This is a genomic window from Thermocrispum municipale DSM 44069 (assembly GCF_000427825.1).
Lineage (GTDB): Bacteria > Actinomycetota > Actinomycetes > Mycobacteriales > Pseudonocardiaceae > Thermocrispum > Thermocrispum municipale.
The window spans coordinates 1-56452 of record NZ_KE386595.1 but is presented as its reverse complement, the minus strand read 5'-3'; the positions used below and the strand labels follow the sequence as shown (position 1 = coordinate 56452).

At 69.1% G+C, this 56452-nt stretch carries 53 protein-coding genes and 3 pseudogenes (1 of these 56 cut by a window edge); 31 read left to right on the top strand and 25 right to left on the bottom strand.

Translation table 11 applies throughout. The annotated features are described in order from the left end of the window. Both YWM_RS0120860 and YWM_RS0120855 read left to right on the top strand, forming a co-directional pair. Positions 1-499 carry the 3' portion of a hypothetical protein gene (locus YWM_RS0120860; protein WP_156914877.1) on the top strand. Its footprint begins 11 nt before the window's first position, so only the last 499 of its 510 coding nucleotides appear in the window; the start codon falls outside the window, past its left edge; the stop codon is at positions 497-499. A 193-nt stretch (positions 500-692) separates the two neighbouring features. Then, positions 693-1064 carry a hypothetical protein gene (locus tag YWM_RS0120855; protein ID WP_028852316.1) on the top strand — a complete coding sequence of 124 codons (372 nt, stop codon included), beginning with the start codon at positions 693-695 and terminating at the stop codon, positions 1062-1064. Positions 1065-1216: 152 nt separating this feature from the next. Here the strand turns inward: YWM_RS0120855 and YWM_RS0120850 are convergent, their stop codons facing one another. After that, positions 1217-1672, bottom strand: a complete 456-nt coding sequence (locus YWM_RS0120850; protein ID WP_028852315.1) for a hypothetical protein — start codon at positions 1670-1672, stop codon at positions 1217-1219. 49 nt (positions 1673-1721) lie between these two features. Beyond that, entirely contained in the window at positions 1722-2282 is a 561-nt protein-coding gene (locus YWM_RS0120845; RefSeq protein WP_028852314.1) for an SACE_7040 family transcriptional regulator, read from the bottom strand. 132 nt (positions 2283-2414) lie between these two features. On the opposite strand from YWM_RS0120845, the gene YWM_RS0120840 reads away from it, so the two are divergent. The 6 genes from YWM_RS0120840 to YWM_RS25465 all read left to right on the top strand — a co-directional run bounded on the left by YWM_RS0120840 (position 2415) and on the right by YWM_RS25465 (position 9462). Continuing rightward, entirely contained in the window at positions 2415-3218 is an 804-nt protein-coding gene (locus YWM_RS0120840) for an SGNH/GDSL hydrolase family protein (RefSeq protein WP_028852313.1), read from the top strand. Positions 3219-3364: 146 nt separating this feature from the next. Next, a complete protein-coding gene (locus tag YWM_RS0120835) occupies positions 3365-4930 on the top strand; it encodes a carboxyl transferase domain-containing protein (protein ID WP_028852312.1) in 1566 nt (521 codons plus the stop codon). A gap of 2 nt (positions 4931-4932) precedes the next feature. After that, positions 4933-6909: an acetyl-CoA carboxylase biotin carboxylase subunit gene (locus YWM_RS0120830; protein WP_028852311.1), complete on the top strand. Its 1977-nt coding sequence runs from the start codon at positions 4933-4935 to the stop codon at positions 6907-6909. Between the two features lies 1 nt (position 6910). Beyond that, positions 6911-8068, top strand: coding sequence for an acyl-CoA dehydrogenase family protein (locus YWM_RS0120825; RefSeq protein WP_028852310.1), 1158 nt, complete (start codon positions 6911-6913; stop codon positions 8066-8068). A 120-nt stretch (positions 8069-8188) separates the two neighbouring features. Further along, positions 8189-9079 carry an Rv1352/Rv1906c domain-containing protein gene (locus YWM_RS27245; RefSeq protein ID WP_483855302.1) on the top strand — a complete coding sequence of 297 codons (891 nt, stop codon included), beginning with the start codon at positions 8189-8191 and terminating at the stop codon, positions 9077-9079. Positions 9080-9090: 11 nt separating this feature from the next. Further along, positions 9091-9462, top strand: a complete 372-nt coding sequence (locus YWM_RS25465; RefSeq protein WP_052345357.1) for a hypothetical protein — start codon at positions 9091-9093, stop codon at positions 9460-9462. 136 nt (positions 9463-9598) lie between these two features. On the opposite strand, the gene YWM_RS0120815 is transcribed toward YWM_RS25465, so the two are convergent. From YWM_RS0120815 to YWM_RS0120800, 4 genes are all read right to left on the bottom strand, one after another. Continuing rightward, on the bottom strand, positions 9599-10117 hold the full coding sequence (locus tag YWM_RS0120815) for an HD domain-containing protein (RefSeq protein WP_245566128.1): 519 nt from the start codon (positions 10115-10117) through the stop codon (positions 9599-9601). Between the two features lie 287 nt (positions 10118-10404). After that, positions 10405-11625, bottom strand: coding sequence for an acyl-CoA dehydrogenase family protein (locus tag YWM_RS0120810; RefSeq protein WP_028852308.1), 1221 nt, complete (start codon positions 11623-11625; stop codon positions 10405-10407). Further along, on the bottom strand, positions 11622-12917 hold the full coding sequence (locus YWM_RS0120805) for an acyl-CoA dehydrogenase family protein (RefSeq protein WP_028852307.1): 1296 nt from the start codon (positions 12915-12917) through the stop codon (positions 11622-11624). The genes YWM_RS0120810 and YWM_RS0120805 overlap by 4 nt, the downstream gene beginning before the upstream one ends. A gap of 310 nt (positions 12918-13227) precedes the next feature. Then, on the bottom strand, positions 13228-14424 hold the full coding sequence (locus tag YWM_RS0120800) for a TetR/AcrR family transcriptional regulator (RefSeq protein ID WP_028852306.1): 1197 nt from the start codon (positions 14422-14424) through the stop codon (positions 13228-13230). A 129-nt stretch (positions 14425-14553) separates the two neighbouring features. On the opposite strand from YWM_RS0120800, the gene YWM_RS0120795 reads away from it, so the two are divergent. Both YWM_RS0120795 and YWM_RS0120790 read left to right on the top strand, forming a co-directional pair. Continuing rightward, entirely contained in the window at positions 14554-15762 is a 1209-nt protein-coding gene (locus tag YWM_RS0120795; protein ID WP_028852305.1) for an acetyl-CoA C-acetyltransferase, read from the top strand. A 2-nt stretch (positions 15763-15764) separates the two neighbouring features. After that, positions 15765-17948, top strand: coding sequence for a 3-hydroxyacyl-CoA dehydrogenase NAD-binding domain-containing protein (locus YWM_RS0120790; RefSeq protein ID WP_028852304.1), 2184 nt, complete (start codon positions 15765-15767; stop codon positions 17946-17948). A gap of 90 nt (positions 17949-18038) precedes the next feature. Here the strand turns inward: YWM_RS0120790 and YWM_RS0120785 are convergent, their stop codons facing one another. Next, positions 18039-18650 (bottom strand): TetR/AcrR family transcriptional regulator, encoded by a 612-nt coding sequence (locus YWM_RS0120785; protein ID WP_028852303.1) that lies wholly within the window; start codon positions 18648-18650, stop codon positions 18039-18041. Between the two features lie 57 nt (positions 18651-18707). Between YWM_RS0120785 and YWM_RS0120780 the strand changes: the two genes are divergently transcribed. Together YWM_RS0120780 and YWM_RS0120775 are read left to right on the top strand one after the other, a co-directional pair. After that, positions 18708-19019 (top strand): hypothetical protein, encoded by a 312-nt coding sequence (locus YWM_RS0120780; protein ID WP_028852302.1) that lies wholly within the window; start codon positions 18708-18710, stop codon positions 19017-19019. 11 nt (positions 19020-19030) lie between these two features. After that, on the top strand, positions 19031-20245 hold the full coding sequence (locus YWM_RS0120775) for a cytochrome P450 (RefSeq protein WP_028852301.1): 1215 nt from the start codon (positions 19031-19033) through the stop codon (positions 20243-20245). A 194-nt stretch (positions 20246-20439) separates the two neighbouring features. On the opposite strand, the gene YWM_RS0120770 is transcribed toward YWM_RS0120775, so the two are convergent. The 4 genes from YWM_RS0120770 to YWM_RS0120755 all read right to left on the bottom strand — a co-directional run bounded on the left by YWM_RS0120770 (position 20440) and on the right by YWM_RS0120755 (position 25310). Beyond that, positions 20440-22002: an acetolactate synthase large subunit gene (locus YWM_RS0120770; protein ID WP_028852300.1), complete on the bottom strand. Its 1563-nt coding sequence runs from the start codon at positions 22000-22002 to the stop codon at positions 20440-20442. 24 nt (positions 22003-22026) lie between these two features. After that, positions 22027-23439, bottom strand: a complete 1413-nt coding sequence (locus tag YWM_RS0120765; RefSeq protein ID WP_245566124.1) for an FAD-binding oxidoreductase — start codon at positions 23437-23439, stop codon at positions 22027-22029. 120 nt (positions 23440-23559) lie between these two features. Next, on the bottom strand, positions 23560-24060 hold the full coding sequence (locus YWM_RS0120760) for a DUF3830 family protein (protein ID WP_028852298.1): 501 nt from the start codon (positions 24058-24060) through the stop codon (positions 23560-23562). Further along, complete coding sequence (locus tag YWM_RS0120755; protein WP_028852297.1) at positions 24057-25310, bottom strand: aspartate aminotransferase family protein; 1254 nt, start codon at positions 25308-25310, stop codon at positions 24057-24059. The genes YWM_RS0120760 and YWM_RS0120755 overlap by 4 nt, the downstream gene beginning before the upstream one ends. Before the next feature lie 200 nt (positions 25311-25510). On the opposite strand from YWM_RS0120755, the gene YWM_RS0120750 reads away from it, so the two are divergent. Beyond that, positions 25511-26977, top strand: a complete 1467-nt coding sequence (locus tag YWM_RS0120750; RefSeq protein WP_043662094.1) for an NAD-dependent succinate-semialdehyde dehydrogenase — start codon at positions 25511-25513, stop codon at positions 26975-26977. A 56-nt stretch (positions 26978-27033) separates the two neighbouring features. On the opposite strand, the gene YWM_RS0120745 is transcribed toward YWM_RS0120750, so the two are convergent. After that, positions 27034-27252: a hypothetical protein gene (locus YWM_RS0120745; RefSeq protein ID WP_028852295.1), complete on the bottom strand. Its 219-nt coding sequence runs from the start codon at positions 27250-27252 to the stop codon at positions 27034-27036. Positions 27253-27290: 38 nt separating this feature from the next. Between YWM_RS0120745 and YWM_RS24880 the strand changes: the two are divergent. The 5 genes and pseudogenes from YWM_RS24880 to YWM_RS25965 form a co-directional block, all read left to right on the top strand. Then, positions 27291-28037 (top strand): annotated as a pseudogene (locus YWM_RS24880) (recombinase family protein); the annotation flags it as partial. 119 nt (positions 28038-28156) lie between these two features. Then, positions 28157-28660 carry a hypothetical protein gene (locus YWM_RS25975; RefSeq protein ID WP_211232548.1) on the top strand — a complete coding sequence of 168 codons (504 nt, stop codon included), beginning with the start codon at positions 28157-28159 and terminating at the stop codon, positions 28658-28660. Between the two features lie 323 nt (positions 28661-28983). Then, positions 28984-29247 (top strand): hypothetical protein, encoded by a 264-nt coding sequence (locus YWM_RS27000; RefSeq protein ID WP_245566123.1) that lies wholly within the window; start codon positions 28984-28986, stop codon positions 29245-29247. After that, positions 29244-29705, top strand: a pseudogene (locus tag YWM_RS27210) (relaxase/mobilization nuclease domain-containing protein); the annotation flags it as partial. The gene YWM_RS27000 and the pseudogene YWM_RS27210, both read left to right, overlap by 4 nt. Before the next feature lie 664 nt (positions 29706-30369). Further along, complete coding sequence (locus tag YWM_RS25965) at positions 30370-31020, top strand: hypothetical protein (RefSeq protein WP_425426585.1); 651 nt, start codon at positions 30370-30372, stop codon at positions 31018-31020. A gap of 369 nt (positions 31021-31389) precedes the next feature. On the opposite strand, the gene merA is transcribed toward YWM_RS25965, so the two are convergent. Beyond that, on the bottom strand, positions 31390-32814 hold the full coding sequence (gene merA, locus YWM_RS0120725; RefSeq protein WP_005464728.1) for a mercury(II) reductase: 1425 nt from the start codon (positions 32812-32814) through the stop codon (positions 31390-31392). Between the two features lie 107 nt (positions 32815-32921). Here merA and YWM_RS0120720 point away from each other — a divergent pair, with 107 nt between their 5' ends. After that, on the top strand, positions 32922-33311 hold the full coding sequence (locus YWM_RS0120720) for a heavy metal-responsive transcriptional regulator (protein ID WP_005464729.1): 390 nt from the start codon (positions 32922-32924) through the stop codon (positions 33309-33311). A gap of 42 nt (positions 33312-33353) precedes the next feature. Here the strand turns inward: YWM_RS0120720 and YWM_RS24875 are convergent, their stop codons facing one another. Together YWM_RS24875 and YWM_RS24870 are read right to left on the bottom strand one after the other, a co-directional pair. Then, positions 33354-33917, bottom strand: a complete 564-nt coding sequence (locus YWM_RS24875) for an ABC transporter permease (RefSeq protein ID WP_052345355.1) — start codon at positions 33915-33917, stop codon at positions 33354-33356. Positions 33918-34000: 83 nt separating this feature from the next. Then, positions 34001-34651, bottom strand: a pseudogene (locus tag YWM_RS24870) (ABC transporter ATP-binding protein); the annotation flags it as partial. Between the two features lie 110 nt (positions 34652-34761). Between YWM_RS24870 and YWM_RS0120705 the strand changes: the two are divergent. Both YWM_RS0120705 and YWM_RS0120700 read left to right on the top strand, forming a co-directional pair. Then, positions 34762-35946: a sensor histidine kinase gene (locus tag YWM_RS0120705; protein ID WP_043662091.1), complete on the top strand. Its 1185-nt coding sequence runs from the start codon at positions 34762-34764 to the stop codon at positions 35944-35946. After that, positions 35943-36608 (top strand): response regulator, encoded by a 666-nt coding sequence (locus YWM_RS0120700; RefSeq protein WP_028852291.1) that lies wholly within the window; start codon positions 35943-35945, stop codon positions 36606-36608. Before YWM_RS0120705 ends, YWM_RS0120700 begins: the two co-directional genes overlap by 4 nt. Before the next feature lie 146 nt (positions 36609-36754). Here YWM_RS0120700 and YWM_RS0120695 read toward each other — a convergent pair whose 3' ends face one another. Together YWM_RS0120695 and YWM_RS0120690 are read right to left on the bottom strand one after the other, a co-directional pair. Beyond that, positions 36755-37462 carry a GntR family transcriptional regulator gene (locus tag YWM_RS0120695; RefSeq protein ID WP_043662088.1) on the bottom strand — a complete coding sequence of 236 codons (708 nt, stop codon included), beginning with the start codon at positions 37460-37462 and terminating at the stop codon, positions 36755-36757. Between the two features lie 2 nt (positions 37463-37464). Beyond that, complete coding sequence (locus YWM_RS0120690; RefSeq protein ID WP_028852289.1) at positions 37465-38181, bottom strand: maleate cis-trans isomerase family protein; 717 nt, start codon at positions 38179-38181, stop codon at positions 37465-37467. 129 nt (positions 38182-38310) lie between these two features. Between YWM_RS0120690 and YWM_RS0120685 the strand changes: the two genes are divergently transcribed. Continuing rightward, positions 38311-39234 (top strand): D-2-hydroxyacid dehydrogenase, encoded by a 924-nt coding sequence (locus tag YWM_RS0120685; protein WP_043662086.1) that lies wholly within the window; start codon positions 38311-38313, stop codon positions 39232-39234. Continuing rightward, on the top strand, positions 39231-40592 hold the full coding sequence (locus YWM_RS0120680) for an amidase (RefSeq protein ID WP_028852287.1): 1362 nt from the start codon (positions 39231-39233) through the stop codon (positions 40590-40592). The genes YWM_RS0120685 and YWM_RS0120680 overlap by 4 nt, the downstream gene beginning before the upstream one ends. Before the next feature lie 185 nt (positions 40593-40777). Here the strand turns inward: YWM_RS0120680 and YWM_RS0120675 are convergent, their stop codons facing one another. The 3 genes from YWM_RS0120675 to YWM_RS0120665 form a co-directional block, all read right to left on the bottom strand. Further along, a complete protein-coding gene (locus YWM_RS0120675; protein ID WP_043662130.1) occupies positions 40778-41719 on the bottom strand; it encodes an alpha/beta hydrolase in 942 nt (313 codons plus the stop codon). 169 nt (positions 41720-41888) lie between these two features. Continuing rightward, positions 41889-43247, bottom strand: a complete 1359-nt coding sequence (locus tag YWM_RS0120670; RefSeq protein WP_028852285.1) for a WS/DGAT/MGAT family O-acyltransferase — start codon at positions 43245-43247, stop codon at positions 41889-41891. A 113-nt stretch (positions 43248-43360) separates the two neighbouring features. Then, a complete protein-coding gene (locus YWM_RS0120665; protein ID WP_084612576.1) occupies positions 43361-46534 on the bottom strand; it encodes an arabinosyltransferase domain-containing protein in 3174 nt (1057 codons plus the stop codon). A 262-nt stretch (positions 46535-46796) separates the two neighbouring features. On the opposite strand from YWM_RS0120665, the gene YWM_RS0120655 reads away from it, so the two are divergent. The 8 genes from YWM_RS0120655 (at position 46797) to YWM_RS0120620 (ending at position 53577) form a co-directional block, all read left to right on the top strand. Then, positions 46797-47741 (top strand): ROK family protein, encoded by a 945-nt coding sequence (locus tag YWM_RS0120655; protein ID WP_028852283.1) that lies wholly within the window; start codon positions 46797-46799, stop codon positions 47739-47741. A gap of 35 nt (positions 47742-47776) precedes the next feature. Beyond that, positions 47777-48385: a TetR/AcrR family transcriptional regulator gene (locus YWM_RS0120650; protein ID WP_028852282.1), complete on the top strand. Its 609-nt coding sequence runs from the start codon at positions 47777-47779 to the stop codon at positions 48383-48385. An 88-nt stretch (positions 48386-48473) separates the two neighbouring features. Continuing rightward, a complete protein-coding gene (locus tag YWM_RS0120645; protein WP_245566122.1) occupies positions 48474-49664 on the top strand; it encodes a lipid-transfer protein in 1191 nt (396 codons plus the stop codon). Between the two features lie 15 nt (positions 49665-49679). Continuing rightward, positions 49680-50117, top strand: coding sequence for a type II toxin-antitoxin system Rv0910 family toxin (locus tag YWM_RS0120640; RefSeq protein ID WP_028852280.1), 438 nt, complete (start codon positions 49680-49682; stop codon positions 50115-50117). Then, positions 50114-50989: a MaoC/PaaZ C-terminal domain-containing protein gene (locus tag YWM_RS0120635; protein WP_028852279.1), complete on the top strand. Its 876-nt coding sequence runs from the start codon at positions 50114-50116 to the stop codon at positions 50987-50989. The genes YWM_RS0120640 and YWM_RS0120635 overlap by 4 nt, the downstream gene beginning before the upstream one ends. A 3-nt stretch (positions 50990-50992) precedes the next feature. Next, the gene (locus YWM_RS0120630) at positions 50993-51862 is read left to right on the top strand and encodes an SDR family oxidoreductase (RefSeq protein WP_028852278.1); all 870 of its coding nucleotides are present in this window, start codon (positions 50993-50995) and stop codon (positions 51860-51862) included. 12 nt (positions 51863-51874) lie between these two features. Then, entirely contained in the window at positions 51875-53125 is a 1251-nt protein-coding gene (locus YWM_RS0120625; protein WP_028852277.1) for an acyl-CoA dehydrogenase family protein, read from the top strand. Next, positions 53122-53577: a PaaI family thioesterase gene (locus tag YWM_RS0120620; RefSeq protein ID WP_028852276.1), complete on the top strand. Its 456-nt coding sequence runs from the start codon at positions 53122-53124 to the stop codon at positions 53575-53577. Before YWM_RS0120625 ends, YWM_RS0120620 begins: the two co-directional genes overlap by 4 nt. Positions 53578-53703: 126 nt before the next feature. On the opposite strand, the gene YWM_RS25460 is transcribed toward YWM_RS0120620, so the two are convergent. The 5 genes from YWM_RS25460 to YWM_RS24855 all read right to left on the bottom strand — a co-directional run. After that, on the bottom strand, positions 53704-54345 hold the full coding sequence (locus YWM_RS25460; protein ID WP_156914874.1) for a hypothetical protein: 642 nt from the start codon (positions 54343-54345) through the stop codon (positions 53704-53706). 4 nt (positions 54346-54349) lie between these two features. Then, the gene (locus tag YWM_RS0120610; protein WP_028852275.1) at positions 54350-55588 is read right to left on the bottom strand and encodes a hypothetical protein; all 1239 of its coding nucleotides are present in this window, start codon (positions 55586-55588) and stop codon (positions 54350-54352) included. Positions 55589-55596: 8 nt separating this feature from the next. Continuing rightward, a complete protein-coding gene (locus YWM_RS0120605; RefSeq protein WP_028852274.1) occupies positions 55597-55875 on the bottom strand; it encodes a hypothetical protein in 279 nt (92 codons plus the stop codon). Beyond that, a complete protein-coding gene (locus tag YWM_RS25455) occupies positions 55853-56149 on the bottom strand; it encodes an SAV_915 family protein (RefSeq protein ID WP_052345345.1) in 297 nt (98 codons plus the stop codon). Before YWM_RS25455 ends, YWM_RS0120605 begins: the two co-directional genes overlap by 23 nt. A 54-nt stretch (positions 56150-56203) precedes the next feature. Next, positions 56204-56452, bottom strand: a 249-nt coding sequence (locus YWM_RS24855) for an integrase core domain-containing protein (protein ID WP_043662084.1), incomplete at its 5' end; no start/stop codon positions are given.

Genomic DNA, 56452 nt, shown 5'->3' with positions numbered 1-56452 from the left:
CGCTTTCAGTGGGATCAATCGTGCCCATGCGGCGCTGAACCTTTCCTTCGATGCGGCACGTGACCGGGCTGCGCGAATTTTTCCGATGCCCGCGCGGACGTGTTCGTTTCGAGTGATTGGAGCCTTGATGTCGAGGAAGGCGACCAGGTGTGCCGTTGCCGCGATCGGGACGGTCATCGCGGGTGCCGTGCTGGCCGGCGCTGCTCCTGCCGCAGCCGAGCAGCACACCGGCGAAGTCGGAACGATCACGCTGTGCTCGCACGGCTCGTACGCATCGTCGATCAAGTTCCCGAATCGGGACGGGCTGTTCACCATGGTCGTGCCGCCGGGGCGGTGTGAAATCACGATTCTGCGGAATTCCGGCGTGGAAGAAATCCACGTTTTCGGACACGAAGGTCCCGCCATGTTCTGGTTGCACACCGGACATTACGACCTGACGGACGGCCAGATCGTGGAAACAACCGGCATTCCGGCCGCTGCGCGGGTGCACATTTCCTGACGTTTACCGAAGGTGACCGCGGCCGCTGTTGGCAGGCAACCGTCCCCTGGCCCGTTCGGCCAGGGCCTCGTCACGAAAGTTCCGAACTGTTCGCGGTCACTCAGCGTGCAGGTGGTGAATGCACGCTGAGTGCCTCAGCGACGGGCCAGGGCGTGCATTCGGTCGTTTTGTCCCACAGACAGGGAGGTTGTGAATGGCGATCGGTCGACTGGCGAAGCGAGCGGGAGCGGTCTTGGCTGCCGGAGCGCTGGCCACCGCTGGAGCCATGGCCACCGCGGCTCCGGCTTCGGCGGCGGCTGCGGCCGGACCCGGGCAGCTCACGGTGTGCTCGTACGGCAGCTACGACTCGAGCGTCGAGTTCGAGGGCGGCGAGATCACGGTGTTGGTGCCTCCGGGCGACTGCCTGACGATCCCGGCAGGCGGAAGCAGGGTGGAGTCGATCAACGTCTACGGTTTCGAGTACCCGTCGTTGTTCTGGATCAGCAGCGGGCAGCACGACCCGTCGCGCGGAACCACTGTCGTCACGTACGGCTCGTCCGCGGCTCCGTCAGCGTCGATCTACTGACGGTCGGTGGCGAGGGGTTCGCTCGCTCGGCAGGCGTGGCATCGATGATCAGTTGCCCTGCCCGGCGGGCGAACCCCATGCCAGTCCTCGCGGAGAAGATCCCGGTTGGTCGTTTCGACGGGCGTGCCGAGGGTACGCATCGCCCGGCGCTGCTAGCTTCCCATCGCGTCGGTGACCCACGTGGGCAACGGCAGGCCGCGTTCCATGCACTCGCTGGCCAGCCGGATGGTCCACCGCAACGCCTGCAGAACCAAACTGGCAACCTCTTCGGGCGCCGCCTGCTGCAACGCGATCTGCACTTGCTCCCGTGCGTCGTCGGAATTCCCGTGCACTTCCGCCAACAGGGTGCGGACCGCGGTGCGCACCGGCGGATCCGCTTGGTCGATCGACACCTCCGCGCCGTCGGAGTCGAACACCTGCACCTTCACCGGCGTCGCCCCGCCGTTGCCCAAGGCGGCGACCATCGCGCTGCACTGCGAGAACAACAACATGACGACTTCGGCGAGATTGGTCGACGCGTGCAACATGGCACCGTCTTCGTCACCTCGCCGGGCGGCCGCCAACGCCAGGCTGGCCTGTTCGGTCAACTCTGCGTCCACGGCACTCATCAAACACGAGGGGCTCCCGGCCGGGTAGTCCCTGACGGTCGGGTTCCGATCAAGCGACCGCGACGGCGTCGAGCGCGCCAAGGGCAAGATCGTGCAGCAGCCTGGTCAGTTCCGGCTTGTCCAGGTACCGGTTGTGCGGCGTCGAGTTGATCAATCCGAACACCGCATGGGCGCAGGCCCGCGCTCGCTCCTCGGAGACGCCCGCGTAGGCCGCCTGGATGGTCTGCACCCACACCTCGACGTAACGACGCTGCAGCGTGCGCACCTCGTGGCGATCCGCGTCGCGCAAATTTCCCAGATCGCGCTCGTGCACCGTGATCAACGCCGGGTGGGTGAGCGCGAAATCGGTCTGGAACGCCACCAGTTCGCGCAGCGCTTCCGCCGGGGTCTCGGCCGCGGCGGCCCGCGCCGAGCCGCCCTCCAGCAGGTCCTTGGAGATGCTGGTCAGCATCTCGCCGAGCAACGCGTCCTTGCTGCTGAAGTGGCGGTACAGGGCAGGCCCGGAGATGCCGACGGCGGCGCCGATGTCGTCGATGCCGACCCCGTGGAAGCCGTGGCGGGCGAACAATTCGGCGGCCGCGGCAAGGATTTCGTCTCGCCGAGCAGTCATCGAAACATCCTAACCCTGCCGTGTTAGCGACCGCTAACACCGGCAAAAGAACACGCGGAAAGGCGGTACCGCGGCCCGCTGGGCAGTGCCAGAGTTTCCTCGCCCAGTTACACCCTGCTACCGGGAGGAAGCATGCGGTACATCCGCCCAGTCATCGCTCTGGCCGCGGCCGCGTTCTTGTCGGCCGTCGGCACGGTCGCGGCAACCCCGGCCTATGCGGCCGCCGAGAATTACGTGGCGCTGGGAGACTCCTACGCCTCGGGTACCGGCGCCGGGTCCTACAGCGGAGGCGACTGTTACCGCAGCGCCAACGCCTACGCGCAGCGCTGGGCGGACGAGAACGCTCCGGCGTCGTTCACCTTCGCGGCGTGCTCGGGCGCGACCACGGAGGACGTGCGCAGCAGTCAGCTGAGCGCGTTGTCCGCCGACACGACCCTGGTGTCGATCTCCATCGGCGGTAACGACGCAGGCTTCGCCGACGTCATGATCACCTGCACCACGAGCTCGGACAGCTCGTGCGTGAGCCGGGTGGACGAGGCGAAGGAGTTCGCGCGCAGCGAGCTGCCCGGGCGGCTGGACGCGCTGTACGGCGAGATTCGCGCGGCGGCACCCAACGCCCGGGTCGTCGTGATGGGCTACCCGCGGGTGCTGACCTCCGACAGCTGCTGGTGGTTCAGCTCGGCCAAGCGCGAGGCGGTCAACAGCGCGGCCGACGAGCTGAGCGGGATCATCGCCGATCGCGCAGCGGCGGCAGGCTTCACCTACGTCGACGTGCGGGACGCTTTCGCCGGCCACGAGGCGTGTGCTTCCGACGACTGGATCAACGGCATCGTGTGGAGCAACCTGGTCGAGTCCTACCACCCGAACGCAGCGGGGCATGCCAACGCCTACTACCCGGCCTTCGCATCGGCCGTGACGCAGGCGGCCGTGGCCTGATTCGGCCGAACCGACTCTGCAGGGGCGTCCGCTTGCTCGGCGGGCGCCCCTCGTTTCGGGGTAGGGGTGTGGACACCGGCGTTAGCGGTCACTAACATCGGCGCTGGCGTTAACGTTGGCTAACCACGGTGAGCGGAGGCTATCCGGTGGACGCCCCCACGTTGAGCTCGTCGGCGAATCCGCGCGACGAGCAGTTCCAGCGGTTCGCCGCCGGGCATGCGGAGCTGGTCGCCGACCTGAACGAGCGGCTCAAGCGGGTCCGGCTCGGCGGGCCGGAGAAGGCGCGCACCAAGCACGTCGCCCGCGGCAAGTTGCTCCCGCGGGACCGGGTCGATCAGCTGCTCGACCCCGGCTCGCCGTTCCTGGAGCTGTCCGCCCTGGCAGCCAACGGTCTGTACGACGACCAAGCGCCGGCCGCGGGGATCATCACCGGCATCGGGCGGGTCTCCGGCCGGGAGTGCGTGATCGTGGCCAACGACGCCACCGTCAAGGGCGGCACGTACTACCCGATGACGGTGAAGAAGCACCTGCGGGCGCAGGAGATCGCGCTGCATAACAACCTGCCGTGCATCTACCTGGTCGACTCGGGCGGTGCGTTCCTGCCCAAGCAGGACGAGGTGTTCCCAGATCGTGAGCACTTCGGCCGCATCTTCTACAACCAGGCGACGATGTCCGCGCGCGGTATCCCGCAGATCGCGGCCGTGCTGGGCAGCTGCACGGCGGGCGGCGCCTACGTGCCGGCGATGAGCGACGAAGCGGTGATCGTGCGCAACCAGGGCACGATCTTCCTGGGTGGGCCGCCGCTGGTGAAGGCGGCCACCGGCGAAGAGGTGACCGCGGAAGAGCTGGGCGGCGGTGATGTGCACGCCCGCCAGTCCGGTGTCACCGACCACCTGGCCGCGGACGACGCGGACGCGCTGCGCAAGGTCCGGATGATCGTGTCGACGCTCGGGCCACGGCCGGAACCGCCGTGGGAGGTGGTGCCGACCGAGGAGCCGGTCGTCGACCCCACCGAGTTGTACGGCGTGGTGCCGACCGACCCGCGGGTGCCGTACGACGTGCGCGAGGTGATCGCCCGGATCGTGGACGGCTCGCGGTTCGCCGAGTTCAAGGCGGAGTACGGGGCGACGCTGGTCACCGGGTTCGCGCGGATCCACGGCCATCCGGTCGGCATCGTGGCCAACAACGGCGTGCTGTTCAGCGAGTCGGCCATGAAGGGCGCGCACTTCATCCAGCTGTGCGACAAGCGGCAGATTCCGTTGGTGTTCCTGCAGAACATCAGCGGGTTCATGGTCGGGAAGGCGTACGAGGCGGGCGGCATCGCCAAGCACGGCGCGAAGATGGTGACCGCGGTGGCGTGCGCGCGGGTGCCGAAGCTGACCGTGATCATCGGCGGCTCGTTCGGCGCCGGGAACTACTCGATGTGCGGTCGCGCGTACTCGCCCCGGTTCCTGTGGATGTGGCCGAACGCGCGGATCTCCGTCATGGGCGGGGAGCAGGCGGCGCAGGTGCTCGGCACGGTCGGCAACGTCGACCAGGACGCCATCCGCGCCCAGTACGAGCGGCAGGGCAATCCGTACTACTCGACGGCGCGGCTGTGGGACGACGGGGTCATCGACCCGATGGACACCCGTATGGTCCTCGGTCTTGCGCTGTCGGCGGCCTCCCACGCCCCGCTGGAACCGATCTCCTACGGCGTATTCCGGATGTGAGCATGTTCGACACCGTGCTGATTGCCAATCGCGGGGAAATCGCGGTGCGGGTCATCCGCACGCTGCGGGCGATGGGGATCCGCAGCGTCGCCGTCTACTCCGATGCCGACGCGGAGTCCCTGCACGTGGCTGAGGCCGACGTGGCCGTCCGCATCGGGCCTGCGGCCGCCCGGGAGAGCTACCTGAACGTCGAGGCGGTGCTGGCCGCCGCCAAGGAGACCGGCGCGCAAGCGGTCCACCCGGGCTACGGGTTCCTCGCGGAGAACGCTGAGTTCGCGCGGGCGTGCGCCGCCGCGGGACTGGTGTTCATCGGGCCGCCCGCGGAAGCCATCGAGGCGATGGGTGACAAGATCCGCGCGAAGTCGACGGTGGCCGCTGCCGGGGTGCCCGTCGTTCCAGGCGCCGACGGGACACCGGACGAGTTGCGCGAGGCCGCCGAGCAGATCGGGTTCCCGCTGCTGCTGAAGCCGTCGGCCGGTGGTGGTGGCAAGGGCATGGTCGTGGTGCACGAGCCGGCCGAGCTGGCGGAGGCGATCGAGTCCGCGCAGCGGGTGGCCAGGGGAGCGTTCGGTGACGACCGGTTGCTCGCCGAGCGGTTCATCAGCGCGCCGCGGCACATCGAGATCCAGGTGCTGGCCGACGAGCACGGCAACGTGGTGCACCTCGGCGAGCGGGAGTGCAGCCTGCAGCGACGCCACCAGAAGATCGTCGAGGAGGCGCCGTCGCCGCTGCTGGACGAACGAACCCGCGAGCGGATGGGTGCCGCGGCGGTGGACGCGGCGCGCGCCGTGGGCTACCGAGGTGCGGGCACGGTCGAGTTCATCGTGTCGGCGGACAACCCCAGCGAGTTCTTCTTCATGGAGATGAACACCCGCCTGCAGGTCGAGCACCCGGTGACCGAGCTGGTCACGGGCTTGGACCTGGTGGCCCTGCAGGTTCGGGTGGCCGCGGGCGAGCCGCTGGGATTGACCCAGTCCGACGTCCGGCTGAGCGGCCACGCCGTCGAGGCGCGGGTCTACGCCGAGGACCCGGCCAACGGCTTCCTTCCGACGGGCGGGCGCGTGCTGGCGGTGCACCATCCGGACGCCGAGTGGCTGCGGGTGGACAGCGGCATCCGTGCCGGCAGTGTCGTGGGCTCCGACTACGACCCGATGTTGGCCAAGGTCATCGTGCACGGCGACGACCGCGAGCACGCGCTGCGCAGGATGTCCGAGGCGCTGGCGGGCACCGCGGTGTTCGGGTTGACGACGAACGTGGCGTTCCTGCGCGCGTTGGTGACCGACGACGACGTGGTCGCCGGGCGGATGGACACCCAGCTGGTCGATCGCAAGGTTGATCAGCTGACACGCGCCGAGCCGGTGCCGGACGCGGTGCTTGTCGCCGCCGCGATGGACGAGTTCCTCGGCATGCAGCCGAAAGGTTCGGTGGTCGACCCCTGGGAGCTGCCGACGGGCTGGCGGCTGGGCGGAGCCGCGGGCACGGCGTTCCGGCTGACCTGCGGCGATCGGGCCGCGACGGTGCGGGTGATCGGGAGTCCCGAGTCCGCGGAAGTCAGCATCGACGACGGTCCGCCGCAGCGGGCCACCGGGGAGTTGATCAACGGCAGGCTGCGGGTCCGCTACGCCGGGGAAGCCACCACCTATGCCCGGCTGCAACAGGGGCGGACGCTGTGGCTTGCCGCGAACGGGCAGGTGTGGGCGGTCGGTGAGCACTCGCTGCTGGCCGCGGAGGAAACCACCGACGCGTCCGGCGGGCCGATCACCAGCCCGATGCCGGGCACCGTGCTCGTCGTGCGGGTCGAGCAGGGCGAGCGTGTCGATGCCGGCCAGCCGTTGCTGGTCGTCGAGGCGATGAAGATGGAGCACACGATCACCGCGCCGGTCGGCGGTGTGGTCACCGACCTGCCCGTGAGCGCGGGCCAGAAGGTGGCGCTGGACGAAGTCCTTGCCGTGGTGACTCCGGAGACCGAGGAGGACTGACATGGCCGTTGACCTGCGGTTGGAAGAAGAGCACGAGGCGCTGCGCAGGACCGTGGAGGATTTCGCCCAGCGCGAGGTCGCGCCGGTGATCGGCGAGCTGTACGAGCGGGAGGAGTTCCCGTACAAGCTGGTCGCGCAGATGGGCGAGATGGGCCTGTTCGGGCTGCCGTTCCCGGAGGAATACGGCGGCATGGGCGGCGACTACTTCGCGCTGTGCCTGGCGCTGGAGGAACTGGCCAGGGTCGACTCGTCGGTGGCCATCACGCTGGAGGCCGGGGTGTCGCTCGGCGCGATGCCCATCTACCGGTTCGGCAACGACAAGCAGAAGCAGCAGTGGCTGCCGTCGCTGTGCGCGGGGGAGGCGCTCGGTGCGTTCGGACTGACCGAGCCGGACGGCGGCTCCGACGCGGGCGCGACCCGCACGCTGGCCAAACTGGACGGCGACGAGTGGGTGATCAACGGGTCGAAGTCGTTCATCACCAACTCCGGCACGGACATCACGCGCCTGGTGACCGTGACCGCGGTGACCGATTTCGAGCCGGGCAGCAAACGCAGGGAGATCTCGGCGATCATCGTGCCCGCCGGGACGCCGGGCTTCACCGTGGAGAAGAAGTACTCCAAGGTGGGGTGGAACTGCTCGGACACGCACGGCTTGGCGTTCAACGACGTGCGCGTGCCTGCGGAGAACCTGTTGGGCGAGCGCGGCAGGGGCTACGCGCAGTTCCTGTCGATCCTGGACGAGGGCCGGGTGGCCATCGCCGCGATCGGCACCGGACTGGCGCAGGGTTGCGTCGACGAGTGTGTGCGCTACGCCGGCGAGCGGGTCGCCTTCGGCAAGACGATCGGGACGTACCAGGCGATCCAGTTCAAGATCGCCGAGATGCAGGCTCGGGTCTACACGTCCCGGCTGGCCTACTACGCGGCGGCGGCGAAGATGCTGCGCGGCGAGTCGTTCAAGAGCGAGGCGGCCATCGCGAAGCTGGTGTCGTCCAACGCCGCGATGGACAACGCGCGGGACGCGACGCAGATCTTCGGCGGCTACGGCTTCATGAACGAGTACCCGGTCGGCCGGTTCTACCGCGACGCCAAGATCCTGGAGATCGGCGAAGGCACCTCGGAAGTGCAGAAGATGATCATCGCGCGGGGGCTCGGGCTGTAGCGGCGTTCCGGGCGCATCGCCGCGTCAGGCGAATATCTCCGGCTTGCGGTCGCCCCTGTCGGTAACTGACGGCTGCCTGCGGGGCATCACCATGCTGATCGAGTGTGGCGCTCGCCTCTGATGCGCGCTTCGGTGGCCACCTTCGCAACGAGCGCCGCAATCAGTCGGCGACCGCGATGCCTCGGGGCTCCATTCGTCATGTCCGAGAGCATCGTTTCGCACGTCCGGGGGCCCCGGAGCGTGTTCGACCGGCGAGGCGGGAGCTGTTCACCAGCTGAGGTGAGCGTGGCACAGACGTCGTTCACCTCCTTCGGCAATTGGTCTCGGTTTTGTCACGCCCGCAACCTTTCGTGGCAGTGCTGCGAAATCTCAGCCGTCGGCAGCACAGACCGGGGGAGTCATGAAAGGCACTGGGGCGCGAAAGCGATGGATAGCTGTCGCCGGAGCATTCGTGGCATCGGCATTGATCGCCGGATGGACGCTGGCCGTGATGTTCGGGCTGAAGAACCGGGACGCCAATCGTGCGCTCGAGCAATTGAGCGGAGACCTGCACACGGTTGCGGCCGCCAGCGAATCAGCAGTTGCGCGCATCGAACGAGTCGAGTCGGCCGCCACCGAGCGCGATGCGGAAATCGAGGCGGAGCGGGATGCGATTGCGTCGCGAGAAGCCGCGGTGAAGTCCAGGGAAGCCGCGGTGAAGTCCAGGGAAGCCGCGGTGAAGTCCAAGGAAGCCGAGGTTCGCAAGCGCGAGCGTGCGGTGACCAAGCAGGAAAGGACGAGGAGCGAAACACCATCTCGGGGGGCACGTGGGCCGTTGGCTCCGATGTTCGTCCCGGCACGTACCGAGCGAAAAAGCCGGTCGCGGCCAGCTGCTACTGGGAGATCACCTCCGACGCGAACGGTAACGACATCGTGGCCAACGACATCCCGGGTGGAGGCCGCCCGACCGTGACGCTTTCCGAGGGGCAGTACTTCAGCACGAACGGGTGCGGGGAGTGGGGTAGGCAATGAATCGGGCAGTAATGGCACTCGGGGCGGCGACGATCGGGGTGGTCCTGGTCGGTTGTGGGAATTCGGTGGCCGGCACCGCTTTCGACGGGCGATCGAAATTCGAGGCGGCGAAAGAAGAATGCGCCCCAGGTTCCGGGTACATCGAGGTGCTCGACGACGGCAAAGGGCTGCGGATGCAAAGCGAGGGGCAGGAAGAGGTCGGCGCATCGTACGAGGACATCGTGTGCGTTCTGGTGGAACTCGACATGCCACAAACCGTGGCGGCACGAATGGACCACACCCGAGCACTCGACGGAACACTCGAGGCCACGTGGGACGGGATCCGGGCCACGTGGTCATATCATCCGGACAGCGGTATGTCGGTGATCCTCGAACATGACTAGGTAACGCGCGCGACGAAGCGGGTGAATCGATCGCCGCGGAAAGCCGGAAGCGCGGCGGTCCGTCCGCAACGGGACGGGCTGAACTGCGCGACGATGCGCCTGGAGCAGGCTCCGCCGTGCGCGGCGGCGGCGTCGGTCAGGCTCCGCGCCAGCTCAGCGACGGCATGGTCACCGCCACCTCGGCGACCCGGCGCGCGGTCGCGGTGCGCAGATCCTTGCGGGCGGATTCGATCCAACGGTCGACCTGGGCCACGCCGACGTCGCGATACTCGACCGCCTGCAGAAGCATCTCCAGCTTGTCGGCATCCTTGGCACAGCGCGCCTCCACGGTCTCGACGGCCTCGAACTCCTCGATCGCGTCGCGAACGGACTCTTTGGCGCGTTCGGGAAGGTCGGCGGTCTGATCCGCGGTGATGGTGCGGGGATCCGGCTTGGTCACATACGGCCGGGCGCTGTGCGGTAGGTCGCCGGTGCGCGTTTCCTGGCTGTCGTGCCACAGCGCCAGGTAGGCGGCCCGCTCCGGGTTGCCGTTCTCCTCGGCCGCCAGCACCGCGGCGAGCTGGGCGACCCGGAGGCTGTGCTCGGCGACCGACTCGGGGTCACGCACCCCGGCCTGCCACCAGCCTGCCCGGCGCAGGCGCTTGAGGATTCCCATCTCGTAGCCGAATGCGGCGATCGCGGCGGCGGAATCGGTCACGGCAACCCCCATCCTCGGCAGACCTACAACGGGTGCTCCACGAGCCTACGGACGTTCGGCGACCGGCGTGCTGCGCAGGCTCCGCGCAGCACGCCTACTCGCGGGCGCGATGTCGAGCCCGCAGGCGGCCCCCGAACACATCGGCTGACCCCGCAGGGCGCCCGCCGAACACATCGGCCGACCCCGAACACGAAGTCGGCCGCGAGGCACCGACGCCCCGCGGCCGACCCGCTGTTGCTCGAGCCCTACTTCAACTCGGCGGAACTCTTGCCGAGCAGCCGCCGGGCGATGATCAGCTGCTGGATCTGCTGGGTGCCCTCGAAGATGTCCAGGATCTTCGAGTCCCGGCTCCACTTCTCCAGCAACGAGTCCTCGCTGTAGCCCAGCGCGCCACACAGCTCGACGCACTTGAGCGTGATGTCCACGACCGACCGGCCGGCCTTGGCCTTCGACATCGACGCCTGCACCGAGTTCGGCTTGCGGTTGTCCGCCATCCACGCCGCCTGCAGCGTCAGCAAGCAGGCCGCCTCGAAGTCGGCCTCCAGCCGCAGGTATTCCGCGGCCGCGGCGTGCTGGGTGTTCGCCGGGGCGTCGTAGTCGATCTCGATCCCGGCCTCGTCGAGGATCCGCGCGGTCTCCTCCAGCGCGGCCCGCGCCAACCCCACGGCCATGGCGGCAACCAGTGGCCGGGTGTTGTCGAAGGTCTCCATGACCCCGGCGAAGCCCTTCTTGGTGTCGATCTCCGGGCTGCCGAGCAGGTTCTCCTTGGGCACCCGGCAGTTGTCCAGCCGGATGACCGCGGTGTCGGAGGCCTTGATGCCGAGTTTGTGCTCCAGCCGCTCGACCGTGATGCCCGGCCGGGTCTTCTCCACCACGAACGACTTGATCGCCGCGCGGCCCTTCGACTTGTCCAGTGTCGCCCACACGACCACCGCGTCGGCCCGGTCGCCCGCGGTGACGAAGATCTTCTCGCCGTTGAGCACGTACTCGTCACCGTCGAGCACCGCGGTGGTGGACACGGCGGCCGAGTCCGACCCGAACGACGGCTCGGTGATGGCCATCGCGGCCCACATGTTGCCGAACCGCTCGAGCTGCTCGTCGTTGGCGACCGACGCGATGGCGGCGTTGCCCAGCCCCTGCCGCGGCATGGACAGCAGCAGCGCCACGTCGCCCCAGCACATCTCGATCGTGCCCAGCACCGTGCGCAGGTTCGCGCCGTTGACATTGCCTTCCGGCTTCTTCTTGTCGCCACCGGAGCGGCGCACGCCCGCGGCACCGGCGCCGCCGCCGAAACCGGACTGGTTCATGCCGTCCAGGACGGCGGCGAACGTGTCCAGCTCCTTCGGGTAGGCGTGCTCGGCCCGGTCGTACTTGCGCGAGATCGGCCGGAACACCTCGGCCGCGGCCTGGTGTGCCTGGTTGACCAGCGGCGCGATCTTCTTCGGAACCTCGAGGTTGATCGTCATGCCAGTACCGCTCCTTCCATCAGGCCGGCCGCCCGCAGGTCGCGGTACCACCGCTCGACCGGGTGCTCCTTCACGTAGCCGTGGCCGCCGAGCAGCTGCACCCCGGCACTGCCGATCCACATGCCCTTGTCCGCGGCCAGCTTGCGGGCCAGCGCGACTTCGCGCGCGTACGGCTTGCCGCGCTCGGCCCGGGAAGCGGCGCGGAGCGTCACCAGCCGCAGGCTTTCCAGCTCGATGGCGATGTCCGAGACCATGAACGCCACGCCCTGCCGGTGGCTGATCGGCTCGCCGAACGCCTTCCGCTCGTTGACGTAGGGGATGACGTAGTCCAGGACGGCCCGGCCGGTGCCCGCGGCCAACGCGCACCAGGCCAGCCGCGACAACCGCACGGTCTCCTGCAGCACCTTCGGGTCACCGCCGCCGATCAGCGCGTTCGCGGGCAGCTTCACCGCGTCCAGCTCGAGCAGGCCGGTCGCCGCGCCGCGCAGACCCATCGCCGGGTCGGGCTTGACCGACACGCCCGTGGTCGACGCCTCGACGACGAACAGCGCGCCGCCGCGGCCTTCCAGGTCGGCCGAGACCACGAACAGCTCGCCGTCGGCCGCCCGCGGCACCAGCGCCTTCACGCCGGTCAACTCGTAGCCGGACGGGGTCCGCTTGGCGCGCGCCTTCGGCTTGCGCGGATCGAACAGCGCCCCGCGCTCCTGCAGCGCGAGCGCGGCGACCGGCGGCTGGTCACCGGTGAACGACGGCAGGTAAGTGGCTTGCTGATCCGCGTCGCCCCACTGGGTCAGCACGGTGCTGACCGCGGACGGCGCCAGCACCGCGACGGCCAGACCCAGGTCACCGTGCGCCAACGCCTCGGCCACCAGCACGTTGGTCACCACGGACCGCTCGGTGCCGAAGCCGCCGAGCTCCTCCGGGATGCCGAACGCGCCGATGCCCAGCTCGGCGGCACGCGCCAGCAGGCCGTCCGGTGTCTCCAGCTTCGCGTCGGCGTCGTGCGCGGCCGGGCGGAGCTGCTCTGCGGCGAACTCGCGCACCGTCTCGACGATCATCTGCTGTTCTTCGGTCGGTTCCAGGTCGAACAGCTCGGGATCGGCCGGCCGGGGCAGCCGTTGCGGCTTGCTGAGCTTCTTGGTGGCGGTGAACACGCGCTCGCTCGCGCCCACTGCCTTGAACCCGTTCTTGACGCTGCTGGTGAGCGCCTTCTCCAGCGGCTTGCGCAGCCCTATCCGGTCGATCACCGGCGAGCTGGAGATCTTGGTGAGTACGGCCATCGCCCGGCCCATCGAGTCGCGCTTCTTCGGCTGGGGACCTGCTGGCCCACCACGTGTGCTCGCCACAGTCCACTCCCTATCGGCCTCTGGCCGGTTCGCTGGCGGATTTTGCTTACCTACTGACGCGTAAAATAACGCCGGGCGGGCGATCGCGCCAGCGAGGGGGTGGAAAAAGCGATCTTCGGTGTCCGGCAAGCCGAGGTCAGGCCAGGGGAGAGGGCGCGATGTGGCGCCGGTCTCGCAGGTGGCGGGACGGATGATCGGGCCCCGCGCCGCTGGACGAGAGATACCGCTCGGTTCGCGGCCGCAGGCGGCAGGCCGGCTACGAGATCCCGAGCGCGGCCAGCATGAGCTTCGGCAGCTCGGCGTCCAGGTCCGGCCTACGCCGCACGGCTCCGGTGCGCACCAGGTCGTTGGCGATGGTCAGCGCCATGTGCACGACCACCCGCGCCTCGGGTGCGGTCAACTCGCCCCGGACGGCCATCAGCAACCGGACCCATTCGGAGACGTACTCGCGCTGCGACCGCCGCAGCTCGGCGCGCTCGGCGTCGGTCAATGCGCGGATTTCCCCGCCGACGAGCAGCAGGTCGGCGGATTCCCGCATCACCGGCACATACGAGCGGACCAGGCCTTCCAGCGCCTCCCGTTCCGTCGACGCCGTCGCCGCGACCTGCTCCCGGCCGCGAACCAGCCGGTCGTTGACCCGCGCGGCCGCCGCCATGAACACCGCGGTCTTGCTCGGGAAGTGGCGGTAGACGCTCGGCCCGCTGATGCCCGCCGCCGAGCCGATGTCCTCCATGCTCACTTCGTGGAAGCCGCGCTCGCCGAACAGCCGGCCCGCCTCGATCACCAGCTTCTCCCGCCTGCTCGGCGGCATGACCGAGTTCGACGGCCCGGCGTCCACGGACTGCCCGTTCGGCTTGTTCGCGGGAGTGTGATGCAACACAGCGCGCGCGGCCTCGACCAGCAACTCGACGTAGCGCCGCCTGCTCAGCCGGGTCGAGTGCACCGCCACGCTGCCGTACACGCTCAACGCCGCCCAGCAGAGCATGATCGCGTCGTCGTCGGACAGCTCCGGCCTCGCCGCGCGCAGCGGCCGCGCCCAGCTCGCGATCAACTCGCTCCAGCGGTGCCGCAGTTCACGCTGGTCGTCCGGGCGCAGGTTGCGCCGCTCCCTGCGCCACAGCGCGGAGATCTCCGGCCGCTCGACCGACACCCGCGCCAGGTTCTCCAAGATGGCTTCCACCTGGTCGATCGCCGGTGCCTCGGGGTCCGGCAGGGCGGTCGCCGCTGCCAGATGGTCGATGGCCAGCGACACCACGTGCGCCAGGATCGCCTGCTTGTCGCTGAAGTGCCGGTACAGCGCGGGCCCGGTGATTCCGGCGGCCGCCGCGATGTCGGTGATCCCCACCTCGTGGAAGCCACGCTCGCAGAACAGCTTGGCGGCAACACCGGCCAGCTGTTCCTTGCGGTCGCGGGGGCGCTTACCGCGGCCCGGCGCATCGGCGATCGTCGTCATAGGTGAGTCCACTGTAGCGTTTGTCGTGCGGCCGACAACCGGTTGACAACAGGGCATTTGGCGTCACTATGTTAGTGAGCATTAGCGCCATCCGGGCAAGACACGTGCAGTGTAGGAAGGACAGTCGGCGTGACTGAGGCGTTCATCTACGAGGCGATTCGTACGCCTCGAGGCAAGAACAAAAATGGCTCGCTGCATTCGATCAAACCGCTCGACCTGGTCGTCGGTCTGATCAACGAGCTGAAGGCGCGGCACCCCGATCTCGACCCGGCGGTGATCGACGATGTCATCCTCGGCGTGGTGTCGCCGGTCGGTGACCAAGGCGCGGTGATCGCGCGGACCGCCGCACTGGCCGCCGGCCTGCCGGACACGGTCGCCGGTGTCCAGCTCAACCGCTTCTGCGCCTCCGGCCTGGAAGCGGTCAACACCGCGGCGCAGAAGGTGCGCGCGGGCTGGGACAACCTGATCATCGCCGGTGGTGTCGAGTCGATGTCCCGGGTGCCGATGGGGTCCGACGGTGGCGCGATGTTCATGGACCCGGCCACGGCCTACGACCTCTACATCGCCCCGCAGGGGATCGGCGCCGACCTGATCGCCACGATCGAGGGCTTCTCCCGTGAGGACGTCGACGCCTACGCGCTGCGCTCGCAGAAGCTGGCGGAGAAGGCGTGGTCGGGCGGCTACTTCAGCAAGTCGGTCGTGCCGGTGAAGGACATCAACGGTGTGGTGGTCCTCGACCACGACGAGCACCGGCGTCCCGACACCACGATGGAGGGCCTGGCCAAGCTGAAGCCCGCGTTCGAGGCCATCGGTGAGATGGGCGGCTTCGACGCGGTGGCGCTGCAGAAGTACCACAACGTGGAGAAGATCAACCACGTGCACACCGGCGGCAACAGCTCCGGCATCGTGGACGGCGCGGGCATCCTGCTGATCGGTAACGAGCAGGTAGGCAAGGACTTCGGCCTCACCCCGCGGGCCCGTGTGGTGGCCACCGCGGTGACCGGCTCGGACCCGACGATCATGCTCACCGGCCCGACGCCCGCCACGCAGAAGGTGCTGGCCAAGGCGGGCCTGACGGTCGACGACATCGACCTGTTCGAGCTGAACGAGGCGTTCGCGTCCGTGGTGCTGAAGTTCCAGAAGGACCTGAAGATCCCGGACGAGAAGCTCAACGTCAACGGCGGCGCGATCGCGATGGGGCACCCGCTGGGCGCCACCGGCGCCATGATCACCGGAACCATGGTCGACGAGCTGGAGCGGCGGAACGCGCGCTACGCGCTGGTCACGCTGTGCATCGGCGGCGGCATGGGTGAAGCCACCATCATCGAGAGGGTCTGAGCATGACGTACACCAACACGATCCGCTGGGAGTCCGACGCCGACGGCATCGTCGTACTGACGCTGGACGACCCGAACCAGTCGGCGAACACCATGAACAGCGACTACCTGCAGTCGCTGAAGGCCACCGTCGACCGGCTGGAGGCGGAGAAGGACCAGATCACCGGTGTGGTGATCACCTCGGCCAAGAAGACGTTCTTCGCCGGTGGTGACCTCAACGACCTGATCAAGATCCGGCCGGAGGACGCCGAGCGGCTCACCCGGGAGTCGAAGGAGATCATCAAGGCGCCGATGCGCAAGCTGGAGACCTTCGGCAAGCCGGTGGTCGCGGCGATCAACGGTGCCGCGCTCGGTGGCGGGCTCGAGCTCGCGCTGTGCGCCCACCACCGCATCGCCGCCAACGTCAAGGGCGTGCAGATCGGCTTCCCGGAGGTCACCCTCGGCCTGCTGCCGGGCGCGGGCGGGGTGGTCCGCACGACGCGCCTGCTGGGCATCCAGTCGGCGCTGCTGAACTGGCTGCTGCAGGGCCAGCGGCACAAGCCGGAGAAGGCCAAGGAACTCGGCTTGATCCACGAGGTGGTGGACAGCGTCGACGAGCTGCTGCCCGCCGCGAAGAAGTGGATCAAGGACAACGCGGACAACCCGGACGCCGCGGTGCAGCCGTGGGACCGCAAGGGCTACAAGATCCCCGGCGGCACCCCGTCGAACCCGAAGTTCGCGCAGAACCTGCCGGCGTTCCCGGCCAACCTGCGCAAGCAGCTCAAGGGCGCGCCGATGCCCGCGCCGCGGGCCATTCTGGCCGCCGCGGTCGAGGGCACCCAGGTGGACTTCGAGTCCGCGCAGGACATCGAGACCCGCTACTTCGTCAGCCTGGCCACCGGTCAGGTCGCGAAGAACATGACCAAGGCGTTCTTCTTCGACCTGCAGGCCATCAACAACGGTGGCTCGCGGCCCGACGGCTTCGAGACGCACCGGCCGCGCAAGATCGGCGTGCTCGGCGCGGGCATGATGGGCGCGGGTATCGCCTACGTGTCGGCCAAGGCCGGGTTCGAGGTCGTGCTCAAGGACGTCTCGCTGGAGGCGGCCGAGAAAGGTAAGGGCTACTCGGTCAAGCTCGAGGAGAAGGCGGTCTCCCGCGGCAAGACCACGCAGGAGAAGGCCGACGAGCTGCTGGCCAGGATCAAGCCGACCGCGGACGCGGCCGACTTCGAAGGCGTCGACTTCGTCATCGAGGCGGTGTTCGAGGACCAGGCGCTCAAGCACAAGGTGTTCCAGGAGATCGAGAGCATCGTGACCCCGGACGCCGTGCTGGGCTCGAACACCTCGACGCTGCCGATCACCGGCCTGGCCCAGGGCGTGCAGCGCCAGGAGGACTTCATCGGCATCCACTTCTTCTCGCCGGTGGACAAGATGCCGCTGGTGGAGATCATCCGCGGGGAGAAGACGTCGGACGCGGTGTTGGCCAAGGTCTTCGACTACGTCCAGGCGATCCGCAAGACGCCGATCGTGGTCAACGACAGCCGCGGGTTCTTCACCAGCCGCGTCATCGGCATGTTCCTCAACGAGGCGCTGGCCGCGGTGGGCGAGGGCGTCGAGCCCGCGTCGATCGAGCAGGCCGGTTCGCAGGCCGGTTTCCCCGCTCCGCCGCTGCAGCTGTCCGACGAGTTGTCGCTGACGCTGATGCAGAAGATCCGCAAGGCGACCGAGGAAGGCATCAAGGCCGAGGGCGGCACGTTGCCGCCGCCGCACGGCTCGGCCGCGGTCGTCGACAAGATGGTCGACGAGCTGAACCGTCCGGGCCGGGCGGGCGGTGCCGGGTTCTACGAGTACCAGGACGGCAAGCGGGTCGGCCTGTGGCCGGGCCTGCGCGAGGCGTTCAACTCCGGCTCCGGTGACGTTCCGTTCGAGGACCTCAAGGACCGGTACCTGTTCTCGCAGGCCGTCGAGACGATCCGGTGCTTCGACGAAGGTGTGATCAACACCGTCGCGGACGCCAACATCGGCTCGATCTTCGGCATCGGTTTCCCGGCGTGGACCGGTGGTGTCGTGCAGTTCATCAACCAGTACCCGGGTGGGCTGCAGGGCTTCGTCGACCGGGCGCGGGAGCTCGCGGCCAAGTACGGCCCGCAGTTCGAGCCCCCGCAGTCATTGGTGGACAAGGCCGCCAAGGGTGAGATCTACGAGTAAGTTCCCCTGACGCGAAAGCCCGGGAGCCGCACGGCTCCCGGGCTTTTCGCTTGTCGTGCGACGCCGGTGATCGGCGCCCACCGGCCCGCGCTACGACTGGTCGGTGGCGCGCAGCGAGGAGATCATGCGCCGGACGGTGGCGCCGACCACCGGGCGCAGCTCGGCCGGGTTCTCGGCATTGGCCAGCGTCATGCCGGCTCCCCCGAGCAGGTGAAAAACCAAGCGCGCGGTGGTCTTGCGGTTCGCGCTGTCGATCAGACCCGCGGCAGCCAGCACCTCGACGCTGCGCTCGACCAACCCCAACGAGTGCTGTTCGGCGAATTCCATCCAGGCATTCCAGCCCATGGCCCCGATGGCCTCGCGCCACACGATCGCGCTGTAGACCGGCTCCAGACAGGCGTCGAGGAACTGGTCGACGCCGGCCAGTGCGGCTTCCCACAGGTCTTCGTGCCCCTGGAGCATCACCGACTCGGCGCGTTCGACGATCTGTCGTTCCTGCTCGTCGAAGACGGCGGTGAACAGCGCCAGCTTGTTCGTGAAGTGGTGGTAGACCGCGCCGCGCGTGACGTTCGCCGCGCGTGCCACGTCATCCAGTGAGGTGGCGGCGAAACCCCGTTCGGCGAACAACTTGGTGGCCGCTTCCAGCAGTGCGGCCCGCGTTGCCTCCGCGTACATGTCACGGCGCGACTTGACTGGGGACATACGCCGAGTATATTCACATACACGGAGTATGTGAGATGCAGAGAGTAGGTGGGTGCAATGTCCGGCTGGGAGCGGACGCACCGCAGGTATCACCTGGTCTACGACGTGGCATCGGACGTGGCTCAGCACGGCGCGGCAGGGGTCGACAAGTGGCGCCGGGCGATCGATGCTGAGTTCGGGGGGCTCGACGGTTTCCTGCTCGACGTTCGGCGCCGCTGGTTCACCGCCGTCGAGGCCTGCAGCGATCACGTCGCTGCGCCCATGGCGGAGGCGGCGAAGCGCAACAAGCTGCTTCGCGTCGTGCTCGACACGTTCGCCGAACATCTCGCCATCGCCGGGCCACAGCCCGCACACGCCCAATCGGCATAGGAGGAAAGCGGATGACCACCACCGAGCCGCTGTTCAACCCGTTCGCTCCCGGTTTCACGGACAACCCGTACCCGCACTACGACGTGCTGCGGGAACAGGCGCCGGTCTATCAGCACCCGCTCGGGTTCTGGATTCTCACCCGGTACGACGACGTCGCGGGGTTGCTGCGAGCCGGGCATTCGGTCGAGCCGCGGAACATGGGGCCGAGCCCGATGCGGGATCTGCAGGAGCAGGTCTACGGCGACGAGACGCCCGTGTTCCAGGCGCTGTCGATGCTCGACCGCGACCCGCCGGACCACACGCGGTTGCGGCGGCTGGTGGCGAAGGCTTTCACCCGCAGGGCCATCGAGGAACGCCGCCCGCACATCGAGCGGCTGGTCGACGGGATGCTGGACGACCTGGCCGAAGCGGGTGGCGGCAACCTCATCGAGAAGCTGGCGTTCCCGCTGCCGTTCGCCGTCATCACCGAGATGATGGGCATGCCCGACTGGATCGACGTCGAGCGGCTGCGGTCACTGGCGGGCATGATGGTGCGGTCGCTGGAGCCTGCGGTGGACGTCGAGCTGATGAAGCAGATCGGCGCAGCGGGCAAGGAAATGGCCGAACTGGTGGCCGGCGCCATCGAGTGGAAGCGCGAGAACCCGGCGGACGACTTGCTGACCGCCCTCATCGCGGCCGAGGACGACGGCGACGTGCTCACCGACGAGGAACTGGTCGCGCAGGTCGGCCTGCTCTACATCGCCGGGCACGAGACCACGGTCAACCTCATCGGGAACGGCACGCTGGCATTGCTGCGGCACCCCGACCAGCTGCAGGCGCTGCGCGAGAACCCGGACCTGACGACGAACGCGATCGAGGAGCTGCTGCGCTACGACGGCCCGGTCCAGCAGAGCAGGCGCATCACGCTGGAGCCGTACCGGGTCGGCGAGCACGAGATCCCGCCGGGGTCGTTCGTGCTGGCCGGGCTCATGGCGGCCAACCGTGACCCGGCCAAGTGGGGGCCGGACGTCAACGAGCTGCGGCTGGACCGCGAGGGTGCGCACCAGCACATCGGCTTCGGCGCGGGTCCGCATCACTGCCTCGGTGCGGCGCTCGCCCGGCTGGAAGGGCAGGTGGCGATCCAGCGGCTCGTCGAGCGTTTTGCGAACTTGAGGCTGGCCGGCGACCCGCGGTGGAACGGCCGGATCAACCTGCGCGGACTGGACGAGCTGCCCGTGGCGGTATAGGGGGGAGGCTCAGGTCGCCTGGCCGGACGCAGGTGACCTGGGCGGACCACGGCAGCTCGACAGACCGTGCACGGCAGGCCCGGCCGCTGACGAATTGCGGCCGGGCCGTCGTTCGTCCGGTCGGGTTGTGGCCGGGTCGCCGTTCGTCCGGTCGGGTTGTGGCCGGGCCGTCGTTCGCCCGATCGGCGATGCGCCTACAGCAACGGCGGGACGATCGCGTCGATCAGGTGCGGCCCGGGCTCGTCGAACGCCCGCCGCAGCGCCTCTGCGAATTCCTCGCACGTGGTGGCGCGCGAAGCCGGAACGCCCATGCCCTCGGCGATCTTGGTGAAGTCCATCGTCGGCCGGGACAGATCCAGCAGCGCCTTGGCCGCCGGGCCGGACAGGTCGGCGCCGGTGCGCTGCATCTCCATGCGCAGGATGGCGTACGCGGCGTTGTTCAGGATCACCGTGGTGACGTCGAGGTTCTCCCTGGCTTGGGTCCACAGCGCGGAGATGGTGTACATCGCGCTGCCGTCGGCCTGCAGGTTCAGCACCGGCCGGTCGGGTGCCGCCACGGCCGAACCGGTGGACACCGGCAGGCCCTGACCGATCGCGCCACCGGTCAGCGTCAGCACGGTGTGCTGCGGCGCTCCGGCCGTCGCCATCGGCAGCAGCACGCCGGAGGTGTTCGACTCGTCGGAGATGATCGCGCCTTCCGGTAGCAGCGCGCCGACCACCTCCACCCAGTTCTGCGGCGTCAGGTCACCGCTGGGCAGCGCGGGCCGGTTGGCTTCGGCCAGCTGTGGTTCGGCATCCGGTGCCGACCGGTCAGCGAGTGCCGCGAGTGCCGCGATGACGTCGTGCTCGCGATCGGCCAACACGTGCACGGTCGCGCCTTCCGGCACCAGGTCGCTCGGCTTGCCGGGGTAGGCGAAGAACGACACCGGCGCATCGGTTCCGGCGACGATCAGGTGCTTGATCCCGGTCAGCTGGTACTGGACCTGCTCGGCCAGGTAACCGAGCCGCTCGATGTTCGGCAGACCGGCGCCGCGCTCCAGCCGCGCGGGGAAGGTCTCCACGAAGGCCTTCGCGCCGGTGCCCACCGCGATACGGCTCGCCGCACGGAGGCCGTCGGGGCCACAAGCCGGGCCGCCGATCAGCAGCGCGGCCGGCTCTCCGGACGCCAAGACCTCGGCGACCTGTGCGATCACGTCGTCGCCCACCGGCTTCCGCGAGCGGGGCGGGACCGGGTCGGCGACCTGGCCACCCTCACCCCACGAGACATCCGCGGGCAGGATCAGGTTCGCCGGTCGGCCCGGCGGGTCCTGCGCCGCGGCGACCGCTGCGGCTGCGTCGGCGCCGACGTCGGCGGGGTGCTTGGCGCGGCGAGTCCACCCGCGCGTCCATTCCGACAGCGGCTCGATGTCCGATTCCAGTGGCGCGTCGTACTGCTTGTGGTACGTCGCGTGGTCCCCGATGACGTTGACCATCGGCGTGAAGGCGCGCCGCGCGTTGTGCATGTTCGCCAGGCCGTTGACCATGCCGGGGCCGAGGTGCAGCAGCGTCGCCGCCGGCTTGCCCGCGATGCGGGCGTACCCGTCTGCCGCGCCGGTCACCACGCCCTCGTACAGACCGAGCACACCGCGCATCTGCGGCACCGAGTCCAGCGCCGCCACGAAATGCATCTCCGACGTTCCGGGGTTACCGAAACACACGTCCACACCCGCGCCGACCAACGTGCGGATCAGGGCCTGCGCGCCATTGAGCTCGCTCACTCGATGCTCCTTCAGTGCTCGGTCTCAGTGCTCGGATTCCGGCGAGATCGGGTCGAACAGCACGCCGGGGTTGAGGATCCCGGCAGGGTCGAACGCCTGCTTGATCCGGCGCATCAGCTCGATCTTGGCCGGATCCTCCAGCGCCTGGAAGTAGCCGCGCTTGGCGCGGCCGATGCCGTGCTCACCGGAGATCGCGCCGCCCAGGCGTGCGCCTTCGGAGAAGATCGCCAGCAACAGTTCCTGCCGCTTGATCGGATCGGCCTGGAACACCGCCAGGTGCACGTTGCCGTCCCCGGCGTGGCCGCAGCCCACCACACCGGACTCGTTCTGCATGGCCAGCTCCCTGGCCTTGGTGAGGAACTCCGGCATCGCCGACCGCGGCACCACGACGTCGATCACGTCATGGGCGCCTGCGGCCTTCGCCGTCCAGAACGCGTGCTCGCGCGCCTGGATGAGCTTGCGCGCCGAGGAGCCGTCGAGCACGTAGCAGTCCATGGCGCCGAGCTCGGTCAACCGTTCCGCCACCGCCTGCACGTCGGCGTCCAACCGATCCTGCTCGCGGTTCTCCAGCGCCACCACGAGGTAGGCCTGCGCGGTGTCCCGCACCGAGTCCGGGATGCCGAGCTCGAGCTGGGAGGTGTGCGTGATCGCCGCCATCGTCAGGTTGTCGATGTATTCGAGGATGTGCGGCGCCAACCCGCTGCCGATCACCTTCGGCACCGCCTGGACCACCTCGGTGAACTCGCGGAACGGAGCCAGCACGGTGGCGCTGTGCGGCAAGCGGGGGACCAGTTTGACGATCACCTCGGTGGCCAGCGCCAAGCTGCCCTCCGAGCCGATGATCAGCTGGGTCAGGTCGTAGCCGTTGGAGATCTTGGCGATACGGCCGCCGGTGCGGATGAGCTCCCCGGTGGGCAGTGCCGCCTGCAGGCCGAGGACGTTGTGCCTGGTCACGCCGTACTTCACCGCGCGCATTCCGCCCGCGTTGGTGCCCACGTTGCCGCCGACCGACGCGGACTGCTCGCCGGGGTAGACGGTGTAGGCCAGTCCGTGGTCGGCGGTGGCCTTGTCCAACTCGTCCAGCCTCACGCCGGGCTGGACGACGGCCACGTGGTTGACCGTGTCGACCTCGAGCACCCGGTTCATCCGCTCGAACGAGATCACCAGTCCGCCGTCGACCGGCCGGGCGGCCGCGCTCAGCCCGGTCGCCGACCCGCGTGCGGTGACCGGGATGCGCAGCTCGCTCGCCGTGGCCAGCAGCTCGGCGACCTCCTCTGCGGTGCCCGGCTTGGCCACGTAGGCGGGTTTGGCGGGTTCGACCTGCAGCGTCTCGTCATGCCCGTAGTCCTCGCCGACCTCGTCACCGGCCAGCAGGTTGTGCGCCCCCACGACCTCCGCCAGCCGGACCTTGGCGTCGGTCTCGATCGTGCTGGACACCGCGAACCACCTCGTCCTTCTCCGGCCGTACCGTGCGCCGACGCCCCCGACCTTAGCGGGCGGGGGCATCGCGCGGAAGATGAATCTTGTTCACTTGTGCAAGATGCTGTCGGGCCGTGCTCAGTCGGCCCGGCGGAAGGACAATGTCTCTCCTTCCACGCCGCGCAGCCACAAGTCTTGGGCGGCGGCGGCCATCTCGTCCAAACCTTCCACGATCGTGGCGAAAACGTTGCCGGGGACCCAGCCGGCGTCGCCGTTGATCAGCAGGTTGTTGCGCCCGTAGAAGATCGCCAGATCCGTGGCGCCCTCGGCGTTGTGCGCCTCGCTGTCGTCGTCGTAGCCGTAGGCCGGGTTGCCGATCTCCCACGGTTCGAACCCGAAGTACACCACGTCACCCGGGATGGGCGTGATCGTCGGATTCTCCCGTCCGACCGGCGGGTCGGCGAACGGCCGCACCAGCGTGTACACCTCGTTGCGGGCGTACTTGGCGTGGTAGGCCTGTCCGCTCTGCGGCAACGCGTTCCACACCGCTTCGCAGGTCCGTGGGGCGGCGTCGTCCAGCAACGCCGCCCGGCAGCTGACCCCACGCTTGTCCAGGCTGATGGTGATGTATCGCGTCACGCTGTCACCTCGGCAACCACGTTCTCCCAGATTCCCAGTGCCTCGTCGATCTGCTCGCCGGTCACCACGAGCGCCGGGATCATGCGCACGACCTGACCCCACGCGCCGCAGGTGAGCAGCAGCAGGCCGTTCTGCGCGGCCAGCTGCTGGGCCGCGGTGGCCGTCTTGGCGTCGGGCTCGCCGTCCTCGGTGACGAACTCCGAGCCGACCAGCAGGCCGAGGCCGCGGACGTCCCCGATGCGGGAGGTCTTGTCGGCGATGGCGCGCGCGCCGTCCAGCAGACGCCTGCCCTGCTCGGCGGCGTTGGCGACCAGGTTCTCCTCCTGGATGACGTCCAACGTGGCCAGCGCGGCCGCGCAGGCGACGGCGTTGCCGCCGTAGGTGCCGCCCTGCGAGCCCGGCCAGGCCTTGCTCATCAGCTCGCGCGACGCCGCGATGGCCGACAGCGGGAAGCCACTGGCCAGGCCCTTGGCCGTGATGATGATGTCCGGCTTGACGTCGAAGTGCTGGTGGCCCCAGAACTTGCCGGTGCGGCCGAAGCCGGCCTGCACCTCGTCGATGATCAACAGGATGCCGTGCTCGTCGCAGCGCTGCCGCAGCCCGGCCATGAACTCGGCGTTGGCGGGCACGTAGCCGCCTTCGCCGAGGATCGGCTCGACGATCATCGCGGCGGTGTCGGCGGGCGAGGTCATGGTCTGCAGCACGTAGTCCAGCTCCCGCAGCGCGAACTTGGTCGCGGTCTGCTCGTCCCAGCCGTAGTGGAACGCGTACGGGAACGGCGCGAAGTGCACGCCCGCCATCAGCGGGGCGAACCCGGACCGGAACTTCGTGCCGCTGGTGGTCATCGACGCCGCGGCCACCGTGCGGCCGTGGAAGCCGCCGTGGAACGCGATGATGTTCGGCCTGCCGGTGGCCTGGCGGGCCAGTCGCAGCGACGCCTCGACCGCCTCGGAACCGGAGTTGACGAAGAACAGCGAGTCCAGGCCGTCCGGCAACACCTCACCCAGCCGCTCGGACAGCGTGAGCAGCGGCTGGTGCATCACCGTCGTGTACTGCGCGTGGATGACCTTGCCGATCTGCTCCTGTGCGGCGGCGACCACTTTCGGATGGCAATGGCCGGTGCTGGTCACGCCGATACCGGAAGTGAAGTCCAGATGGCGGTTGCCGTCGGTGTCGTACAGATACACCCCTTCGCCGTGGTCGACGACGACCGGGGTTGCCTGCTTGAGCAGCGGGGAAAGCTGGGACACGAAAGTGCTCCTGGTTCGTATCGGTGATCGCGTGAGGGCAGGTCTTTCGGCTCTTGTCGATTGTCGACAATGTCCCTAGCATGACTCTCGGCGGCCCCGGAAGCAAGAGGTGTTTCGCACCAGGGGCAGTGGCAAGACAACAGTGGCAATCACAGGCGACAACCCAGCCGGAAACCCCGGCCGTCCTGGCAGGAGCATTCATGACCGCAGCACCGACCGAAACCAGCGTTGTCGACAACGTCGGCAAGGATCTGTTCATCGGGGGCCAGTGGCGCAAAGCCACCGACGGTAAGACGCTGCCGGTGTACGACCCGTCCACCGGAAAGGTGTTGTGCGAGGTCGCCGATGCCTCCCCGGAAGACGGCAAGGCCGCCTTGGACGCCGCCGTGGCCGCGCAGCCGTCGTTCGCCAAGCACCCGCCGCGGGAGCGGGGCGAGATCCTGCGCAGGGCCTACCAGCTGCTCATCGACCGCACCGAGGAGCTGGCGCTGTTGATGACGCTGGAGATGGGCAAGCCGCTGGCCGAATCCCGCGGTGAAGTCGCCTACGCGGCCGAGTTCTTCCGCTGGTTCGCCGAGGAGGCCGTCCGGATCGAGGGTGGCTACGCGGTGGCGCCGAACGGCAAGGGCCGGTTCCTGATCCACCGGCAGCCGGTCGGCCCGGCGCTGTTGATCACGCCGTGGAACTTCCCGATGGCGATGGGCACCCGCAAACTCGGCCCGGCCATCGCCGCCGGCTGCACGTCGGTGATCAAGCCCGCCGCGCAGACGCCGCTGTCGATGCTGGCGCTCGCCGGGATCCTGGCCGAGGCCGGTCTGCCGGACGGCGTGGTCAACGTGGTGACGACCAGCGACTCCGGCGGCGTGATGGAGCCGTTGATCCGCGACGGCCGCGCGCGCAAGCTGTCCTTCACCGGCTCGACGGCGGTCGGCCGCAAGTTGCTCGAGCAGTGTGCCGACAAGGTGCTGCGGACGTCGATGGAGCTGGGTGGCAACGCGCCGTTCATCGTGTTCGACGACGCCGACCTGGACGTGGCGGTGGAAGGCGCGATGCTGGCGAAGCTGCGCAACATCGGCGAGGCCTGCACGGCGGCCAACCGGTTCTACGTGCAGCGCGGCGTGGCCGACGAGTTCGCGCGGCGGCTCACCGAGAAGATGGCCGCGCAGCCGATCGGCCGCGGCACCGAGGAGGGCGTGGTGATCGGCCCGCTGGTCGACGAGGCCGCGGTGGAGAAGGTCAGCAGCCTGGTGTCCGACGCGGTGGAGCGGGGCGCCAAGGTGCTCACCGGCGGCGAGCCGATCGAGGGACCCGGCCACTTCTACCCGCCGACCGTGCTGTCCGACGTGCCGCAGGACGCGCGCGTGGCGCACGAGGAGATCTTCGGCCCGGTCGCGCCGATCAACGTCTTCGACACCGAGGACGAGGTCGTCGCCAAGGCCAACGACACCGAGTACGGCCTGGTCAGCTACGTGTTCACGCAAGACATCAACCGGGCGATCCGGGTGTGCGAGGCGCTGGAGACCGGCATGGTGGGCCTGAACCAGGGCATCGTGTCCAACCCGGCGGCGCCGTTCGGTGGCGTGAAGCAGTCCGGCCTCGGCCGCGAAGGCGGCACGGTCGGTATCGACGAGTTCCTGGAGACCAAGTACATCGCCATCAACGTCTGACCGCCTGACGTCCCACGGCCGTCCCTGTGCGAACGGCCGTGGGACGCGGGGCTCCGTCACGCGTCGCGCTTGCGCAGCGCGAACCATCCGACGCCGAGCGCGACCACCAGATACGCGACGAGAGCCGCTGCCGCCCCCGACTGCGACAGCGGCGTCTCGACGTTCTCCGGCGCGCCGACCAGCAGACGGGGCAGCGTCGGCAGCACCAGCGAGATCACCCACTCCTGCACGTGGGACGGCAGGAACTCGGAGATCATCGGCACCACGTAGCGCATGTCGCAGTTGCAACACCCGCACATGCAAGCTTCGTGACATGGTCGATCTGGTACCGCTGAGGGGGACGAACGAGGTCGCGGCGTACGTCCGTGCCTCCATGGACCGCAAGGGCGACCGCTGGACGGTAGACACGCAGCTGAAGAAGATCAGGGCGCTGGCCGAGGCCAAGGACTGGCAGGTCGTCGAGGTCTACGAGGACAACGCGGTGTCGGCGACGAAGAAGCGCCGCGCTGGCACACGTTGGGCCGAGATGCTGGAGGACGCCCGAGCGGGCCGGTTCTCGATGGTCGTTGCCGTGGACATGGATCGCCTCCTGCGAACTACGCAAGACCTCAACACGATGATCGGCCTTGGGCTCCGCGTGGTCACCGTCGACGGCGAGATCGACCTCTCGACGGCCGATGGCGAGTTCCGCGCGACGATGCTCGCCGCCCTCGCCCGGTTCGAGGCGCGACGCAAGGCCGAGCGTCAGATCAGGTCGAACGAGCGACGCCGGGCCGAAGGCATCCCGGCGTCCACCTGGAAGGCGTTCGGCTGGACGAGGGAGGGGGAACTGATCGAGGAGGAGGCCGAGGCCGTTCGGCGGGCATTCGACGCGTTCCTCGGTGAACCGGCGCTGTCGATCCGGCGCATCCGCGAGGACCTGAACAGTGCCGGGCACGTCACCGCGCGCGGGCAGGCGTTCTCCGTCGATGCCGTGCGGTACTTGCTGGCGAACCCGCTCTACGCTGGCTTCATCAAGCACTACTCAACCGGTGGGCTGTACCCGGTGCAGGGCGAGGCGTTCCCGCCCATCGTCGGTGAACAGACGTGGCGGGCCGCGGTGGCGAAGCTGGAGGACAACGTGCGGAGGTCGGCGAGGCAGGGCAACCAGCCGAAGTACCTTCTGTCCTCGATCGGCCTGTGCGGGAAGTGCGGCGCGACGCTTGTCTCGGGGACGAACAGCCGCAAGCAGCCGACGCGGCGGAGCGCGAGCGCGTGCGCGGCGAGATCGAGGCGCGCACCGTCGCGCCGATCGTGGAGCAGCACGACCGGATTGCCCGTCCCGAGCTGGACGCGATCGATGGGGCCGATCTGTTCGCAGAGTTCGCTGGAGTCGGCCAGCCGATCCAGCCGAGCGCTGAGGAGATCGCCGCCGCGGAGGAGGCGGCGAAGCGTGACCGTGAGATCGTCGAGGAGCAGCAGCGCAGACGGCTCGCCGAGCTGGAGGAGCACAACCGCGAGCTGAAGCTCTGCACCTGCGCGACGCCGCAGGCGGGCGTCTACGCGAGGCATGAAGATGAGTGCCCGGCGCTCTCTGAGGACGAGCGCCAGCGCCGCGCTGAGGCGAAGCAGAAGGTGCTCGACGCGAAGGTCGAGCGGCTCCGCGCGAACGGCGGTCTGCTGGTTGCGGGAGGTGCCGCATGAGCACCGAGCTCGATGGTCACTTCCAGGGGATCGAAGGGGGCGGAGCCCCCTCGCAAGCAGCCACGGAGGGCACGAGCGCCAGCGATGTGTCCGACGGGGCTACTGCTTGCCACTCTGGCGTACAGGTGGAGCAGCAGGCCGACTCGCAGGTGAACACCGGTCGGGCTGATGCGGAGGCTGTGCGGCAGAGTCACGGCGGCGCGAAGCGTCGTCGTGGCAGCGGCGGGCGGCTCGATACTCGCTTCGATGACGCCACGCTCGGGGCGCTTCGGACTCGTGCGAAGCGGCTCGGGCTGGCTCCGAGCACGTGGGTGCGGAGCGTCGTGCGCGATGCCCTGCACGCCTCTCGGAGCGAGGAGCTGGACGCCGCGGTGGCCGCGCACCTGCTCGGGGTCGAGACGCGCGTGCAGGCCTCGGCGGACGCCCGCGAACTGGCCGCGCAGGTGCGCCCGCTGGCGATGAACGTCAACGATCTGGACCGCCGCGCGCGGGCCGGTGAGGCGGTGGCGCTGTCGGCGGAGGTGCCCGAGCTGATCGAGTTGCTGCGCGAGGTCCGGGCGCTGCTCGGTGATCGGACGGCCTCGTGAGCACCACGCATTACAGCCCGAGCACCAGCGCCGCCGACACGGAGCGCTACATCCGGGGCAAGGAGGACGAGCGCGGGGTCGCGGTCACGTGCGACGTGCAGGGAGGCCCTGGCGCGTTCTCGGCCCGCGCCCGCGCGCTCACGCAGAACACGAAGCGTGACGTCGAGGCGCTGCACTACAGGCAGTCGTTCAGCGACGAGGAGTTCGACCCGCAGAACCCGGAGGACGTGCAGCGGGTGAACGATCTGGGCTACCTGCTGGCGAAGAGTATGCACCCGGACTCGGACTGCCTCGTGGTCAGCCATGTGGATGGACGCGGCTGGAAGCCGCACAACCACATCTTGGTCATCAACCACAACAACGAGACCGGGAAGGCGCTCTCGGACTACCGCACGTTCCACGACCGCAAGGCCGGGAACCAGCGGGGAGTGCAGTCGGCGAACGACGAGCTGATGCGCGAGCACGGCCTCTCGGTCGTGAAGCGGCTGGAGCACGCGCCGAAGGACTGGGAGCTGCGCCGCGAGGACTTCGCCGAGGGCGGGCTCGACCGTGAGATGGGCGACCGGATGAGCGCCGCCCTGGCTGATCACCGTGCGGTGGACAAGGCCGGTCTCGAAGCGGTGATCGTGGAGCAGAACCAGCAGCTCGGCGACGACGGGGAGCGGGTGCCGCGGATGCGCCTGCACACCGTTGTGAGCAAGCGGGGCAAGAACGTCGGCAAGGAGACGTGGACGCTTTACATCGAGGACCGCAGGGGCGAGTCCGGGCGCGCCGAGCGCCGCAAGCGCACGAGCGCGCTCTCGGCGGACTTCACCCCGGAGGGCGCGCAGGCGTTCTTCGAGTACCACCAGCAGCAGAAGGAGCAGGAACATGAGCGCAGCGCTCGACAGGCTGAAGCAGCAGAACGCGCAGGACGAGCAGCGACAGCAGCTCGGCAGTCCCGAGACGACGGATACCTTGAACTCGATCCTCGCCGCCGTCGAGGCACAGAACGCGAGGATCGACCGGCTGACCGAGCAGCAGAAGAAACTCGCGGGGTTCGTGAAGGTCATGGACGAGGAGACGACGAGGCGGTTGGAGCGGATCACTGCCCCGCCGTCGACCTCCTCGCCCTCCAGCGACGTGTCCGAGAGGATCGCGAGTATCGCGAGCAGGCAGAACGAGATCGCGAGCACGCTCGGCGAGTTCGCGCAGAGTCTCGACGGCGAGAAGCTGAAGAGCGCCTCGCAGAGCTTGATCGTCGAAGCGCAGAGGAATCACGCGGCTGCGACCGCGGCATGTGAAGCGCTCAAGGCGCAGGCCGCGGCGAACCAGAAGCTCGTCAGACAGGTCGGCTGGGCGGTGCAGCGGATCGAGAAGCACACCGAGGAGCGGGTCCAGAAGGCCGTCGAGCAGGTCACCGGAGAGGCTTCGACCACGATGACCGCGAACCTCGACGCGTCGAACGAACGGGCCGAGCGGATCATCGCCGCCACCGCGAAGCTGGAGGCCCGGCAGCTGTGGTCGGCCGCCGCCGCGATGTGCCTCGCGCTCCTGCCGGTGGTGGTCGTCATCGCTGGGCTCTGGATGGGCATCGCCGGGCTCATCACCGGCGCTCAGTGGGCGCTGGACGTGGACGGTAGCGTGTGGCTCGGGATCGGGCGTTGGCTCGTGATCGCCGTGGGCCTCGCGGCGGCCGGCTACGGGGTCTTCGCGTCCGTCCGCTGGGTTGTTGGTCTCGTGGAGACCTGGAAGGGTCGCGGGATGCCGACGTGGCCGAGCTGGCGACGATGACTGGAGCCACTCGAACTACTGACCCCGGTCAGTAGTCGAACGATTGCCGCAGCCGCCGGTCGAGCGACGTCGGTGCCGCGGCAGTCGCCGGAGGACGATCGCCGCTGTGACGGCCACCCCGACTGCGATCCCGGCACCGATGAGCCAAGGGTTGCCGAGGAAACCTCCGATACCTGCAAGGGCTCCGCCCGCGGCGAGGAGAGGCAGGCCGCAGCAGATCAGCAGCGGAAGCGCGCAGCATGCCAACAGGAGCAAGCCCGTCCCAGCACCGACAAGCACGCCCGCGCGATGCGAGTCGTGGCCCTTATCGCCGCTCATCGTCTGTTCCTCTCCCAGCTGAGCGTTCCCCCCGATTGTCTGCGTGCGCGTTCACGCGCAGCACGACAGGAGCGACGGATCGGTGGTGAAGGCCTTGGCGGCGATCCGGATGCCCTCGGCCATGGTCAGGTAGGGGGCCCAGGCGTCGGCGACCTCGGCGACGGTCTTGCCGAGCACGTGGACCCCGGCGGCGGCGAGCTCGCCGGCGTCCTTGGCGACGGCGGTGATGCCGAGGATCTTCCCCGTGTCGGCGTCCACGACGATCTTGACGAAGCCGCGGGTGTCGCGGTTGACCAGGGCGCGGGGCACGTGGTGCAGGGGCAGGACGCGGCAGTCGCAGCGGATCCCGGCGGCGACGACGTCCTTCTCGGTCATCCCGACCGCGCCGATCGCCGGGCCGGTGAACGTGACCCTCGGCAGCCGGGCGTAGTCCACGGCCCGGTCGGCGTCGGTGAACGCGTTCTCGGCGACGAGGGTGCCGTGCTGGGCGGCGACGTAGACGAATTCGGGGTGGCCGGTCACGTCGCCCGCGGCCCAGATCCGCGGGTGGGAGGACTGCATCCGGTCGGAGACGACCACCTCGCCGAGGTCCCCGGTCTTGACCCCGACCGCGTCGAGGCCGAGCCCGTCGGTGGCCGGTCGTCGTCCGAGGGCGAGGAGCACCTGGTCGGCGCGGAACTCCTCCCGGCCGCCGGCGACGTCCGCGGTGACGACGGCCTGCCCGGTCGCGGCGTCGCGGGACACCCGCGTCGGCAGCGCGCGGCGGACCACCCGGATGCCCTCGTCGGCGAACACCTCCTGCAGCGTCCTGGACACCTCCGGCTCCTCCTTCGACGCGAGCCGGGACCGGGCCAGCACGGTGACCTGGGAGCCGAGCCGGGCGAACAGCTGCGCCTGCTCCAGGGCGACGTAGCCGCCGCCGAGCACGAGCAGGGACTCAGGGAGTTCGGTCAGCTCCATCGCCGTGGTCGAGGTCAGGTACCCGGTCTCGTCCAGGCCGTCGATCGGCGGGGCCCACGGCCGAGAGCCAGTCGCGACCAGGTAGTGCGCGGCCTCGATCGTCTCGGTGCTGCCGTCGTCCTCGGCGACCTGGAGGACCGGTGCGTCGGGGGTGCCGGCGAACGCGGCGTCCCCGCGGCGGACGGCCCACCCGTAGGAGTCGGCGACGTCGGCGTACTTCTCGCCCCGCAGCGACTCGACCAGCGCCTGCTTCCCGGCGATCAGGGCGGGCATGTCCACCGGCCCCGCCGTCGTCTCGATCCCCGGGAACCGGTCGGCGGCGTCGGCCGCGGAGTGCCATGCGTCGGCCGCGGCGATCAGGGCCTTCGACGGCACGCAGCCGGTGTTCACGCAGGTGCCGCCGAGCGTCCCGCGCTCGATCATCACCACCGACTTGCCGAGCGTGGTCGCGCGGATCGCGGCGGCGAACGCACCGCCGCCCGATCCGATGATGGCGAGGTCGTACTTCGTGGGCATCGCAGCTCCTGTCAATACTTGGACTTCCGGTCTATCTCAGCCATACTGGACCTTCCAGTGCAGGGGAAGGTCAAGAGGACTTCTGCCGAAAGAACAGGGGGCCTGCGATGCGCATCGGGGAACTCGCCGAGCGGGCGGGAACGACGGCGAAGACGCTGCGGTTCTACGAGGAGCAGGGCCTGCTGCCCCCGGCCGAGCGCACGCCGTCCGGATACCGCGACTACGCGCCCGAGACGGCCGCCCGGATCGACTTCGTCCACCGCGGCCAGGCCGCGGGCCTCACCCTCGCCCAGATCCGCCAGATCCTCGAAATCCGCGACGGCGGCGCTGCTCCCTGCGAGCACGTGCGCGACCTCCTCGACGCGCGCCTCGCCGAGATCGAGCAGCAGATCGCCCAGCTCACAGCGCTCCGAGACACCATCGCCGAGCTCAGGCACGACGCCGCGCAGCCCGACCCCGACTCGTGCAGCGCGGACCAGGTCTGCCGATACCTGTAAACGGCAGAGCCGTTCGCGCCAACGCCACAACCCCGACATGCGCTACAGCAGCCCGGTGACGGTGACGAGGGTGGCGGCGGTGGACCGCAACGCGGTGCCCAGGCCGTAGGCCACCAGGGCCGCCACGGTGACCCCGAGCGTGCAGGCACCCGCGACGAGCAGGCCGTCACCGAGCGAGGGCCACGGCTTGATCGGCTCCGGCTTGTCGCCCGCGATGAACCAACTGGCCAGCACCATGCCGGTGAACGCGACGGCACCGACCATCGTTGCGACGGCCGCGATTGCGAGAGCTTTGCCCGCGAAGAGTCTTCCGCGTTGCGGCGTCGCCTGCAGCGTCGGCCGGATCGTCCCGGTGTGGAACTCCGACGTGACCGCCAGCGTGCCCAGTACCGCGATGGTGAGCTGGGCGAACGGCAGGACCACGATGGTGAGGTCGGCCGGATCGTAAAGCCTGCGGCCTTCGGCGTCGCCGGCGAGGAAAGCGTCGGTCAGCATCTGGACGGTCGCGATGCCGAGAGCGGCCAACACCAGGACGAACACCGCGACGAAGTAGGTCGAACGGACGGTGCGCAGCTTGTTCCATTCGGCGGTGACGACGGCGGTCATCGGGGCACTCCCGGTGGGTAGCTGGTGGCGTATTCGGTGTGGCCGCCGGTGAGGTCGAAATAGGCGTCTTCCAGCGAGCCGTGGCCCGCGGTCAGTTCGCTGACGGTGCCCTGGGCGACCAGGCGGCCGCCTCCGATGACGACGAGTTCGTCGGCGGTGACTGCCATCTCCGACATCAGATGGCTGGAGACCAGCACGGTGCGGCCTTCGTCGGCCAGCGATCGCATGAGTCCTCGTACCCAGCGGATACCTTCCGGGTCGAGCCCGTTGACCGGCTCGTCGAACAGCAGCACCGCGGGGTCGCCGAGCAGGGCTGCGGCGATCCCCAAGCGCTGCCGCATGCCCAGGGAGAATCCCTTGACCCGCTTGCCCGCCATGTCGGCCAGACCCACGATGTCGAGGACCTCGTCGACGCGCTGGCGCGGTAGGTGCGCGGCGATCGCGAGGGCGCGCAGGTGGTTGGCGGCGGTGCGGCCGGGGTGCACAGCTCCCGCGTCGAGCAGCGCCCCGACTTCCCGCAGCGGTTCGGTGAGCTGGTCGTAGCGGACTCCGGAGATCAGCGCGGACCCGGAAGTCGGCCGGTCCAGCGCGAGGATCGCCCGCATGGTGGTGGATTTGCCCGCGCCGTTCGGCCCGAGGAACCCGGTCACCCGGCCCGGTCGGACGGTGAACGTCAAGTGGTCGACCGCGGGCTTGCCGCCGTACCACTTGCTGAGGTCGCGTACTTCGATCATGGCGACAACCGTGCCCGCCGGGACGGCCGACGACATCGGATCAGGGGATGGTTGGCGAACTCATACCGTGGTCGGAGGCCAGGGCCGGGTCGCTGCAATAGGTTGAGTTCATGGCGTATGACCAGCGGCCGCCGCTGCTCGAACGTGTGGTGGCGGCGATCGTGGACATCGCGCTGGCGCTGCTGCTGGCGTTGGTGATGGTGGTGGCCGCGGCGGAGCCGGGGCCGGCGGGGGCGGACGAACCGCTCGCCGTGTCGCTGGTCGCTGCGTTCGCCATGACCCTGCCGCTGGCCCTGCGGCGTCGCCGGCCGGTCGGTGTGCTGGTGTTCGTGGTGCTGGCCAGCATCGTGTCGGTGGTCTCGCGCGTGCTGCCGGTCAACGGGGCCGTCGTCACGTATTTGGCCATTGCGCTGGCTCTGCACCCTGCCGCCGCGAGCCTGTCTCGTTCGCGCGCGGTGCTGGCGTTGGTCGGATCGCTCGCGGGCATCAACGCCGCGGTGGCGATGTCGGTGACGACGTTTCCCGGGTTGAGCTGGACCGAGGCGGCGGTGATCTTCGGCGGACTCAGCCTGGTGACGATCGCGGCATGGAGCACCGGGCGGGCCGGCCGGGCTCGACGGCTGTATCACGAGCGGCTGGCCGACCGGGCGTTGACCGACGAGCGGCTGCGCATAGCCCGCGATCTGCACGACGGCATCGCGCACAGCCTGAGCCTGATCACCGTGCAGGCGTCGGTGGCCAACCACGTGGCGGCCGAGCGGCCGGAAGAAGCTCGGTCGGCGTTGGCGGTGATCGAGTCGACCGGGCGGGAGGCCTTGCGTGAGCTGCGGCGGATGCTCGGTGTGCTGCGCACACCGGAAGAAGACGGTGCGGCCGCCGCCGGCGCCGAGCAAGCGTCTTTGCAGCCGTCGCCGACCGCGGACCGGCTGGCTGAACTCGCCGAGCAGGCGACCCGTGCCGGTGTCGAGGTGGACCTTCGGGTCGAGGGAGTCGAGGGCTTGCCCGCGCCGGTCGGGCTGTCGGTGTACCGGATCGTGCAGGAGTCGCTGACGAACGTCGTCAAGCACGCGGCTCCGGCCCGGTGTCAGGTACGGGTGAGCGTGGACGAGCGGGAGGTCGAGGTCGAAGTGATCGACGACGGCAACCGCGCGCCGTCCGGGCTTCCCGGCGGGCACGGCTTGATCGGCATGCGCGAGCGCGTCTCGCTGTTCTCCGGGGAGTTCTCCGCGGGCCGGATGCCCGGCGGCGGGTTCCGTGTGCACGCCACGATGCCTCTGGAGTCGGTGCCGGCATGAGTGACGTGCGTGTCCTGATCGCGGACGACCAGCAACTGCTGCGCGCCAGCTTCGCCGTACTGGTCGGGAACGCGGGCGGGCTCGAGGTCGTCGGCGAGGCCGGGGACGGGCGTGAGGCCGTCGAGCAGGTGAGGGCGCTGCGGCCGGACGTGGTGTTGATGGACATCCGGATGCCGGAGATGGACGGCATCGAGGCGACCGAACAGATCTGCGGGTCGCCGGACACCGCCGACGTGAAGGTCATCATCCTGACCACGTTCGACCTGGATGCGTACGTGTTCTCCGCGCTGCGCGCCGGGGCAAGTGGATTCCTGCTCAAGGACACGCCGCCCGGTGATCTGCTCGCGGCGATCCGGGTTGTGGCCGACGGCGAGGCGCTGCTTGCACCGACGATCACCCGGCGATTGATCGCGGAGTTCGCCAAGCGACCCGAGCAGCGGTGGCGGCCGACGCGCCGGCTGGACGGGATCACCGCCCGGGAGCGTGAGGTTCTGACGTTGGTCGGGCAGGGATTGTCCAATCAGGAGATCGCCGAGCAGCTCGTGGTCAGCATGGCCACGGTGAAAACGCACATCGGGCAGCTGCTGGCGAAACTGCACGCCAGGGATCGGGCCCAGCTGGTGATAGCCGCGTACGAAAGCGGGCTCGTCTCCGTGGGCTGAGCCGGATCGCGGAACCATGCGCAACCGCGCATTGACCGTGCTCGCCCGGGGTGAGGCCACTTGGCGCAGGAGCGTCGTGCGGGGTCGTGGTGACGGCACTCAACGGAATCCCGACACGGGATCCGTCCAGCGAAGCCGGGGGCACGTCAGCCGGTGATGTCGACCCCGTCGTCGGGTACTTGCGGCGGCGCGGAGTACAGGCTCGTGCCGGGGGCCAGCCGCGTGATCGCGTCCTCCATATGCGCCTCGAGCAGCTCGAGCGCCCGCTGCTCGTCTCCGGCTTCGACGGCTTCCACGATGGCGGTGTGCTCCGCGACCCGGTCGGCCGGGCTGTGGTCGGTGCGCTGCAGCGCGGCCAGGCACATGCGGGTCTCGATCAACAACGTGCTGGCCATCCGGGCGAGCCGCCTGCTGCCGGACAGGGCCACCAGCTCTTCGTGGAACCGCAGGTCGGCGCGGCTCATCGCCGAGGAATCGCCATCTCCGGCGGCACCGGCCATCTCCGCCAGCACCTCGCGCAGCCGCGCGCCGGCTCCCGCCGGATCGGAGCGGATGATGCGGATCAGCGCCGCTCGCTCGATCGCCGCGCGGGCGGCGTAGATGTCGTAGATGTCGCCGGGCTCGAGCTCGATGACGAACAGCCCGCGATGCCGCTCGCTGCGCAGCAGGCCTTCGGACACCAGCCGTTGCATCGCCTCCCGCAGCGGACCGCGCGAGACCTGGAACCGGGCCGCCAGCTCGGCCTCGCCGAGCTGGTCACCGGGCTGCAGCGCCCCGGTCATGATCGCCTCGCGCAGCTGCCGGGCGATGATCGCGGCGGTGGACTCCCGGCTGATCGGTTCAACCTCCGGCATGTTCACCGAAACAGAGCTCCCAACTGCTCGGCGCGTTGCGGCAACCCGGCCAGGCGCAGCCCTTCCCACACCGTGACCTGGTTCGCGGTCAGCACCGGCTTGCCGATGCGCTGCTCGATCTTGTCGATCACGCCGAGCGTGTGCATCGCGGTGTCCGGGATCAACAGCGCCTCGGCGTCGGCGTGGTCATTGGCCACCGCCAGCTCGACGACCTGATCCAACGGCAACTGGCCGACCTCCGCCGCGGTGTCGATGCCCGCCGAGGTCCGTGAGACGACTTCCAGCCCGTGATGCCGCACGAACTCTTCGAACAGCGCTGCCACGTCGTCGGGGTAGCTCGCCGCTACCGCGACCCGCCGCACGCCGAGCGCCTTGGCGGCATTGGTGAACGCGAACGACGTGCTGGAAGCCGGGACGCCTGCCGCCTCGCTCAGCTTCCGTACTTGCTCGGCGGCGCCGTCCGGGCGGTAGACGAAGCTCCCGCTGGTGCAGGCCCACACCACGGCGGTCGGGGAGTGGTCGGCCAGCTTGGCCGCTCCGTCCGCGAGCTTCTCCGGCGAGCCGAGGTCCAGCAGCTCGGCCACCGCGTGCAGGTCGGTGCCGTAGATGTGCTCGACCACCAGCTTGGCGGCGCTCTCGGTGCCGCTGAGCAGCTTCTCGGCCAGCGGGTAGTCGTCCTCTGCGGCGTGGTCGGGGTAGATGAAACCGATCGTGTGCACGTTGCTCCCTGGCGTTATCGGGGCCGCGGCGCGCGGATTGTTGACAATCATACGAACCACTCCTAGCGTGTCAACGTGCCGGAAACTCCAGTCGTGACAGTGCTCTGCGGCGATGATCAGCCGCGCGGGATGGCCGAGGTCGAGCAGGCCGCCGAGGTGCGCTACGTGCGCGCCGACGGGCTTCGTGACGCGATGGCCGGCGCGGAAGTGCTGTTCGTGTGGGACTTCTTCTCACCGGCGGTACGGGACGCGTGGCCGGCGGCCGACAAGCTGCGCTGGATGCATGTGGCGAGCGCGGGTGTCGATGCCGTGCTTTTCGACGAATTGCGCTCCAGCGATGTCGTGCTGACCAATTCGCGCGGCGTCTTCGACGACGCCATCGCCGAATACGTTCTCGGTCTGGTCATCGCGTTCGCCAAGGATTTCCCGCGCTCGCTGGAGTATCAGCGTCAGCGCCAGTGGAAGTGGCGGGAGACCGAACGGGTCGGCGGCCGGAACGCGCTGGTGGTCGGCACCGGGCCGATCGGACAGGCGATCGCGCGCCTGCTGCGCGCCGTCGGCATGGAGGTGCGTGGGGTCGGCCGCACCGCCAGGGAGGACGACCCGAACTTCGGCATCGTGCACGCGTCGGCCGAACTGGCCGACCAAGTCGGCTGGGCGGACTTCGTCGTGTCCATCTTGCCGCTGACCGACCAGACCCGCGGCATCTTCGACCGCTCGGTGTTCGCCGCGATGAAGCCGACGGCCCGGTTCATCAACGTCGGCCGCGGTGAGCACGTCGTCACCACCGACCTGATCGACGCGCTGCGGGCAGGCGAGCTCGCCGGCGCCGCGCTCGATGTGTTCGATCAGGAGCCGCTCCCGGCCGAGAGTCCACTGTGGACGATGGACAACGTGCTGATCTCACCGCACATGTCCGGTGACACCATCGGCTGGAAGGACACCCTCGCCCGGGTGTTCGTGGCGAACTTCCAGCGCTGGCTGGCGGGCGAGCCGCTACACAACGTCGTGGACAAACAACGAGGCTACGTACCCACGGGAGGACGCACATGACCACCGCGACCGCGCTGGCCGCCGAGTACGCGCAGGGCTCCCTGTCACCGGTCGAGGCCACGCAGGCCGCGCTGGAGGCCATCGAGAAGCGCGACGGCGAACTCAACGCGTATTGCCTGGTGGACGCGGACAAGGCGCTGGAGCAGGCCAGGGAGTCGGAGCGGCGCTGGCGGTCCGGTGAACAGCTCAGTCCGATCGACGGGGTCCCGACGTCGATCAAGGACGTGTTCCTGACCAAGGGCTGGCCGACGCTGCGTGGGTCGTTGTGCATCGACCCCGACCAGCCGTGGGACGTCGACAGTCCGGTGATGGCGCGCATGCGGGAGGCGGGCCTCGTCGTGCTGGGCAAGGTGACCACGCCCGAGCTCGGCTGGAAGGCGACCACGGACTCGCGGCTGTGCGGCATCACCCGCAACCCGCACGACCCGAGCAAGACGTCCGGTGGCTCCAGTGGGGGCAGCGCTGCCGCTGTCGCGGCGGACATGGGCGTGCTGTCGGTCGGCACGGACGCCGGCGGCTCGGTGCGCATCCCCGCGTCGTTCTGCGGAATCGTCGGGTTCAAGCCGACTCACGGCCGCATCCCGTTGTACCCGGCCAGCCCGTTCGGTGCGCTGGCGCACGCCGGGCCGTTCGCGCGCACGGTCGACGACGCCGCGCTGCTGATGGACGTGCTGGCGCAGCCCGATCACCGCGACCCGACGTCTCCGCCACCGATGACCGAGACGTTCGCGGAGACCGTGGTGCGTGACGTCCGTGGGCTCAAGGCGGCGTTCTCGGCGACGCTGGGCTATGTCGACGTCGACCCCGAGATCGCCGACGTGGTTGCGACCGCGGTCGAGGCGATCCGGGAGTCCGGCGTCGCGGTCGAGGACACCGACCCCGGCTTCGCCGACCCGGCGGACGCGTTCGAGGTGCTGTGGGCCGCGGGTGCGGCCAAGGCGCTCAGCGTGTTCGGTGACGGCGCGCGCGAGAAGGTCGACCCGGGGCTCGGCAAGATCTGGGACCACGGCAAGACCCTGTCGGCGCTGGACTACCTGACGGCGAACGAGACCCGTGCCGCGCTGGGCATCCACATGGGCGAGTTCCACACCCGCTACGACGTACTGATCACGCCGCAGATGCCGGTGCGCCCGTTCGAGGCGGGCCACGACGTCCCGCCCGGCGGGCCGTACACCAAGTGGTGGCAGTGGACCGGGTTCACCTACCCGTTCAACCTCACCCAGCAGCCTGCGATCAGCATCCCGGTCGGCCGCACGTCCGACGGCCTGCCGGTCGGTCTGCAGATCGTGGGTCCGCGGCACGCCGACGACACGGTGCTGGCCTTCGCCAGGCACGTGGAGCAGGTACTGGCCGGCTGATCGGTCGCCCTTCGGCGCGCAGTGCAGGTGCCGGCCGGTCGCTCCTGCGGTACCCGGCGCGGGTGCCGGCCGGTCGCTCCTGCGGTACCCGGCGCGGGTGCCGGCGGTCATTCCTTCCGCGCGGCGCGGGTGTCGGCGGTCGCCTCTTCCACGCGGCGCGGGGCAGGTGCAGGCCGGCTAGCCGGTCACTCCTTCAGGCACTGCTGGACGAACTCGGCGATGTGGCCGATGGCGAGGCGGACTTCCGGCGTGGGTGCCAGCACCGGGAAGGCGTGCACCTGACCGCGCCACACCTCGAGCTTGCACTGCGCGCCCGCCGCCCACAGTGCTTCGGCCATCGCCTCCGCGTCGGCCAGCAGGACCTCGGTCTCGGCCGCCATGATCAGCGACGGCGGCATCCCGGTGAGGTCTTCGTGCACCGGCGAGACCGGCGGGCCCTGGCCGTCCGGGTCGGACGACCAGAGTTCGGCGATCGTGCTGAGGTGCTTGGCCAGGATGTAGGTGTCCTTGCCCCAGTTGGGGTGTTTGCTGCGCGCATCGGAGTTCAGGTCGGTCAGCGGGCTCAGCGCCACCAGGCCCGCGGGCAGCGGTAGCCCTTCCTCGCGAGCCTTCAGCGCGGTCGCGAACGTCAGGTATCCGCCCGCGGAGTCGCCGCCGAACACGATCCGCTCGGGCTGGAAGCCCTCGTCGAGCAGGTGCCGGTACGCGGTCAGGCAGTCGGCGACGGATCCGTTGATCGGGGTGCTGGGCAGCTGCCGGTAGGCGATGTTGAACGCAGGGACCTTGCTGCGCTTGGCCATCGCCGAGACCGCGGGCCGGTGGGTGTTCAGACCACCGGAGAAGAAGCCGCCGCCGTGGAAGTACAGGATCACCGCGTCGTCGAGCGCTTCCTGGGGTTTGAGCCACTCGGCTTTGAACCCGTCCAGCTCCACCGGTGTGACGGTGATGCCGCGCGGCATGCGCTGGCGTCGTCCGGCGCGAGCGTCGAGTTGCTCGGCCATCGCCAGCACCTTCGGGTGCGTGATCGGAATGAACCGGCCGACGGTGCGGCCGAACAGCCAGAACGTCGCATACAGCACGCGCGAGTGCAGGCTCAGCCGCGGCGGTCGTGTCGTTGCCCCTGTCATCGCCACCTCCGGATACCCACGGTATCTCAACTCGCGGGTAACCGGTGGCGGACGCGAGTCGGAGCACACCGGAATCGTGCCGGGAGCCGGCACGTCGGCGGCAGCCTCCGGCGTGAGGTCCGCAGGCCGAACCGTGTCGGACCGTGCCGAATCCGCGGGACCGCTGCCGTCAGACCACCGCCGCGGTGAGTTCCGACAGCGCGGTGTCCAGGTGCAGCAACATGCGCTGCAGGTGCGGCACCGACCTCCGGCAGCCGACGATGCCGAAGCCGATCTGGTCGTCGTAGCTGGTCAGCGTGATGTTGACGGCCTGCCCGTCGAGGCAGATCGACGCCGGATAGATCCCGTCCAATTGCGCACCGTTGAAGTACATCGTCTGCCGCGGGCCGGGCACGTTGGAGATCACCAGGTTGAACGGTGGTTTGGTGTGGTCGGCGACCCCCGGGACGGGGGACAGGCCGAGCGGCGCCACGTTCACCGCGGACAGCAGCAGCACCTGCAGCGGGCTGAGCTCGGAGAACAACTTCTTGCCCTCCCGCATCGACTGGCTGACCACCTCGAGTCGCTTCGCGGGGTCGGCCACGTCGGTGCCCAGCCTGCACAACAGCGCACCGATGGCGTTGCCGCCGCGCTCGGCTCCCTCCGGCGGCCGCAGCGACACCGGCACCATCGCGGTCAACGACTGGTCCGGCAGCGCCCGGTGCTCGATCAGGTAGTCGCGCAGCGCTCCTGCGCACACCGTCAGCACGACGTCGTTGATGGTGCAACCCGATGCGGCCCCGATCCTGCGGAAGGCCTCGATCGGCCAGGACTGCGCGGCGAACCGGCGCGCGCCACCGATCGAGACGTTGAACATCGTGCGCGGAGCCTGCAGGGGCAGGGTGATGGACTGCTCCCGGCGGGCCTCGTTGAGCGTCTTGACCGCCGCGGGCCCCAGCCCGGCGAGCTCACCGGCGACGGTGCGCACGCGGTCGATGAGCGAGCGCGGCTGCCGCTGCTTCGACCGGCCCGGTGGCTTGAGCGACCACCACATCTCGCAGTCCCGCGCGTCCGGGTCGTCGGTCAGCGACAGCTGCATGTGCCGCAACGCGGAGACGCCGTCGAGCATGGCGTGATGGATCTTGGTGTAGATGGCGAACCGGCCGTCGTTGAGCCCTTCGATGAAGTGCGACTCCCACAGCGGGCGATGCCGGTCCAGCAGCGTGCCGTGCCAGCGTGAGGTCACTTCCAGCAGCTCCCGCACGCGGCCCGGGCTGGGCAGCGCGGAGCGTCGCACGTGGTAGCTCAGGTCGAGCTCGGTGTCCTCGGTCCAGGCGACCTGGCCGAGCGTGTTCACCGGGCCCGCGGGGCGCTGGCGGAACAGCGGGCGGACCTCGGACTTCTCGATCAGGTCGTGATACAGCTGGGCGACGTAGTCGTCACCCGCGCCTTCCGGTTTGCGGAACAGCTGCAGCCCGCCGACGTGCATCGGGTGCTCGCGCGACTCGATGAGCAGGAACATCGAGTCGGTCACCGGCATGATCTTCACGTCGCCGCCCTCTCTTGTCGCGTGCGAGTGCTACGAGACTACGGACCGTGCGCACTTGAGCACACGCCATCTCACGCGTTTCTCCTATTCAGTCGCCGCGGCGTTACGTGATGTCAGCGCGTCGGCGTGCGGCCGTCCGGCTGCATCGGGCCCGGACCGGGCGACCACCAGCCGGGTACCACCTTCTGGCCGCGGACGATGCGCGGCTCCGCTCCGCGTTCGAGCGGGTCGACCTGCAGCAACGTGCCCCACGACTGCTTGGGGTCGCCGCGCAGGAAGCTCGGGATCTCCGGCATGTCGGCCACCGTCTCCAGCCAGCCGACCGGCCCGCCCGCGCTGCTGCCCGCCCAGCCGGCCTCGTGCGCCAGTTCGCCCGCGGTGATCCGGTAGCGCGGCATCTCGGCGATCCCGTCACGCACCTTGGGCAGGTCCACGCACGGGTAGACGAACGACGTCGGCCAGTCCATGTACACCGGCTTGTCGCGCAGCCGCAGGGTCAACGTCGTCAGTTCCGGAATACGTGGAGCGGACAGCGCGATCCAGCCGTCCTCGGTGAGGTTCTTGTCCTCGGCGACGATGCGTACCGCCCGGACCCTCGGGTCGATGCCCTCTTGCGAGATGCGTGAGTCCTCCCAGCGGTCGGCCGCGGTCGCCGGGAGCGGCATCAGCCTGCGCTCGACGATCTCGAAGCCCTTCTCGGTGGGCACGCCGTACTCGGCGGCCATCTTCATGCCGGGGCCGACGCCGCCGGTCACCGAGACGACCAGCTGCTTGTTGAAGTCCTTCGGGCTCACCTTGAACCACTGGCTGCGCAGCTCACCGGTGGCCCCGTCCGGATTGCGGTAACTCGACCACATCGGCACGTTGTGGTCGCCGAAGTCGTGCGGTGGGGCGCTCAGCGGGTCCTCCGCGCCGATCGAGCGGGTGTGGAAGCCGGTGAAGCTCATGCCGTTGTCGTTGTCCGGCGGCGGCAGCGGGTCGGATTTCTTCTTGTCGCCCTTCTTGCGTTCCTTGTCCTCCGGCTCCTTCTCCGGCACGGTGCGCTGCGCGTGGGCCGGGTGCGACGGCAGGATGTTCGATGCCGGGGCGCGCTCGACCAGCACGTGATCGGACAGGTTGCAGGTCCCGCCGAACAGGTGCTCGATGTTGGCCGCGGCCAGGCTGTAGGAGTCGCGCTGGTTGACCGCCGCGACGGCGACGGTGGCGAATTCCCACAAGGCGACCAGGCCGCACACGATGGTCAACGAGGCCGAGCTGAGCGCCAGCGCGCGGGACCGGCGGTCGGCCGAGAACTTCTGGCCGCGTTTGGGGCGCTGGGCGCGCACGTTCTGCACCCAGGCCACCGTCGCGGCGACCACCGCGCCGATCAGCAGCAAGGTGGCGACCTTGATGCCGATGATCTCCGGTGCGGTGTCCGCCCACGGGACGCCGAGCTTGGAGACGAACCAGTACGAGTTCGGGCCGGTGGTGGCCAACGCCGCGACGACCAGCAGCCCGGCGAGGAACGCGTTGCGGTTGCGGTTCGACCGCAGCACCGACGAGCTGGTGGCCAGCGCGGTCAGCGCCGCCATCGCCGACCCCACCGCGGCGAACGCGCCGAAGTGGTGCGTCCACTTCGTCGGGGTCAGCGCCAGCAGCAGGAAGAACAGGGCCGTCGTGCCGATCAGGCGGCGGGACGGGCCGAGCGCGGCGCCCGGGATGCGGCCGCGGCGCAGGATGACCACCAGACAGGTGGCCACGCACAACACGATGAGCAGCACGGGGAAGCGCCTGGTCAGCGAGTCGTCACCGGCGTTGCCGCCGCCGCCGAAGAGCAGGTCGTAGCGGGCGAACTCCTGGAACCACGCCAGGCTGGGCCCGACCTGGTTGCGCAGCCGGGTGGCCTCCACGACCGTGGCGAACGTCTGGTCGGCGAACACGATGAACAGCACCGCGAACCCGGCGGCGCCGATCGGCGTGAGCACGGTCGCCCAGCCGGCCTCGGCCCGCTGTTTGAGCAGCCGCCACAACGGCCGCGCGGCGACGATGAACGGCGCGACGGCGATCAGGCCGGTCGGGGTGGCGGCCAGCGTCAGCGCTGCGGCGATCAGGCCGAGGCACAGGGGGAGCAGGCGCCGGGTGACCAGCGTCCGTTCCACCGCCGCGATGGCCAGCAGCGAGCCGACCGCGGCGACCGGCTCGGGCCGCACGCCGTTGTTGAACGGCATCCACCACACCAGGAACACCGACGCGGCGGCCCACGCGGCGGCCTTGGAGTGCCGCACCTGGTTGCCCAGCCGGGGCAGGATCTCCCGGCTGATCAGCAGCCACGCCACGACCGCGAGCACGAACGAGGGCAGCCGGATCCACGGCGGCACCGTGGACACCTCGGTCATCAGCTCGGTGAGGTGGTAGAACCAGCCGAACGGTGCTTCGGCCACCCCGAACCAGCGGTGGTAGTTGGTCAGGTAGCCGGCTTCCTCGGCCACTCTGGCCATCGACAGGATGTAGCCGTCGTCCGAGGTCACCGGGCCGATGAACACCCAGAGCCCGAGCGCGCCGATGACCGTCAGGTCGCGCGCGGTCAGCTTCCACCAGCCGATCGGCGCCCACCGTGGTGCGCGGCGGGCGCCCCGGGAGTCGAGCCGGTTGACCGCGAACAGGCAGCCCAGTAGCGCCAGCACGCCGACGACGGTCGTGAGCGTCTTCCACACGGTGGGGGACGACTGGTACCGGGTGTCCGGGGTGATGGACACGCGCAGCCCGTCGATCGGCTCCCGGTCCGCGGTGATGTCGGAGTAGATGCCGACCACGCGTGGCCGGACGTCGGTGTTCTCGTCGTAGACGGACGCGCCCGCCACGGTGATGCTGGTGCGCTCCCCGGTGGAGGAGAAGCGCACGTCGCAGCCGGAGTCGGGCAGTGGCTGGCTGACGATCTGCTGACCGCGGTTGACCACCGTCAGGACGTTGTTGTCGACCTGCATGTGCATGCCGACACCACTGTTGATGCGGGCCCGCGGCACGGTGGACAGCAGCATGGCGCGCGAGGCCAGCGCGTCGTCCAGGCTCTGGATCGTCCGGCAGGGCAGGGTCGCGTCGAACTCCTGCGCCCAGTAGCCGACCAGTGGTGCGTTGACCGACCGGGTGTCGTTCGGGCCGGGCCACTCGATGCGTGCGGTGTCCTGCACGACGGGCATGAACGGGATCGCCAGCGCGCACAGCACACTGATCGCACCGAGAACCTTGGCGATCAGCTGCCAGCGCGCAGGCGAGAGACTGGGCAGCCGTCGCTCGCCCCTGCGTCGCATGGCTTGAGCAGGGGCCTCGTCCGTTCTCGGCTCCCCCACCTCGACAGCGGAACTGGCGCCGCGACTCGCACCCGACATCGCAGCCACGCTAACGCACCGCCATGATCGGGTTGCTCGCGGCTCGGTCATCCCGGCCCGCGCGGGTGACCTCGACGGATGCCGGGGCAATCGCGTCCGACGGCCCGTGCTGCCTGTCACAGAAGGGCAGTTGGTTGCCGCTGCGCGTCGCGGTGGTGAGCGGCAGCATGGCAATCTCGGCGTCATGACCGATTCCGCGCTGTCCCCGCTGGCATTGGCCATCGATTTCGGTGGCACCAAAATCGCCGTCGGCGCCGTCACCCCGGACGGCCAGGTAGTGGAAAGCAGTGAGACGCCGACGCCGGCCGGGCACGGTGCCGAGGCCATTTCCGCGGCGTTGACGAAAGCGGCCGCGGACGTGCTGGCCGGACCGAACGGGTCCCGCATCGCGGTCGTCGGGGTGTGCAGCGCGGGGCCGGTGGACGTGCCCGCGGGCACCGCCAGCCCGCTGAACGTGGCCGACTGGCGGGACTTTCCGTTGATGGAGCGGGTGGCGTCGGTCGCGCCCGGACTGCCGTCGACGTTCGCGCTGGACGGGGTGGCGCTTGCCGCGGCAGAGCAGGCCTACGGCGCCGCTGCGGGTCACCGGGACGCGCTGGTGATCACCGTGTCCACCGGGATCGGTGGTGGGCTGATCCTCGACGGCAGGGTGCGGACGGGGGAGTCCGGCAACGCCGGGCACATCGGGCACCTGGTGGTCGACGTGAACGGTCCGGAGTGTGCCTGCGGTGGCCGAGGCTGTGTGGAGGCCATTGCGTCCGGGACGTCCATCGCGCGCTGGGCGGTGGACAACGGCTGGCAGGGCGAGCCGACCACGGTCGCGCTGGCCGAGGCCGCCCGCGCGGGTGACGAGCTGGCGATCGCTGCATTCGATCGGGCCGCGCACGCCCTGGCCGCGGCGATCGCGGGCACCGCAGCGCTGGTCGACGTCAGGATCGCCGTGCTCAGTGGTGGTGTGACGCAGGTGGGCGAGGTGCTGTTCGAGCCGTTGCGCCGCCACCTTGCCGGACACGCCGGGCTGTCCTACATCCGCGACATCTCGGTGATTCCGTCTCCGCTGAGGCGGTCGGCGTGCCTGCTCGGGGCTGCCCGTCTGGCCTTCGCGGCACGGCCCGATCTGGCAGGCTGACCGGCGAAGGCCGGGTTGCGCCGTAACCTGATGGCGTGGGATCCCAGCAGCGAGTATGGGGCGGCACGACCCTGGAACAGCGGCGCGCGGCACGGCGCTCCGCGTTGTTGGACGCCGCGCTCGACCTGCTCGGTGAGCACGGCGGCGCGGGGGTCACGGTGCGGTCGGTGTGCCGCAAGGCCGGCCTGACCGACCGGTACTTCTACGAGAACTTCGCCAGCCGCGACGAGCTGCTGGCCGCGCTGTTTCTGCAGGTCGCCGACGAGCTGCAGCAGGCGATGGAGTCGATCAGCCCGGCGGGCGGCAGCCGGGAGGAGCAAGCCCGCGCGGCCGTGGAGGCGTTCGTGTCGGTCTGCCTGGACGACCCCCGCAAAGGCCGCCTGCTGCTGGTGGAGCCGCTGTCCGACGCCGCGCTCAGCGGAGTCAGCGTCGGTGTCGCGCCGACCTTCACGCGCCTGGTGCGCAGGCAGCTCCCGCCCGGCGCGAGCAAGAACGAAAGCATCCTGACCTCGGTGGCTTTGACCGGCGCGGTGGCGACGCTGTTCTTCGGCTGGCTGTCCGGGACGTTGACCGTCAGCCGCGAAGAACTGATCGAACAGTGCGTGCGCACCGTGCTGCTGTTCTGGAATCAGCCGCGCGACTAGATCACGGTCGAAGCCTCCGCCTATTGACGACAGGTGTCCTCAGTTCTTAAATTGACGACACATGTCCTCAGTTGGCGGGAGGGTCGCCGTGTCGGACAGGGCCTACGTGATCGGTGTCGGGATGACGCCGTTCGTCAAGCCGGGCAGTCGCGAGGACTGGGACTACCCGCAGATGGCGAAGGAGTCCGGAACCCGAGCGCTTCAGGACGCGGGGATCTCGTACCGGGACGTGCAGCAGGGGTACGTCGGCTACGTGTACGGCGAGTCGACGTCCGGGCAGCGCGCGCTCTACGAGCTGGGGATGACCGGCATCCCGATCGTCAACGTCAACAACAACTGCTCCACCGGTTCGAGCGCGCTGTACCTGGCGGCGGAAGCCATCCGAGGCGGGCGCGCCGACTGTGTGCTGGCGCTGGGGTTCGAGAAGATGCAGCCCGGCTCGCTCGGCAGCACGTTCGACGACCGGGAGCAGCCGATGTCCCGCCACATACAGGCGATGGCGGAGATCTCCGAAGTGCTGTTCCCTCCCGCGCCGTGGCTGTTCGGTGCGGCCGGACGCGAGCACATGAAGACCTACGGCACCACCGCCGACCACTTCGCCAAGATCGGCCACAAGAACCACAAGCACTCGGTCGACAACCCGTACTCGCAGTTCCGGGACGAGTACTCGCTCGACGACATCAAGGCGTCCCGGATGATCTACGACCCGCTGACCAAGCTGCAGTGCTCGCCGACGTCGGACGGGTCGGCCGCCGCGGTGCTGGCCAGTGAGCGGTTCGTCGCCGAGCGGGAACTGGCCGGGCAGGCCGTGGAGATCGTCGGGCAGGCCATGACCACCGACTTCTCCTCCACGTTCGACGGCACCGCGAAGAACATCATCGGCTACGACATGACCGTGCAGGCCGCCCGCGCGGTGTACGAGCAGAGCGGGCTGGGGCCGGAGGACTTCCAGGTCATCGAGCTGCACGACTGCTTCTCGGCGAACGAGCTGCTGTCGTACGAGGCGCTCGGGCTGTGCCGGCCCGGTGAGGCCGGGAAGTTGATCGACAACGACGAGACCACCTACGGCGGCCGGTGGGTGGTCAACCCCTCCGGCGGTTTGATCTCCAAGGGCCACCCGCTCGGCGCCACCGGGCTCGCCCAGTGCGCCGAGCTCACCTGGCAGCTGCGCGGCACCGCGGGCAACCGCCAGGTGGCCTCGGTCGACGCGGCGTTGCAGCACAACATCGGCCTCGGCGGAGCCGCCGTGGTCACCGCCTACCAGCGCGCCGAGCGCTGAGCACAAGGAGCAGCCATGGGACAGATCAACACCTCCGTCGAACTGCCTGCCACCCCCGAGCGGGTGTTCGAGCTGGCCGGCGACCCGAACCATTTCGAGAAGTGGCTGACGCTGCACGTGAAGTTCAAGGACGACCTGCCGCAGCAGTTGTCCACCGGCGCCCGGTTCACCGAGGTCATCTCGATGATGGGCATGCCGAACACGATCACGTGGACGGTCGACGAGTTCCAGCCGCCGAAGACGCTGAAGATCTCCGGGACCGGCATGGCCGGTGTGCGGATCTCCATCACCATCGCGGTGGAGCGGGCGGGGGAGGGCTCGAAGCTGGACCTGACCACCGAGTTCGAGGGGCAGATGATCGTCGGCGCGCTCGGCAAGGCGATCGAGAAGCAGGGCCAGGCCGAACTGGACAAGTCGATCGAGCAGTTCTCCTCGCTGCTGGCCGCGGCATGACCGACGAGCTGCGCTTCAACCCGGACGGCCTGGGCAAGCGGACCGAGCCGGTCCGGTTCGAGGTCACCCGCGAGCGGTTGCAGCAGTACGCGGCGGCGACCAACGACCCGATCCCGGCCCATCGGGACGGTGCGATCGCCGGCCCGGTCTTCGCGATCGTCCCGGTGTTCCACTCGCTCATGGAGCCTGTGCTGGAGGTCGTTCCGCCGCAGCTGATCGGCAAGATCGTGCACGGTGAGCAGGACTTCCGGTTTCACCGCCCGATCCGGCCCGGCGACGTGCTGCTGGCGCAGGCCGAGATGACCGGCTGGCAGGCGTTGGACAAGGGCACCCGGGCCTGTGTCGCGGTGGAAACGCGCACCCAGGACGGCGAGCTGGTCAACGAACAGTTCGTGACGTTCTTCGTGCGGGACTTCGTGGACGGATCGCCGGGCGACAAGCGCGGCGAACTGGCGCCGGGGCACAAGTTCGACGACGCACTGCGTGCGCCGGGTCCGGTCGCCAAGGTCCGGCAGCGGGTCGACGAGGACCAGACGTACCGGTACAGCGAGGCGTCCGGCGATCCGATGCCGATCCACCTGGACGAGGAGTTCGCCAAGTCGATGGGACTGCCCGGGATCATCGCCCACGGCATGTGCACCATGGCGTTCACCTCGTGGGCCGTGCTGACCGAGGTGGCGGGGTCGGACGTCACCCGGCTCAAGCGGCTGGCAGTGCGCTTCGCCAAACCGGTGCTGCCCGGGCAGGAGTTGTCCACGCACATCTATCGAGCGGGGTCTGCCGACGGTGTCGCGACGTACGCGTACGAGACAGCGGTGGGGGACGAGCTGGTCATCACCGACGGGCTGGCCGAGGTCAGCGAGGGAGCGTGAGGCATGGGAGCACTCGAGGGCCGGGTAGCGGTCATCACCGGAGCGGGGCGCGGCATCGGTCGTGAGCACGCGCGCTTGTTCGCCCGAGAAGGTGCCGCGGTGGTGGTCAACGACTTGGGTGGGGCGAACGACGGTACTGGTGCCGACGCCGGGCCCGCACAGGAGGTGGTCGACGAGATCACCGCGGCGGGTGGCAAGGCGGTGGCGAACACCGGCAACGTCGCCAAGTGGGACGAGGCGGCCGCGCTGATCGACCAGGCCGTGTCCGAGTTCGGCGGGCTCGACATCGTGGTCAACAACGCCGGCATCCTGCGCGACGGATTCATCGCCGGGCTGGACGAGGAGCAGTGGGACGCGGTCATCGCTGTCCACCTGAAGGGGCACGCCGCGGTGTTGCGGCACGCCGCGGCGTACTGGAAGGCTCAGACCAAGGCTGGGCAGGAGGTGGCCGCTTCGGTGATCAATACCGCGTCCGCTTCGGGCACCACGCTGCCCAACCCGGGCCAAGCCAACTACGGTGCGGCGAAGGCCGGGATCGCCGCGCTGACTTTGGTCGCTGCGCAGGAGCTGGACCGCTACGGCGTGCGGGTCAACGCGATCGCCCCGATCGCCAGGACGCGGCTGACGTTGGCGACGCCCGGCATGGCTGCGATGTTCGCCGCCGAGGTGCCGGAGGGCGAATTCGACCCGTTCGCGCCCGAGCACGTCAGCCCGCTGGTGGCGTATCTGGCCAGTGAAAAGTGTCCATTGACCGGCAAGGTGTTCGCGGTCCAGGGCGGCGCTGTCCAGGAGCTGAACGGCTGGAGCGTGGCGCGGACCGTGGAGACGGACGGCCCGTGGTCGGTCGAACTCCTCGAGCGCGAGCTGGGATAGGACGGTAAACGCATGCAGTGGTCCGACACCGACGAGATGATGCGGCAGGCGATCCGCGAGTTCGTGGACGCCAAGATCCGTCCGCACGTCGACGAGCTCGAGCACGGCGACATGCCGCCCTACGAGCTGCTGCGCACCATGTTCACCACGTTCGGCATCGACAAGATGGCGTCCGAAGCGGTGGCGAAGATGCTGGCGAAGCAGCGTGCACGGGAGCACGGCGAGTCGTCGGACGAGCCCAAGGAGAAGTCGGGCGGCGGGGGACTGCTCGGGTTCGGGCAGGAGTCGCTCGGCGCGATCCTGTGCAGCGAGCTGTGCAAGGTGAGCATGGGGATGTTCGCCGCGATGGGTGTCTCGCTCGGGCTCGCCGCGGCCACCATCGCCTCGCGCGGCACGCTCGCGCAGAAGGAGCGTTGGTTGCCGTCGCTGATGACCATGGAGAAGGTCGGGGCGTGGGCGTTGACCGAGCCGGATTCGGGATCGGACGCCTTCGGAGGCATGAAGACCACGGTCCGCAGGGATGGCGACGGCTACGTGCTGAACGGGCAGAAGACGTTCATCACCAACGGCCCGTACGCCGACGTCACGGTCGTCTACGCCAAGCTCGACGAGGGCGACGGGACGCCGATCCGGGATCGCAAGGTGTTGCCGTTCGTGCTGGAGAAAGGCATGGACGGGTTCACGCAGGGCAAGCCGCTGCGCAAGATGGGCCTGCACTCGTCGCCGACCGGCGAGTTGTTCTTCGACGACGTGCGGCTGACCAGGGACAACCTGCTCGGCGAGACCGAGGAGCACCGCAGCGGCGACGGGCGGGACAGCGCGAAGGCGGGCTTCGTGACCGAGCGGCTCGGGGTGGCCGCGATGGCGCTCGGTGTGATCGAGGAATGTCAGCGACTGTGCATCGACTACGCGAAGAACCGCGTGCTGTGGGGCAAACCGATCGCCGAGCATCAGCTGATCCAGTTGAAGCTGGCGAAGATGGAAGTCGCCCGCATCAACGTGCAGAACATGGTGTTCCAGGGGATCGAGGCCGCGCGCAACGGCAAGCCGCCCACCCTTGCCGAGGCGTCGGCGATCAAGTGGTACTCGTCGGAGACCGCCACCGAGGTGGCGATGGACGCGGTGCAATTGTTCGGCGGTAACGGTTACATGGCCGAGTACCGGGTGGAGCAGCTGGCCAGGGACGCGAAGTCGCTGATGATCTACGCGGGCTCCAACGAAGTGCAGATCACCCAGGTAGCGAGAGGTTTGCTGAACGGATGAGCGAAGAACCGGATTACGTCACCCTGGTCAACACCGCGTTGGAGCACACCATCCCGGTGGCGCACAACATGGGCGTGCGGGTGGTGGACGTGCGGCCGGGGTACGCCGCCGCGGAAGTCCCGATGGAGGGCAACGGCAACCACTTCGGCGTGATGTACGCCGGGGTGCTGTTCACCGTGGCGGAGGTGCTGGGAGGGGCGATCGGGGTGGCGTCGTTCGACAACACGCAATTCTTCCCGCTGGTCAAGGACGTCCAGATCAGCTTCCTGCGGCCGGCCAAGACGAACGTGCGGTCGGAAGCGAAGCTCGACGAGGAGACGGTCGCGGCCGTCGCCAAGGAGGCCGAAGCCAACGGCAAGGCCGACTTCGAGCTGGATGCCGAGCTGACCGACGAGGAAGGCACGGTCGTCGCGCGGACGCACGGGATCTATCAGCTGCGGCGGTTCGGCTGACGCCGCCAGGCCAGTGCCGGGTCAGCCTGCGCGGCGTCGGGTGCAACGCGCAGTGCTCATCAGCTGCGTCGGCCCGGCAATCGGAGCGGCGCGGGCGGCTGGGGGACGCCCGCGCCGTCACGTGTCTCAGGGCCCTGGTGGCCGGTCGCGCATCTCCACGATCTCGTGAAGCTGCAATTCCTCGATCGCGATGTCGTTGACCCGGGCGCCGTTGGCCACCGAGTGCAGGATGCCGTTGTAGACCAGATCCCACAGTGCCGGGTTCAGCTGAAGTCCTCGGAGATCGATCTCCTTGTGGTGGCCGTGTTGATCAGTCAGTTCCAGGTGTGTTCCGTTCCAGCGGCGCTCGCCGACGATGGAGACGAGCTCATAGGTCTTGATGAAGTCTTCTCCATGCATGAACCAGTCGGCACCGGCTGAGAACTTTTCACCCCGGGCGCTCAACGTCATGAGCAGGGCCAGCCCGCCGATCAACAACCAAACCAGCCAACTGTTGGCCCAAGTCAGTACGTCGCGGCCCTTGCTCCAGTCCCGGAGGGTCAGCACTCCGATCGCGAGTGCCAATACAGCTGCAGCTCCCCACAACAATCCACGCGCGTTGTAGTACCACCACTCCAATGGCGGGCTTTCGTTCGCTGGAGGATGAGGAACCATTTTTCGTCGCCAGCGTGGCCGAGGGCCGCGCTTACCTGGTGCGAGGGGTGCTGCTGGCGGGCGCGGCTCGCCGGAGTTCGGATCAGGTTTGGGGGGCAGTTCCACGGGAATCATGGTGTCACGCTGGATCGTCGAGTATTTCGTCGCGAGTAACGCGTGGATCGTTGTCGGGCAGGCCTGGTGCGAGGATCATGGGCGGTTCTTCCGGCCAGAGTGTGTCCGTCAGGAAATCGATACCAGCGCTGGTTCCTGTGCCCACAATGGCTCCCACGACGACACCCGGAATTCCGCCCACAGCGCCCCCGGCGGCAGCTCCCGCGACCAGGCCGCCGCCCCCGGAGGCCACTGCCTTCGCGGGATGACGACCACCAGCGATCTCGCCACCTACCGAAACGGCAGTAAGCCCGCTGCCGATCACAGGAAGCTTCTTCACCCACATCGGCGCGTTTGAAATCCTCGGGGCAATCTTTGTGACGATCTTGTCGGTTCCTAGTTCCGATGTGAGAAAGCGCTGTACGCTTTCCGGCAGTTTTGTGAGCCAGTTCCCGAGTTTGGCGTCGGCAGCTTTGCGCGCGGCGATGGCGGCCCTGCTCTTGTTGAGGGCGCCGGCGAGCCAGGTCTTGGCGGCAAGTCGGCCCTTGCCCGCGTGCCCGCTGAGCCGCTTGTAGTCGGCCATCTGCCGCGCCGCGGCTTGTTGCAGCGAGATTTTGCTGGCGATCAGGGTGCGCTGGCCGGTGATCGAGGCCGCGGCCAAACCGATCAGCGTGTCGGCGACGGTGATGGGGGCGTCGTCGACGATCTTGCGTAGCGCTTTCAGAGCGGCAGCGCCGGCGCGTTCCTCCTGCACGCGGGCGGCGGCGACCATGGCGATGCACTCCGCGTACGCCTTCGCCCTCTTGTGCCAGCCGGTCCACGCGTCCCAGGCTGCGATGTGTGATCTGGTCCTGCCCAGTGTGCCGTTCTCGCCGCCGTAGTCTCGTTGCGGCGGCGGCTTCTTCGGCATCGGACCGGGATCTTTGATCTCCACCAAGCGGGTGGCGGGCAGGCCGGCGGCGACGGCGTGGTCGTAGGCCGCGTCCAACTTCGCGCGCACCGCCCGCATCTCGTCGCCGTACACGATGGCGGCTTCCCCGAGATACATGAAGGAATCGCCCACGGTCTCGGCGTCGTTGGTCAGCGACTTGATGGTGCGGCGGAAACTGTCGCCGGGAGCGTCCGGCCAGCCATGCACGGACTTCCGGCCGGCGCTGTGCACGTCGTCGCCCGCGTTCTTGATGCGTCTGTTGACGTCCATGGCCCAGCCGCCGAAGGCGTGCAGTGCCTCGGGCTTGGCGTCCAGCGTGATGTCGATGGCCATGCCTGACCTCAGTTTCCAAGGTTCGGCAGGCCGTCGCGAGCAGCGTTGTCGGTCTGCTCGTACACGTGCCGCGCGTTGCGAACTGCGTTCCCGGCGCCGTTGACCGCTCTGGCGAGTTTCGCTGCTTGTTCCAGCGCCAGAGCCCCGGCGCCCGCGAACGCCGCGGTCAACGCACCCGCGTCCACCGCTGGCGGCTCTTCCTTCGGGCCGAACCGCTCGGATGCTTCCACCAGGGCTTTCGCCGTTTGGTTCAGCGTCGGGTACTCAGCCTCGATCCCGCTGCCCATGTCCGTCCCCCTCGTCGATGAGCACGTGGTGCTGGACCGCTCCATCCAGCGCCACATCCCAGAGAACCACATCGGCGCCGAGTGCGTAACGTATTTCTTCGATCGCGCTCGGTAGAACTTCGATGTACGGCTGCCGGGGTCCGGCGCCTTCCGTCAGCGCTTTCAGCGACGTGTACGCCAGCAGAGCCAGCGAACCGTCGTCCAATTCGCGCAGTTCGACATCCGGGCCTTCGTCGCCCCCCGGCCACTCTCGTTCCGTCGGAATGAGCACCACCGGCGGCCCTGCCTCGGTGCCGAACGTGTCCGGTTGGATGACCGGTGTCCCGCGTCAAGAATCTGGCTCAGTTTTCTTGGATGAAAGTTGTGCTTGTTGATCTTGCTGGTGGATCTCGATCGGTCGTTGCATGCCGAGTGCCTCGTGGGGGCGGATGTGGTTGAACACGTGCCGGTAGCGCTCGGCCTCGGCGGCGAGGGTCTGCCCGTCGTCGATCTCCATCCGGTAGAGGTGCTCGTACTTCAGCGATCCGAATGCCCGTTCCCGCACGCCGTTCTGGCCGGGTGAGCGACGCCGGGTGCG

Coding starts and splice junctions, on each gene's coding strand:
- YWM_RS0120780 (WP_028852302.1), top strand. CDS start 18,708: ATGTCCGGCTGGGAGCGGACGCACCGCAGGTATCACCTGGTCTACGAC.
- YWM_RS0120640 (WP_028852280.1), top strand. CDS start 49,680: ATGGGACAGATCAACACCTCCGTCGAACTGCCTGCCACCCCCGAGCGG.
- YWM_RS0120630 (WP_028852278.1), top strand. CDS start 50,993: ATGGGAGCACTCGAGGGCCGGGTAGCGGTCATCACCGGAGCGGGGCGC.
- YWM_RS0120705 (WP_043662091.1), top strand. CDS start 34,762: ATGGCGTATGACCAGCGGCCGCCGCTGCTCGAACGTGTGGTGGCGGCG.
- YWM_RS0120855 (WP_028852316.1), top strand. CDS start 693: ATGGCGATCGGTCGACTGGCGAAGCGAGCGGGAGCGGTCTTGGCTGCC.
- YWM_RS27245 (WP_483855302.1), top strand. CDS start 8,189: ATGCGCGCTTCGGTGGCCACCTTCGCAACGAGCGCCGCAATCAGTCGG.
- YWM_RS0120830 (WP_028852311.1), top strand. CDS start 4,933: ATGTTCGACACCGTGCTGATTGCCAATCGCGGGGAAATCGCGGTGCGG.
- YWM_RS0120635 (WP_028852279.1), top strand. CDS start 50,114: ATGACCGACGAGCTGCGCTTCAACCCGGACGGCCTGGGCAAGCGGACC.
- YWM_RS0120620 (WP_028852276.1), top strand. CDS start 53,122: ATGAGCGAAGAACCGGATTACGTCACCCTGGTCAACACCGCGTTGGAG.
- YWM_RS0120665 (WP_084612576.1), bottom strand. CDS start 46,534: ATGCGACGCAGGGGCGAGCGACGGCTGCCCAGTCTCTCGCCTGCGCGC.
- YWM_RS0120845 (WP_028852314.1), bottom strand. CDS start 2,282: ATGACTGCTCGGCGAGACGAAATCCTTGCCGCGGCCGCCGAATTGTTC.
- YWM_RS0120680 (WP_028852287.1), top strand. CDS start 39,231: ATGACCACCGCGACCGCGCTGGCCGCCGAGTACGCGCAGGGCTCCCTG.
- YWM_RS0120700 (WP_028852291.1), top strand. CDS start 35,943: ATGAGTGACGTGCGTGTCCTGATCGCGGACGACCAGCAACTGCTGCGC.
- YWM_RS0120605 (WP_028852274.1), bottom strand. CDS start 55,875: ATGGGCAGCGGGATCGAGGCTGAGTACCCGACGCTGAACCAAACGGCG.
- YWM_RS25465 (WP_052345357.1), top strand. CDS start 9,091: ATGGCACTCGGGGCGGCGACGATCGGGGTGGTCCTGGTCGGTTGTGGG.
- YWM_RS25460 (WP_156914874.1), bottom strand. CDS start 54,345: ATGATTCCCGTGGAACTGCCCCCCAAACCTGATCCGAACTCCGGCGAG.
- YWM_RS0120655 (WP_028852283.1), top strand. CDS start 46,797: ATGACCGATTCCGCGCTGTCCCCGCTGGCATTGGCCATCGATTTCGGT.
- YWM_RS0120695 (WP_043662088.1), bottom strand. CDS start 37,462: ATGCCGGAGGTTGAACCGATCAGCCGGGAGTCCACCGCCGCGATCATC.
- YWM_RS0120750 (WP_043662094.1), top strand. CDS start 25,511: ATGACCGCAGCACCGACCGAAACCAGCGTTGTCGACAACGTCGGCAAG.
- YWM_RS0120810 (WP_028852308.1), bottom strand. CDS start 11,625: ATGACGATCAACCTCGAGGTTCCGAAGAAGATCGCGCCGCTGGTCAAC.
- YWM_RS0120790 (WP_028852304.1), top strand. CDS start 15,765: ATGACGTACACCAACACGATCCGCTGGGAGTCCGACGCCGACGGCATC.
- YWM_RS24875 (WP_052345355.1), bottom strand. CDS start 33,917: ATGACCGCCGTCGTCACCGCCGAATGGAACAAGCTGCGCACCGTCCGT.
- YWM_RS0120825 (WP_028852310.1), top strand. CDS start 6,911: ATGGCCGTTGACCTGCGGTTGGAAGAAGAGCACGAGGCGCTGCGCAGG.
- YWM_RS0120745 (WP_028852295.1), bottom strand. CDS start 27,252: ATGCGCTACGTGGTGCCGATGATCTCCGAGTTCCTGCCGTCCCACGTG.
- YWM_RS0120850 (WP_028852315.1), bottom strand. CDS start 1,672: ATGAGTGCCGTGGACGCAGAGTTGACCGAACAGGCCAGCCTGGCGTTG.
- YWM_RS0120840 (WP_028852313.1), top strand. CDS start 2,415: ATGCGGTACATCCGCCCAGTCATCGCTCTGGCCGCGGCCGCGTTCTTG.
- YWM_RS0120775 (WP_028852301.1), top strand. CDS start 19,031: ATGACCACCACCGAGCCGCTGTTCAACCCGTTCGCTCCCGGTTTCACG.
- YWM_RS0120675 (WP_043662130.1), bottom strand. CDS start 41,719: ATGACAGGGGCAACGACACGACCGCCGCGGCTGAGCCTGCACTCGCGC.
- YWM_RS0120815 (WP_245566128.1), bottom strand. CDS start 10,117: ATGGGAATCCTCAAGCGCCTGCGCCGGGCAGGCTGGTGGCAGGCCGGG.
- YWM_RS0120805 (WP_028852307.1), bottom strand. CDS start 12,917: ATGGGCCGGGCGATGGCCGTACTCACCAAGATCTCCAGCTCGCCGGTG.
- YWM_RS0120720 (WP_005464729.1), top strand. CDS start 32,922: ATGCGCATCGGGGAACTCGCCGAGCGGGCGGGAACGACGGCGAAGACG.
- YWM_RS0120800 (WP_028852306.1), bottom strand. CDS start 14,424: ATGACGACGATCGCCGATGCGCCGGGCCGCGGTAAGCGCCCCCGCGAC.
- merA (WP_005464728.1), bottom strand. CDS start 32,814: ATGCCCACGAAGTACGACCTCGCCATCATCGGATCGGGCGGCGGTGCG.
- YWM_RS0120610 (WP_028852275.1), bottom strand. CDS start 55,588: ATGGCCATCGACATCACGCTGGACGCCAAGCCCGAGGCACTGCACGCC.
- YWM_RS0120685 (WP_043662086.1), top strand. CDS start 38,311: ATGGCCGAGGTCGAGCAGGCCGCCGAGGTGCGCTACGTGCGCGCCGAC.
- YWM_RS0120625 (WP_028852277.1), top strand. CDS start 51,875: ATGCAGTGGTCCGACACCGACGAGATGATGCGGCAGGCGATCCGCGAG.
- YWM_RS0120785 (WP_028852303.1), bottom strand. CDS start 18,650: ATGTCCCCAGTCAAGTCGCGCCGTGACATGTACGCGGAGGCAACGCGG.